The sequence below is a fragment of the Umezawaea beigongshangensis genome (assembly GCF_016464305.1).
In the GTDB taxonomy this organism is placed as follows: Bacteria; Actinomycetota; Actinomycetes; order Mycobacteriales; family Pseudonocardiaceae; genus Umezawaea_A; species Umezawaea_A beigongshangensis.
This window is the reverse complement of record NZ_JAEIOJ010000010.1, coordinates 113,864-170,647: the sequence shown is the minus strand read 5'-3', so window position 1 is coordinate 170,647 and position 56,784 is coordinate 113,864. Positions and strand designations below refer to the sequence as shown.

The 56,784-nt window shown below is 73.2% G+C and carries 51 protein-coding genes (2 of these 51 only partly in view); 29 read left to right on the top strand and 22 right to left on the bottom strand.

Annotated features, from left to right (window positions below; translation table 11 throughout):
- Nucleotides 1–691, bottom strand: the 5' end (the start) of a protein-coding gene (gene asnB, locus IMZ35_RS23555) for an asparagine synthase (glutamine-hydrolyzing) (RefSeq protein ID WP_199443344.1). It extends 1,238 nt beyond the left edge of the window; 691 of the gene's 1,929 nt are visible here — the first part of the coding sequence; its start codon is at nt 689–691; its stop codon lies beyond the left edge, outside the window.
- Nucleotides 692–979: 288 nt separating this feature from the next.
- On the opposite strand from asnB, the gene ctaC reads away from it, so the two are divergent.
- Together ctaC and IMZ35_RS23545 are read left to right on the top strand one after the other, a co-directional pair.
- Nucleotides 980–1,912 (top strand): aa3-type cytochrome oxidase subunit II, encoded by a 933-nt coding sequence (gene ctaC, locus IMZ35_RS23550; RefSeq protein ID WP_199443343.1) that lies wholly within the window; start codon nt 980–982, stop codon nt 1,910–1,912.
- Between the two features lie 18 nt (nt 1,913–1,930).
- Complete coding sequence (locus IMZ35_RS23545) at nt 1,931–2,329, top strand: cytochrome c oxidase subunit 4 (protein WP_199443342.1); 399 nt, start codon at nt 1,931–1,933, stop codon at nt 2,327–2,329.
- An 84-nt stretch (nt 2,330–2,413) separates the two neighbouring features.
- Here IMZ35_RS23545 and IMZ35_RS23540 read toward each other — a convergent pair whose 3' ends face one another.
- From IMZ35_RS23540 to IMZ35_RS23525, 4 genes are all read right to left on the bottom strand, one after another.
- Nucleotides 2,414–3,082 carry a lysophospholipid acyltransferase family protein gene (locus tag IMZ35_RS23540; RefSeq protein WP_199443341.1) on the bottom strand — a complete coding sequence of 223 codons (669 nt, stop codon included), beginning with the start codon at nt 3,080–3,082 and terminating at the stop codon, nt 2,414–2,416.
- Nucleotides 3,083–3,152: 70 nt separating this feature from the next.
- The gene (gene trpD, locus IMZ35_RS23535) at nt 3,153–4,199 is read right to left on the bottom strand and encodes an anthranilate phosphoribosyltransferase (RefSeq protein WP_199443340.1); all 1,047 of its coding nucleotides are present in this window, start codon (nt 4,197–4,199) and stop codon (nt 3,153–3,155) included.
- 10 nt (nt 4,200–4,209) lie between these two features.
- The gene (locus IMZ35_RS23530) at nt 4,210–4,623 is read right to left on the bottom strand and encodes a hypothetical protein (RefSeq protein WP_199443339.1); all 414 of its coding nucleotides are present in this window, start codon (nt 4,621–4,623) and stop codon (nt 4,210–4,212) included.
- Nucleotides 4,624–4,822: 199 nt separating this feature from the next.
- A complete protein-coding gene (locus IMZ35_RS23525) occupies nt 4,823–5,233 on the bottom strand; it encodes a hypothetical protein (RefSeq protein WP_199443338.1) in 411 nt (136 codons plus the stop codon).
- Between the two features lie 76 nt (nt 5,234–5,309).
- On the opposite strand from IMZ35_RS23525, the gene ctaE reads away from it, so the two are divergent.
- The 4 genes from ctaE to qcrB are packed head-to-tail and all read left to right on the top strand — an operon-like array spanning nt 5,310 to nt 9,565.
- Nucleotides 5,310–5,918 carry an aa3-type cytochrome oxidase subunit III gene (ctaE, locus tag IMZ35_RS23520; RefSeq protein WP_199443337.1) on the top strand — a complete coding sequence of 203 codons (609 nt, stop codon included), beginning with the start codon at nt 5,310–5,312 and terminating at the stop codon, nt 5,916–5,918.
- Between the two features lie 46 nt (nt 5,919–5,964).
- Nucleotides 5,965–6,774, top strand: a complete 810-nt coding sequence (gene qcrC / locus IMZ35_RS23515) for a cytochrome bc1 complex diheme cytochrome c subunit (RefSeq protein ID WP_199443336.1) — start codon at nt 5,965–5,967, stop codon at nt 6,772–6,774.
- Nucleotides 6,771–7,898 carry a cytochrome bc1 complex Rieske iron-sulfur subunit gene (gene qcrA / locus IMZ35_RS23510; RefSeq protein WP_199443335.1) on the top strand — a complete coding sequence of 376 codons (1,128 nt, stop codon included), beginning with the start codon at nt 6,771–6,773 and terminating at the stop codon, nt 7,896–7,898. The genes qcrC and qcrA overlap by 4 nt, the downstream gene beginning before the upstream one ends.
- Nucleotides 7,895–9,565: a cytochrome bc1 complex cytochrome b subunit gene (gene qcrB / locus IMZ35_RS23505; protein WP_199443334.1), complete on the top strand. Its 1,671-nt coding sequence runs from the start codon at nt 7,895–7,897 to the stop codon at nt 9,563–9,565. Before qcrA ends, qcrB begins: the two co-directional genes overlap by 4 nt.
- Before the next feature lie 87 nt (nt 9,566–9,652).
- On the opposite strand, the gene IMZ35_RS23500 is transcribed toward qcrB, so the two are convergent.
- Together IMZ35_RS23500 and IMZ35_RS23495 are read right to left on the bottom strand one after the other, a co-directional pair.
- Nucleotides 9,653–9,934, bottom strand: coding sequence for an Lrp/AsnC family transcriptional regulator (locus IMZ35_RS23500; protein WP_199443333.1), 282 nt, complete (start codon nt 9,932–9,934; stop codon nt 9,653–9,655).
- A 35-nt stretch (nt 9,935–9,969) separates the two neighbouring features.
- Nucleotides 9,970–11,697 carry a DEDD exonuclease domain-containing protein gene (locus IMZ35_RS23495; protein WP_199443332.1) on the bottom strand — a complete coding sequence of 576 codons (1,728 nt, stop codon included), beginning with the start codon at nt 11,695–11,697 and terminating at the stop codon, nt 9,970–9,972.
- A gap of 84 nt (nt 11,698–11,781) precedes the next feature.
- Here IMZ35_RS23495 and IMZ35_RS23490 point away from each other — a divergent pair, with 84 nt between their 5' ends.
- From IMZ35_RS23490 to IMZ35_RS23475, 4 genes are all read left to right on the top strand, one after another.
- The gene (locus IMZ35_RS23490) at nt 11,782–13,185 is read left to right on the top strand and encodes an NYN domain-containing protein (protein WP_307868672.1); all 1,404 of its coding nucleotides are present in this window, start codon (nt 11,782–11,784) and stop codon (nt 13,183–13,185) included.
- Between the two features lie 318 nt (nt 13,186–13,503).
- Complete coding sequence (locus tag IMZ35_RS23485) at nt 13,504–14,538, top strand: NlpC/P60 family protein (protein WP_199443331.1); 1,035 nt, start codon at nt 13,504–13,506, stop codon at nt 14,536–14,538.
- Between the two features lie 73 nt (nt 14,539–14,611).
- Entirely contained in the window at nt 14,612–15,895 is a 1,284-nt protein-coding gene (locus IMZ35_RS23480; RefSeq protein ID WP_307868671.1) for a M48 family metalloprotease, read from the top strand.
- 9 nt (nt 15,896–15,904) lie between these two features.
- The gene (locus IMZ35_RS23475; RefSeq protein WP_199443330.1) at nt 15,905–17,056 is read left to right on the top strand and encodes a glycosyltransferase family 4 protein; all 1,152 of its coding nucleotides are present in this window, start codon (nt 15,905–15,907) and stop codon (nt 17,054–17,056) included.
- Between the two features lie 26 nt (nt 17,057–17,082).
- Here IMZ35_RS23475 and IMZ35_RS23470 read toward each other — a convergent pair whose 3' ends face one another.
- The gene (locus IMZ35_RS23470; RefSeq protein WP_199443329.1) at nt 17,083–20,220 is read right to left on the bottom strand and encodes an AfsR/SARP family transcriptional regulator; all 3,138 of its coding nucleotides are present in this window, start codon (nt 20,218–20,220) and stop codon (nt 17,083–17,085) included.
- Nucleotides 20,221–20,635: 415 nt separating this feature from the next.
- Nucleotides 20,636–22,450, bottom strand: a complete 1,815-nt coding sequence (locus IMZ35_RS23465; protein WP_199443328.1) for an AMP-dependent synthetase/ligase — start codon at nt 22,448–22,450, stop codon at nt 20,636–20,638.
- A 112-nt stretch (nt 22,451–22,562) separates the two neighbouring features.
- Here IMZ35_RS23465 and IMZ35_RS23460 point away from each other — a divergent pair, with 112 nt between their 5' ends.
- From IMZ35_RS23460 to IMZ35_RS23435, 6 genes are read left to right on the top strand one after another with little or no spacing between them, the layout of a single operon-like run.
- Nucleotides 22,563–22,943, top strand: a complete 381-nt coding sequence (locus tag IMZ35_RS23460) for a polyketide cyclase / dehydrase and lipid transport (protein WP_199443327.1) — start codon at nt 22,563–22,565, stop codon at nt 22,941–22,943.
- Nucleotides 22,944–22,974: 31 nt separating this feature from the next.
- Nucleotides 22,975–23,763, top strand: a complete 789-nt coding sequence (locus IMZ35_RS23455; protein ID WP_199443326.1) for a metallophosphoesterase family protein — start codon at nt 22,975–22,977, stop codon at nt 23,761–23,763.
- Nucleotides 23,764–23,790: 27 nt separating this feature from the next.
- Nucleotides 23,791–24,225 carry an SRPBCC family protein gene (locus tag IMZ35_RS23450; RefSeq protein WP_199443325.1) on the top strand — a complete coding sequence of 145 codons (435 nt, stop codon included), beginning with the start codon at nt 23,791–23,793 and terminating at the stop codon, nt 24,223–24,225.
- 10 nt (nt 24,226–24,235) lie between these two features.
- Nucleotides 24,236–25,441 (top strand): ArsA family ATPase, encoded by a 1,206-nt coding sequence (locus IMZ35_RS23445; protein ID WP_199443324.1) that lies wholly within the window; start codon nt 24,236–24,238, stop codon nt 25,439–25,441.
- Between the two features lie 4 nt (nt 25,442–25,445).
- Nucleotides 25,446–25,814, top strand: coding sequence for a hypothetical protein (locus tag IMZ35_RS23440; protein ID WP_199443323.1), 369 nt, complete (start codon nt 25,446–25,448; stop codon nt 25,812–25,814).
- Nucleotides 25,808–26,776, top strand: a complete 969-nt coding sequence (locus tag IMZ35_RS23435) for an ROK family glucokinase (protein WP_307868669.1) — start codon at nt 25,808–25,810, stop codon at nt 26,774–26,776. Before IMZ35_RS23440 ends, IMZ35_RS23435 begins: the two co-directional genes overlap by 7 nt.
- Nucleotides 26,777–26,797: 21 nt before the next feature.
- On the opposite strand, the gene IMZ35_RS23430 is transcribed toward IMZ35_RS23435, so the two are convergent.
- Nucleotides 26,798–27,397, bottom strand: coding sequence for a hypothetical protein (locus IMZ35_RS23430; protein WP_199443322.1), 600 nt, complete (start codon nt 27,395–27,397; stop codon nt 26,798–26,800).
- Between the two features lie 216 nt (nt 27,398–27,613).
- Between IMZ35_RS23430 and IMZ35_RS23425 the strand changes: the two genes are divergently transcribed.
- From IMZ35_RS23425 to IMZ35_RS23415, 3 genes are all read left to right on the top strand, one after another.
- Complete coding sequence (locus IMZ35_RS23425) at nt 27,614–28,372, top strand: lysophospholipid acyltransferase family protein (protein WP_199443321.1); 759 nt, start codon at nt 27,614–27,616, stop codon at nt 28,370–28,372.
- A 9-nt stretch (nt 28,373–28,381) separates the two neighbouring features.
- Nucleotides 28,382–28,894, top strand: coding sequence for a polyadenylate-specific 3'-exoribonuclease AS (locus IMZ35_RS23420; protein ID WP_199443320.1), 513 nt, complete (start codon nt 28,382–28,384; stop codon nt 28,892–28,894).
- A gap of 123 nt (nt 28,895–29,017) precedes the next feature.
- A complete protein-coding gene (locus IMZ35_RS23415) occupies nt 29,018–30,043 on the top strand; it encodes a 6-phosphofructokinase (RefSeq protein WP_199443319.1) in 1,026 nt (341 codons plus the stop codon).
- A gap of 63 nt (nt 30,044–30,106) precedes the next feature.
- Here the strand turns inward: IMZ35_RS23415 and IMZ35_RS23410 are convergent, their stop codons facing one another.
- Nucleotides 30,107–31,120, bottom strand: a complete 1,014-nt coding sequence (locus IMZ35_RS23410) for a DUF2891 family protein (RefSeq protein ID WP_199443318.1) — start codon at nt 31,118–31,120, stop codon at nt 30,107–30,109.
- 112 nt (nt 31,121–31,232) lie between these two features.
- On the opposite strand from IMZ35_RS23410, the gene IMZ35_RS23405 reads away from it, so the two are divergent.
- On the top strand, nt 31,233–32,621 hold the full coding sequence (locus IMZ35_RS23405) for a class II 3-deoxy-7-phosphoheptulonate synthase (protein WP_199443317.1): 1,389 nt from the start codon (nt 31,233–31,235) through the stop codon (nt 32,619–32,621).
- A 69-nt stretch (nt 32,622–32,690) separates the two neighbouring features.
- On the opposite strand, the gene pknB is transcribed toward IMZ35_RS23405, so the two are convergent.
- Nucleotides 32,691–34,748 carry a Stk1 family PASTA domain-containing Ser/Thr kinase gene (gene pknB, locus IMZ35_RS23400; protein WP_307868667.1) on the bottom strand — a complete coding sequence of 686 codons (2,058 nt, stop codon included), beginning with the start codon at nt 34,746–34,748 and terminating at the stop codon, nt 32,691–32,693.
- A gap of 109 nt (nt 34,749–34,857) precedes the next feature.
- On the opposite strand from pknB, the gene IMZ35_RS23395 reads away from it, so the two are divergent.
- Nucleotides 34,858–35,223 carry an Rv2175c family DNA-binding protein gene (locus tag IMZ35_RS23395; protein ID WP_199443316.1) on the top strand — a complete coding sequence of 122 codons (366 nt, stop codon included), beginning with the start codon at nt 34,858–34,860 and terminating at the stop codon, nt 35,221–35,223.
- Nucleotides 35,224–35,285: 62 nt separating this feature from the next.
- Here the strand turns inward: IMZ35_RS23395 and mptB are convergent, their stop codons facing one another.
- Both mptB and IMZ35_RS23385 read right to left on the bottom strand, forming a co-directional pair.
- Nucleotides 35,286–36,833: a polyprenol phosphomannose-dependent alpha 1,6 mannosyltransferase MptB gene (gene mptB / locus IMZ35_RS23390; RefSeq protein ID WP_199443315.1), complete on the bottom strand. Its 1,548-nt coding sequence runs from the start codon at nt 36,831–36,833 to the stop codon at nt 35,286–35,288.
- Between the two features lie 148 nt (nt 36,834–36,981).
- A complete protein-coding gene (locus IMZ35_RS23385) occupies nt 36,982–38,049 on the bottom strand; it encodes a polyprenyl synthetase family protein (RefSeq protein WP_199443314.1) in 1,068 nt (355 codons plus the stop codon).
- Between the two features lie 104 nt (nt 38,050–38,153).
- On the opposite strand from IMZ35_RS23385, the gene metF reads away from it, so the two are divergent.
- Complete coding sequence (gene metF / locus IMZ35_RS23380) at nt 38,154–39,038, top strand: methylenetetrahydrofolate reductase [NAD(P)H] (protein WP_199443313.1); 885 nt, start codon at nt 38,154–38,156, stop codon at nt 39,036–39,038.
- A gap of 132 nt (nt 39,039–39,170) precedes the next feature.
- Here the strand turns inward: metF and IMZ35_RS23375 are convergent, their stop codons facing one another.
- Complete coding sequence (locus IMZ35_RS23375) at nt 39,171–39,824, bottom strand: LppM family (lipo)protein (RefSeq protein WP_199443312.1); 654 nt, start codon at nt 39,822–39,824, stop codon at nt 39,171–39,173.
- Nucleotides 39,825–39,942: 118 nt separating this feature from the next.
- On the opposite strand from IMZ35_RS23375, the gene IMZ35_RS23370 reads away from it, so the two are divergent.
- The gene (locus tag IMZ35_RS23370) at nt 39,943–41,634 is read left to right on the top strand and encodes a DUF885 domain-containing protein (RefSeq protein WP_199443311.1); all 1,692 of its coding nucleotides are present in this window, start codon (nt 39,943–39,945) and stop codon (nt 41,632–41,634) included.
- 54 nt (nt 41,635–41,688) lie between these two features.
- On the opposite strand, the gene IMZ35_RS23365 is transcribed toward IMZ35_RS23370, so the two are convergent.
- Nucleotides 41,689–42,264, bottom strand: a complete 576-nt coding sequence (locus IMZ35_RS23365) for a GNAT family N-acetyltransferase (protein WP_199443310.1) — start codon at nt 42,262–42,264, stop codon at nt 41,689–41,691.
- Nucleotides 42,261–42,773 (bottom strand): YbaK/EbsC family protein, encoded by a 513-nt coding sequence (locus tag IMZ35_RS23360; RefSeq protein WP_199443309.1) that lies wholly within the window; start codon nt 42,771–42,773, stop codon nt 42,261–42,263. The genes IMZ35_RS23365 and IMZ35_RS23360 overlap by 4 nt, the downstream gene beginning before the upstream one ends.
- A gap of 297 nt (nt 42,774–43,070) precedes the next feature.
- Here IMZ35_RS23360 and IMZ35_RS23355 point away from each other — a divergent pair, with 297 nt between their 5' ends.
- Both IMZ35_RS23355 and IMZ35_RS23350 read left to right on the top strand, forming a co-directional pair.
- Entirely contained in the window at nt 43,071–43,352 is a 282-nt protein-coding gene (locus tag IMZ35_RS23355) for an SAV_6107 family HEPN domain-containing protein (RefSeq protein WP_199443308.1), read from the top strand.
- Nucleotides 43,349–44,152 carry a maleylpyruvate isomerase family mycothiol-dependent enzyme gene (locus tag IMZ35_RS23350; protein ID WP_307868663.1) on the top strand — a complete coding sequence of 268 codons (804 nt, stop codon included), beginning with the start codon at nt 43,349–43,351 and terminating at the stop codon, nt 44,150–44,152. Before IMZ35_RS23355 ends, IMZ35_RS23350 begins: the two co-directional genes overlap by 4 nt.
- A 21-nt stretch (nt 44,153–44,173) precedes the next feature.
- On the opposite strand, the gene IMZ35_RS23345 is transcribed toward IMZ35_RS23350, so the two are convergent.
- Complete coding sequence (locus tag IMZ35_RS23345) at nt 44,174–45,796, bottom strand: alkaline phosphatase D family protein (RefSeq protein ID WP_199443307.1); 1,623 nt, start codon at nt 45,794–45,796, stop codon at nt 44,174–44,176.
- Between the two features lie 23 nt (nt 45,797–45,819).
- Here IMZ35_RS23345 and IMZ35_RS23340 point away from each other — a divergent pair, with 23 nt between their 5' ends.
- Nucleotides 45,820–46,530 (top strand): VOC family protein, encoded by a 711-nt coding sequence (locus IMZ35_RS23340; protein ID WP_199443306.1) that lies wholly within the window; start codon nt 45,820–45,822, stop codon nt 46,528–46,530.
- Here the strand turns inward: IMZ35_RS23340 and IMZ35_RS23335 are convergent.
- Together IMZ35_RS23335 and IMZ35_RS23330 are read right to left on the bottom strand one after the other, a co-directional pair.
- Nucleotides 46,527–47,531: a sugar ABC transporter substrate-binding protein gene (locus tag IMZ35_RS23335; protein WP_199443305.1), complete on the bottom strand. Its 1,005-nt coding sequence runs from the start codon at nt 47,529–47,531 to the stop codon at nt 46,527–46,529. The two genes, IMZ35_RS23340 and IMZ35_RS23335, sit on opposite strands and share 4 nt — an antisense overlap.
- A gap of 502 nt (nt 47,532–48,033) precedes the next feature.
- Nucleotides 48,034–52,623 carry an ATP-dependent helicase gene (locus IMZ35_RS23330; RefSeq protein WP_199443304.1) on the bottom strand — a complete coding sequence of 1,530 codons (4,590 nt, stop codon included), beginning with the start codon at nt 52,621–52,623 and terminating at the stop codon, nt 48,034–48,036.
- 271 nt (nt 52,624–52,894) lie between these two features.
- Here IMZ35_RS23330 and IMZ35_RS23325 point away from each other — a divergent pair, with 271 nt between their 5' ends.
- On the top strand, nt 52,895–54,751 hold the full coding sequence (locus tag IMZ35_RS23325; protein ID WP_199443303.1) for an Hsp70 family protein: 1,857 nt from the start codon (nt 52,895–52,897) through the stop codon (nt 54,749–54,751).
- Nucleotides 54,752–54,875: 124 nt separating this feature from the next.
- On the opposite strand, the gene IMZ35_RS23320 is transcribed toward IMZ35_RS23325, so the two are convergent.
- Nucleotides 54,876–55,346 carry a MarR family winged helix-turn-helix transcriptional regulator gene (locus IMZ35_RS23320; RefSeq protein ID WP_199443302.1) on the bottom strand — a complete coding sequence of 157 codons (471 nt, stop codon included), beginning with the start codon at nt 55,344–55,346 and terminating at the stop codon, nt 54,876–54,878.
- Between the two features lie 119 nt (nt 55,347–55,465).
- Here IMZ35_RS23320 and IMZ35_RS23315 point away from each other — a divergent pair, with 119 nt between their 5' ends.
- Complete coding sequence (locus IMZ35_RS23315; protein ID WP_199443301.1) at nt 55,466–56,413, top strand: alpha/beta hydrolase; 948 nt, start codon at nt 55,466–55,468, stop codon at nt 56,411–56,413.
- Between the two features lie 67 nt (nt 56,414–56,480).
- Here IMZ35_RS23315 and IMZ35_RS31535 read toward each other — a convergent pair whose 3' ends face one another.
- Nucleotides 56,481–56,606 carry a hypothetical protein gene (locus tag IMZ35_RS31535; protein WP_267877238.1) on the bottom strand — a complete coding sequence of 42 codons (126 nt, stop codon included), beginning with the start codon at nt 56,604–56,606 and terminating at the stop codon, nt 56,481–56,483.
- 23 nt (nt 56,607–56,629) lie between these two features.
- On the opposite strand from IMZ35_RS31535, the gene IMZ35_RS23310 reads away from it, so the two are divergent.
- A protein-coding gene (locus IMZ35_RS23310; protein ID WP_199443300.1) for a DUF3046 domain-containing protein crosses the window boundary here: on the top strand, nt 56,630–56,784 show its 5' portion. The gene runs 40 nt beyond the window's last position; 155 of the gene's 195 nt are visible here — the first part of the coding sequence; its start codon is at nt 56,630–56,632; its stop codon lies beyond the right edge, outside the window.

Here is a 56,784-nt window from a genome sequence, read left to right as displayed (position 1 = left end):
AGTACCGCTGGCTCACCGGCTCGCCGCCCGGCGACACCGTGAACGAGGTGCCCGACTCGACGCGGCGCACCTCGTCGTGCAGCGACTCCGGCTCCGGCACGTACTGGAGGATCATGTAGTGCTGGAGCGCCTTGCGGTCGACCTTCGGCTCGATGCCGATGGTCCCGGCCAGCTCCAGCACGCTCTTCTTCTCGCTGGAGAACGCGACGCCGTGCGGGCCGACCGCGTAGTACAGCGGCTTGATGCCGAACGGGTCGCGCGCGCCGAACACGACGCGGCGCTGCGAGTCCCAGATCAGGAACGCGAACATGCCCCGCAGCCGCGCGACGGCCGACGGGCCCATGTGGTGGTACGCCGCGACGATCGTCTCGGTGTCGCCGTCGGTGGCGAACCGCGTGCCGTACTGCGCGGTCAGCTCCGCCCGCAGCTCCAGGTAGTTGTAGATCTCACCGTTGAACAGGATCGTGTACCTGCCGGGCGCCTCGGGCGGACCCCAGTGCAGCGGCTGGTGCGAGTTCTCGATGTCGATGATCGACAGTCGGTTGAAGCCGAAGACGATCTCGTCGCCCTGCCAGGTGCCGCTCTCGTCGGGGCCGCGGTGCCGCTGGCAGCGCAGCGCTCCGGCGACGGCCGAGCGCGCGTGCTCGGCCTCGTTCTTGCTAGGGCTTACCAGTCCCACGAAGCCGCACAAGGCTCTCGCAACCTCTCATCTCGCCGGCGTAGAAGTGCCCAGTATGCCGGGGAGCCGTTCCGCGCCGGACGGCGGCGCTTCGTGAGGTGACGCATACTCCGGGAAGTCACCCGCGTGTGACGTGAAATGCACCGGGTGGCGCGTGCCCCGAGGGGGTGACGCCGGTCGTGCTGGGCTACGCTCCCGCATGATCCCGGCACGGAGACTCTCCTGGCCGGACCGCGTGTTTTTCACCCGGCTCGCGACCACCACCGCGAGTCGTGCACCGTCTGCGAGGAGGCGCGAGCAGTGGGCCTGAAGGAGGGCACCGGGGCAGCACGGCTGGCCAAGGTCGCCGGGCTGGTAGGCCTGGTCGGCATCGGGGCCACCGGTTGCTCCGCGGAGGAGGTTATGCGGTTCGGCTGGCCGGTCGGCGTCACGCCGCAGGCCGAGCGGATGCGCGAGCTGTGGACCGGATCCGTGATCGCCGCGCTGGTCGTCGGTGTGATCGTCTGGGGCTTGATCCTGTGGTCGGTCGCGTTCCACCGGAAGAAGAGCGACGAGCTGCCCAGGCAGACCGCGTACAACCTGCCGCTGGAGATCGTTCTGATCGTCGTCCCGACGATCATCGTGGCCGTGTTGTTCTACTTCACCGCGATCACGCAGAACTTCGTGACGGACAAGTCGGAGAACCCCGACGTCACCGTCGACGTGATCGCGTTCCAGTGGAACTGGGAGTTCCAGTACCCCGAGTTCGCGACCGAGGAGACGCAGGCGCCGGTCAGCACCGTCGGCACCTCCGACGAGGTTCCGCTGCTGGTCGTCCCGAGCGGCAAGTCGATCCGCTTCAACCTGCGGTCGACCGACGTCATCCACTCGTTCTTCGTGCCGGAGTTCCACTTCAAGCGCGACGTCTTCCCGGACCCCGAGAAGAACAACCAGGACAGCTCGTTCGAGGTCACCAAGATCGACCGCGAGGGCTCGTTCGTGGGTCGCTGCGCCGAGCTGTGCGGCACGTACCACGCGGTGATGAACTTCGAGGTCCGCGCACTGGCCGCCGACGACTTCGACCGGTACATGGAACTGCGCCAGCAGGTGAACCAGGACACCGGCCGCAGCTACACGGCTTCCGAGGCGCTCGCCGAGATGAACTGCGGCGAGCTGTGCACGCCGTACTCGGTCACGACCCGTCCGTTCGACACCGACCGGAAGGCCCGCGAGGCGTCCGGTGACAGCAACTGATCCGGGAGCGAGGAAGTCATGAAGGTCGAAGCCCGGATTTTTGACTTGGTCGCCGGTTTCTCGTTCCTGATGGCCGTCGTGTACGGCTTCTGGGCGAAGGAGCCGGTCGGCATCGTGGCTCTCGCGCTGACCGGTGGGCTCGCGCTCATCGTCGGCACGTACTTCCGCTTCGTGGCGCGGCGCATCGAGCTGCGGCCGGAGGACAACCCCGAGGCCGAGGTCAGCGACGGCGCGGGCGAGCTGGGCTTCTTCAGCCCCGGCAGCTACTGGCCCGTCGCGCTGGCCGCCGCCGCGGCGGTCGGCGGTGTCTCGCTGGCGTTCTTCCACGTCTGGCTGCTGGTCATCGCCGTGGTGCTCATCCTGATCGCCGTCGGCGGCCTGGTGTTCGAGTACCACACCGGCCCGAGCCACAACTGATCCACCGCACGACGACCGCGGCCCCCGACCTGGTTCCAGGTCGGGGGCCGCGGTCGTCGTGCGGTGGGAGCCGGGCGGCGGGAGTCAGGCGGCCGCGGGCGGCGCCTGGTACTTGTCGGCGTACTCCTGGCCGGACAGGTGCAGGATGTTGTAGATGATCTCGTCGGTGACCGATCGCAGCACCGGCAGCGACTCGTGCAGCCCCTCGTAGCGGGAGAAGTCCATCGGCTTGCCGAAGCGCACCGTCACCCGGCAGCGGCGCGGCACCCTGCGCCCCACCGGCAGCAGCGCGTCCGTGCCGATCAGCCCCACCGGCACCACGGGAGCGCCGGACTCCAGCGCCATGCGCGCCACGCCCGTGCGGCCGCGGTGCAGCATGCCGTCCAGCGAGCGCGTGCCCTCCGGGTAGATCACGAACGCCTCGCCCCTGGCCAGGATGCGCCCGGCGGCGTCGAGCGAGTCGCGCGCGGCCCTGCCCTCGCCCCGGCGCACCGGCACGTGGCCCAGCGAGGTGAAGTACCAGCGCGACAGCGCGCCGCGCAGCCCCGTGCCCTCGAAGTACTCGGCCTTGGCGAGGAACGCCACCCGCCGCTGCACGACCATCGGGATGACGACGCTGTCGACGAACGACAGGTGGTTCGGCGCGAGGATGACGGCACCCTCCGCCGGAACGTTCTCCAGACCTTCCACGGTCGGCCGGTAGATCAACTGCATCACCGGACCGACCACGCGTTTCAGGACCGTGTAGAGCACGACAAGACCTCCTCGCCACCCGTGTCGGGGCAGCATCCACCCACCGTGTTGCGGACGTGTTGCGGAAAGTTCAGGAACCGCGGAGCTGTGTCGACAACGTCGCCCAGCCCCGCAGGAGTTCCGCCGCCGCCCCGCTGTCGACGGCGGCCGCCACGTCCGTCAGAGCGGCGGCCAGATCGGCGTGCAGGTCGCCGGACAGCCCGCGGTGCGCCGCCACGGCGCCCGCCGCGTTGACGAGCACGGCGTCGCGGACCGGACCGGGCTTGCCGCTGACCAGCTCGCGCACCACCTCGGCGTTGGTCGCCGCGTCACCGCCCAGCAGGTCCTCCGGCAGCGCCGGACGCACACCGAGCACCGACGGGTCGATCCGGTCGGTGCGCACCACACCGCCGTCGGCCACCCACACCGAGGTCGTGGTGGTGGTGGTGATCTCGTCCAGGCCGTCGTCGCCCCGCACGACCAGCGCGGTGGAGCCCCGGCGGGCGAACACCCCGGCGACGAGCGGCGCCGCGGCCTCCCGCGCGCAGCCGATCAGGCCCACGACCGGCTGGGCCGGGTTGGTGAGCGGACCGAGCAGGTTGAACGCCGTGGGGATGCCCATCTCGCGGCGCGGCCCCGCGGTGTAGCGGAAGGCGGGGTGGAACACCGGGGCGAAGCAGAACCCGATGCCCAGCTCGGCCACCGTGCGCTGCACGCCCGCGGGTTGCAGGTCGATCGCGACGCCCAGCGCCTCCAGCACGTCGGCGGTGCCGCACTTCGACGACGAGGCGCGGTTGCCGTGCTTGACCACCGGGACACCGGCGGCGGCGGTCACGATCGCCGCCATCGTGGAGATGTTCACCGAGCCGGACTGGTCGCCGCCGGTGCCGACGAGGTCGGTGGCGCGGACGTCCACGCTGAAGAGGCGGGCGTGCCGCAGCATCGTCTTGGCGATGCCGTCGATCTCCTCCGGCGTCTCGCCCTTGGCGCGCAGCGCGACCGCGAACGCGGCGATCTGGGCCTGCGTGGCATCACCGGACATGATCTGGTCCATCGCCCAGCCCGCGTCGTCCTCGGTCAGGTCGACCCGGGCGATCAGCCGGTTGAGCAGCGAGGGCCAGGTTCTCGTCTCCGCCATGACCCGGCGCTCAGCCGCGGACGGCGGGCAGTGCTGCGGAGGAGCGCAGCACCTCGGCGACGGTCTCGGCCGCGGCCAGCGGGTCGAGCGGGTGCACGATCACGGCGTCCGCCTGCGACCACGTGGCCAGCCAGCGGTCGTCCCTGCGACGCACCGCCACCACGATCGGCGGGCAGTCGGTGATCTCGTTCTTGAGCTGCCGGGACAGGCCCATGCCACCGGTGGGCTGCGCCTCGCCGTCGAGGATCGCGAGGTCGATGCCGCCCTGGTCGGCCTCGTAGAGGACCTCGGCGACCGTGCCGGCCTCGACGTAGGTGACGCGCCCCAGGTCGGGGGCGGGTCGGCGACCCACGGCCGTGACGATCGTCTCACGCACCTCGGGGCGGTGGCTGAACACCAGGATCTTCGTGGTCTGCGTGCTCATGTGCTCGATCCTCCGGCGGGTCGGTCGACCTGGTTCCCCGATGCTATCCGCGACCGGCCGTCGCGCCAGCACCCGGTGGTCGGACGACGGCCGGGCGCGGGCCGCTCTCCGGAGGAGTCGCGGAAGACTGTGACGCGCAGAACACGCGTCCTCGCTCACCACGACCGGGGCGAACCCGGTCCGGTCCGGTCGTCGCCGACTACTCGGTGTGGGGCTGCAACGCGTCCCAGCCGAGCGAGTCGCCCCCGAGGCGCTGCGCCAGTCCCGCCATCCGGGAACGCTCCTGGGCGCAGTGCAGGGCGTCGAGCACCTGCACCCGCACCGCGTGCTGGTGACCGGGGCGCTCCGCGTCCCGGCGCAGCAGCCAGCCGTCTTGAGCGAGCAGCTCCGAGGCTCGTTCTACCTGGTCAGAGGGTATGCTGAGGTGGTGACGCAGCACAGCCTCGGCGTCCGCTCGCCACCGCGGCGAACGGGCCAGAACGGCCGAATCGGCCTCCGCGGGGTCGAACGCCTCGGCGACGACGACCAGCCCCGGCGCGTCCACGTCGAGGGGAGGCGTCCTGCGTCGGGAGGCCCACGCCCGCAACCGGTCCAGCAGTCCCGTCCCCATCGCTCACCCTCCGTCACGTCCACCGCCTCCGACCCGCGGCGGACCCGATGGGCGAGGCGAAAACCTGCAAGCAATAATGCGTCGTGTGACAACGGCAGCGCCCTCCATCGGCCAGCGCGTGCACTCGCTGAACCGCCCGAACATGGTCAGCGTCGGCACGATCGTCTGGCTGTCCAGTGAGCTCATGTTCTTCGCGGGGCTCTTCGCCATGTTCTTCACGGTGAAGGCCCAGAACGAAGGTCCGTGGCCCCCAGAGCCGACCGAGCTGAACGTGCCCCAGGCGCTGTTCTTCACGACCATCCTGGTGGCCTCGTCCTTCACCTGCCAGTGGGGAGTCTTCGCCGCTGAGCGCGGGGACGTGTTCGGTCTCCGCCGGTGGTACGTCGTCACCCTGGTGATGGGCCTGATCTTCGTGGCCGGCCAGGGTCTGGAGTACTACGAGCTCGTGCACCACGGGACGACCATCCCGTCGTCGGCGTACGGCACGGTCTTCTACCTGACCACCGGCTTCCACGGTCTGCACGTGATCGGCGGGCTCGTCGCGTTCGTGTACCTGCTCGTGCGAACCAAGCTGAGCAAGTTCACCCCTGCCCAGGCCACCTCGGCGATCGTCGTGTCGTACTACTGGCACTTCGTCGACATCGTGTGGATCGGCCTGTTCGCCGTCATCTACATCGTGCCCTGACGCCAGCAGCACGAGCCCCGAACTGACAGCAAGGGTTGCCGCACACATGACCACCACCAACACCACACGGAACCGGAAGCGCACGAAGGCGCGCCGACGGATCTCCGGCCTGCTCGCGCTCGGCTTCGCCCTGCTCAGCGCAGGATTCTTGTTCAGCGCCTTCGCGCCGGAGCCGCAGATCGCGCAGGCCCAGGAGGACACCGCGCAGGTGAGGCTGGGCGAGCAGCTCTACAACAACACCTGCATCACCTGTCACGGCTCCAACCTCGACGGCGTGCAGAGCCGCGGCCCGAGCCTCATCGGCACCGGCGACGCGGCGGTCTACTTCCAGGTCTCCAGCGGTCGCATGCCGCTGGCGCGCCAGGAGGCCCAGGGGCAGCGCAAGCCGACGAAGTTCACGCCGGAGGAGATCGACGCCCTCGGCGCGTTCATCCAGTCGCGCGGCGGCGGCCCCGAGCGGCCGGAGGAGTCCGGCGCGGCCCTGCGCGGTGTCAACACCGCCCGCGGCGGTGAGCTGTTCCGGCTCAACTGCACCTCGTGCCACAACTTCACCGGTCGCGGCGGGGCGCTGTCGTCCGGCAAGTACGCGCCGAACCTGGACGGCGTGACCGAGGAGCAGATCTACACCGCCATGCTCTCCGGCCCGCAGAACATGCCGAAGTTCTCCGACCGGCAGCTCTCGCCGGAGGAGAAGCAGGACATCATCGCGTACATCAAGTCCGTCACCAACGGGAACAACAACCCCGGTGGCGCCCCCCTCGGCGGGTTCGGTCCCGTCTCCGAGGGTCTGATCGCGTTCATCGTGGGGATCGCCGCCCTCGTCGGCGTGACCCTCTGGATCGGAGCCAAGGCATGAGCGGCGAGAAGCCGAAGGAACTGCCCAGCGACGACGAGCTCGCGCAGATGAGCCGGGACGAGCTCGTCCGGCTGGGCACCGAGCTCGACGGCGTCGAGCTCGTGCACTACGAGGAGAAGTGGCCCGTCAAGGGCACCAGGGCAGAGAAGCGCGCCGAGCGCGGCGTCGCCGCGTGGTTCGCCGTCGCCGCACTGGCCGGCATCGCCTTCCTGGCCCTCTTCCTCTTCTGGCCGTGGCAGTACGAGGTCCCCGGCAGCGACCGGCACTTCCTGTACGCCCTGTACACGCCGCTGATCGGTTTCACGCTCGGCCTGTCGATCCTGGGTCTCGGCGTGGGCGCCCTGCTGTACACGAAGCGGTTCATCCCGGACGAGCTCGCGGTCCAGCAGCGTCACGACCTCGGCTCCTCCGAGGTCGACAAGGCCACCCTGATCGCCGAGCTGGGCGACGCGGGTGAGCGCAGCACGCTCGGCCGGCGCTCGCTCATCAAGCGCACGGCCGGTCTCGGCGCCGGTGTCTTCGGCCTCGGTGTCCTGGCCGTCCCGCTGGGCGGTCTGATCCGCGACCCGTGGAAGCACAGCGACACCAAGGAGTCGCTGTGGCACACGGGCTGGCTGCCCGAGAACGGCGAGAAGGTCTACCTCCGCCGCTACACCGGTGTCGCCCACGAGATCGCGCTCGTCCGTCCGGAGGACATCGAAGCGGGCGGTTTCGAGACCGTCTTCCCGTTCCGCGAGTCGGAGCGCGAGGACGAGAAGGCTCTCGTCGCGGCCATCAAGCGGGCGGACAACCCCGTCATGCTGATCCGCTTCCGCCCTGGTCAGCAGGTCACGAAGCGTGCAGGGCAGGAAGACTTCAACTACGGTGACTTCTACGCGTACTCCAAGGTCTGCACCCACCTCGGTTGCCCGGCCTCGCTGTACGAGCAGCAGACCGGCCTGCTGCTGTGCCCGTGCCACCAGTCCCAGTTCGACGTCTTCCACTACGCGAAGCCGCGATTCGGTCCGGCGACCAGGGCGCTGCCGCAGTTGCCGATCACGGTTGACGAGGACGGCTATCTGATTGCACGCGGCGACTTCATCGAGGCCGTCGGCCCGGCGTTCTGGGAGCGAAAGTCATCATGAGTGCCATCACGACACCCACGAAGCGGCCCAAGGCCGCCGCTCGTGCGGCCGGTGGAGCGGCGAAGTGGGCCGACGACCGCTACCACGCGGCCGGCGGCCTGCGGAAGCAGCTGAACAAGGTCTTCCCGACCCACTGGTCCTTCCTGCTCGGTGAAGTCGCGCTGTACAGCTTCATCATCCTGCTGCTGTCCGGCACGTACCTCGCGCTGTTCTTCGACCCGTCGATGGAAGAAGTCGTCTACGACGGTCCGTTCGCCAACTTGCAGGGCGTGGACATGTCCCGCGCCTACGAGTCGTCGCTGGAGATCTCCTTCGACGTCCGCGGCGGCCTGTTCGTCCGCCAGGTGCACCACTGGGCCGCCCTGCTGTTCATGGGCGCGATCGTGGTCCACATGTTCCGGATCTTCTTCACGGGCGCGTTCCGCCGCCCCCGCGAGGTGAACTGGGTCATCGGCATCCTGCTGTTCATGCTCGGCGCGATCGAGGGCTTCCTCGGCTACTCGCTGCCCGACGACCTGCTCTCCGGAACGGGTCTTCGCGTCATGGCGGCACTGCTGCTGTCGTTCCCCGTCGTGGGCAGCTGGATCAACTGGCTCGCGTTCGGCGGCGAGTTCCCCGGCACGGAGATCATCCCGAGGTTCTACACGCTGCACATCCTGCTGATCCCGGCGATCCTGCTGGGCCTGGTGGCGGTGCACCTGGCGCTGGTCTGGTACCAGAAGCACACCCAGTTCCCCGGCGTGGGCCGCAAGGAGACCAACGTCGTCGGCGTGCGCATCATGCCGGTGTTCGCGGCCAAGGGCGGCGGCTTCTTCGCCCTCGTCGTCGGCGTCACGGCGATCATGGGCGGCGTGTTCCAGATCAACCCCATCTGGAACTTCGGCCCGTACAACGCGGGTCAGGTCTCGGCCGGTGTGCAGCCCGACTGGTACATGGGCTGGACCGACGGTCTGATCCGCCTGTGGCCGGCGTGGGAGTTCTACATCGGCAACTACACGATCCCCGAGCCGTTCCTGCCGTTCATCCTGGGCCTGCCCCTGCTGACCGGTCTCGCGGCGGTCTACCCGTGGATCGAGCGGAAGCTGACCAAGGACTACGCGCACCACAACCTGCTCCAGCGTCCGCGCGACGTGCCGGTGCGCACCTCGCTGGGCGCGATGGCGATCACGTACTTCATGGTGCTGCTGATCTCCGGTGGCAACGACATCATCGCGTTCCAGTTCGACATCTCGCTCAACGCGATGACGTGGGCCGGTCGCATCGGCATGTTCGTGCTGCCGCCGCTGGCGTACTTCATCACCTACCGCATCTGCATCGGCCTCCAGCGGGCCGACCGCGAGGTGCTGGAGCACGGCGTCGAGACCGGCATCATCAAGCGCCTGCCGCACGGCGAGTTCATCGAGCTCCACCAGCCGCTGGCCGGCGTGGACGCTCACGGCCACCCGCTGCCCCTGGCCTACCAGGGCGCTCCGGTGCCGAAGAAGATGAACGCGCTCGGTTCGGCCGGCCACCCGGTTCCGGGCAGCACGATGACCCCGGACCCGCCGGAGGAGACCGTGGCACTGGAGCGCGCCCGTGCGCAGCGGGGCGTCTCCAGCGACGTCGGCGCCCTGAGCGCCGAGAACGAGCCGGAGCTCGCGGGCAAGCCGCAGCAGCCCGAGTCCTGAGGTCGGTGCCGACACCCGTCGGCACCGACGCGAGAGGCCCCCGTCCTGCACAGGACGGGGGCCTCTCGCGTCGGGCGGGAGCGCGTCCTACTCGTCCAGGCCGATGGCGAACGCCGCGTCGGAGTCGCGCTTGGAGTAGGAGCGGAAGGCGATGTGGGTGTCGGTGTTGAGCACGCCCGGCACCTTGCTGATCCGGGCTGGCACCAGCGCGGCGAGGTCCTCGTGCTGGGACACCTTCACCACGGCGATCAGGTCGACGTCTCCCGCGCAGGAGTAGACCTCGTTGACGCCGTCGATGTCGGCGATCGCCTGCGCCGCATCGGGAATGCTGTCCGCCGAAGCCTGGATCAGCACTATCGCGGTGACCACAGTGGCCCTCCTCGTTCTCGGTGAGGAGACCGAGCCTAGGGCATGTCCGCGTGCCGGTACTGGTCACGACCGGCCGCCGCCAGGTCGGCCCACGCCCGCCACGACCCGGCGGCCGAGGCGGGGGAGGACCACGGCTGCTCGCAGTGCACGAGCCGGGTGCCCGGCTGGTCGAGCCAGCGCAGCACCACCCCGGTCTCCTCGGCGGGGGCGCCGCGCAGCGGGCCCTCCTCGGGCAGCACCGTCTCGGCGGAGGCGACCAGCGCGGCCACGACGGGCATCGGGGGCACGCCGCGCCGCGCGACACCGGCCGACGCGAGACGGCCGTGGCGCACGACGGCGAACTCCCAGCCGCCCTCGCCGTCGGGACGGGCGGCCACGAGCTCCGGCAGGGCCGCGAGCCCGGCGAGCCGCTGCCCGCGGTCCAGGGACCGCACGAGGGCGGCGATGCGGTCGCGGCGGTTCGCGGCCTCCTCGAAGCGCTCCGCGAGCGCCAGCTCGTCGAGCTGGGCGGCCAGCGCGTGCAGCGGAGCGGTGTCCCGCCCCTGCACGAGCGCGTGCAGCGCCCGCACGGCGGGGGAGTACTCCTCCGGGGTCTGCCGGCCCGCGCACGGGGCCGCGCAGCGTCCCAGCTCGGCCAGCGCGCACGGCGTGCCGTTCTGCCCGCGCGCCGGAATGCGGATCTTGCACGCGCGCAGCGGCAGCGCCTCCAGCAGCACGTCGTGCGCCGCCTCCGCGGCGCGTCTGGTGCGGAACGGGCCGAGCGCGCCGTCGCGGGCCTGGCGCACGGCCGACAGCCGCGGGTACGCCTCGTCGGTCAGCACGAGCCACCAGGCGTTGCCCGGCTCCTTGGAGCGCCGGTTGTAGGCGGGGCGGTGCGCCGCCAGCAGCCGCAGCTCCCGCACCTGCGCCTCCAGCGAGTGGGCGCAGGTGACGGCGTCGACCCGCACCGCCAGCGCCACCATCTCCCGCAGCCGCCGCCGGGTCTCGCTCGCGGTGAAGTACTGCCGCACGCGGCGTCGCAGGTCGGAGGCGGTGCCGACGTAGAGGACCTCCTCGCTGGGACCGCGGAACAGGTACACGCCGGGGGCGTGGGGCAGGTGCGCGGCCAGCTCCCGCTTGCGGCGCTGCTCGGCGGTGACCTCGGGCAGGTAGGAGAGCAGCTCCTCCAGCGAGTGCACGCCGACGTTGCCGACGCGCTCCAGCAGGGCGTGCAGCACCTCCACGGTGGCGCGGGCGTCGTCCAGCGCGCGGTGCGTGGGCCTGGTGCTGACGCCGAACAGGTCGGCCAGCGCGGACAGCCGGCAGCTCGGCGCCTCGTCGCGGCTCAGGACGCGCCGGGCGAGCCGCACGGTGCACACGACGGTGGGGCGCGGCCAGGTGTAGCCGTGACGCTCGCACGCGGCCTTCACGAACCCGGTGTCGAAGCCGGAGTTGTGGGCGACGAGCACGGCCCCCTCGGCGAACTCCAGGAACGCGGGCAGCACCGTCGCCATCGTGGGCGCGCCGGTGACCATCGCCTGCGTGATGCCGGTGAGGGCCACGATCTGCGGCGGGATGCCGATCTCGGGGTCGACGAGGGTGCCGAACTCGCCGATCACCCGTCCGCCGCGCACCTTCACCGCGCCGATCTCGGTGACGGCGTCGGTGGCGGCGCTGCCGCCGGTGGTCTCCAGGTCGAAGACCACGAAGGTGGTGTCGCGCAGAGGCGTGCCGAGCTCGTCGAAGGAGAGCTGGGCCTGTGCGGGTGCTGGGTTCGCGGCCATCGGGGGAGACGCTAACCGCGGCCACCGACAGTTCTCCGAGGCCCGTGCGCTGTGAGCGCCCCTACCGAGCCGTAGCCTGTACCGGTGCACGACCCGACACCAGCGCGCGCTCCGGAGCTCCCGGACGCCGACGCCGTCTCGTCCGACCGGGACGACACGGCGGACGGCACCGCGCCGGGGACGGCCGGACCGGGTGAATCCACTGTGGACTGGGTGGCGCTGCCGGACGTGCTGCGGGCGAGGCTCGCGGAGCTGGCGGCCGACGCGCTCGGCGGCATGGCGAAGGTCGACGTGCCGCAGCAGCTGCGCCCGGTGGCGCGGTTCGCCCCGTCGAAGCGGGCCAGGCTCGGTGCGCCCGCGCTCGTGGCGGGTCTGAAGAACTCGCAGAACTTCCGCACGGCCGTCGTGGAGTGGCTGCGCGAGAACCGTGCCACCGCGCTGGAGCCGGACGCGCCGGACCCGGTGACCGCGGCCGCGGCGGCGATCCTGCTCGGCGACGAGGCGGCGGCGCAGCACGTCGAGCTGGTGGCCCGGCGTGCCGGTGACGCCGCGCTGCGCTCCGAGCGCGACGCCGCGGTCACCAGGGCGGAGCGGCTGGAGGCCGAGCTGGCGCAGCTGCGCGCCGACCGCGCGACGTCCACCGGGATCGCGGAGCGGGTGCGCGAGGAGGCGGAGGTCGAGCTGGAACGCCTGCGCAAGCGGCTGCGAGAGCAGGGCGTGAAGCTCCGCGAGGCGAAGGACCGCGCGCAGTCGGCCTCGGTGGAGGTGGACCGGGTGCGTGCCGAGGCGTCGAGGGAGATCGAGCAGCTGACCGGCGAGCGGGACCGCGAGCGCGAGCGGGCGGAGTTCGAGCGGGCGAGGACGGCGAGGGCCGAGGCCGACGCCGAGGTGGCGCGGCAGTCCGCCCGCGAGGCCCGGCAGGCCGACGAGGTGCGCCTGGCGCTGCTCGTGGACACCCTCGACGGCGCGGTCACCGGGCTGCGGCGCGAACTCGCGCTGGGGGGCGGGTCGGGACCGCGTCCCGCCGACCTGGTGCGGGGCGCCAGCGCGGCGCAGAGCGCGGTGGGGCGGGTCGAGGACCCGGCCGCGCTGGACCGGTTGCTCGCCCTGCCCGCCGTGCACCTGGTGGTCGACGGCTACAACGTCACCAAGACCGGCTACCCGGAGCTGTCGCTGTCCGACCAGCGGGACCGGCTCGTGCACCAGCTCGCGGTGCTGAGCGCGCGGACCCGCGCGGAGGTGACGCTGGTGTTCGACGGCGCCGGTGTCGTGGCCGTGCCCGCCGCGTCGCCGCGCGGGGTGCGGGTGCTGTTCAGCGATCCCGGCGTGCTCGCCGACGACGTCATCCGCGCGCTGGTCACGGCCGAGCCGGAGGGACGCCCGGTGGTGGTCGTCACCTCGGACCGCGCGGTCGCCGACTCGGTGCGCCGGCGCGGCGCCCACCCGGTGCCCTCGGCGGTTCTGCTCGCCCGGCTCGGACGTGTGTGAGCGAGAAGACGAAAGATTTTTTTAACAGTACCGCTGGTCACTTCACGAGGTCACGGCTACGCCGAACGAGCCCGTTCCGGTGCTCCTGTGCGTTTCGTCGACTCGGTGGTGGACGTACCGGCTCACGTTTCGTAATGTGACCGCGACTCGTGGCGGGCAGTCGTTCACCCCGGACGACGACACGGGGTCACCGCCGGAATCGGCCTGTCGGGGAGCCGGACCGGAGACGACTCGGATCGAGTGCGAACGCGCTGAGCGGCTGTGCGTCGTTCCCGTTCGTCCGGTAGGCGGTCCAGACCGAAGGAGACACGCGCGACTGTGGCGTCGCAACGACTCAAGCGCGGAATGCGCGGGGCGCTCGCTGCCACCGCGGTGGCAGCAGCAGCGGTCAGCATGTCGCCGGTGGCGGCGAGTGCTCAACCGGCGACCAACGCGTCCGATGCGCTGAAGAAGTTCAACGAGGTCTCCGAGAAGGCCACCGCGCTCAACGAGCAGGTCCTCCAGGCGGAGGAGGCGCTCAACGCGCGCAAGGGCGAACTCGAGAAGGCGAACGCCGACGTCGCCGCGGCCACCGAGGTCGAGAACCAGGCGAAGGCCGACGAGGAGCAGTTCCGGGTCCAGGTCGACCAGCTGACCGAGGCGTCCTTCGAGGGTGCGCGGTTCAACCAGCTGTCCGCACTGCTCGTGAGCGACTCGCAGCAGGACTTCCTCAACCGCATGTCGGCGCTGGGCGTGCTCGCCGCCGACAACAACGAGGCCCTCGACCGGCTCTCCGGAGCCGTGGCGAAGGCCGACGACGCGCGCTCGAAGGCCGCGGAGGCCCAGAGCCGCGCGCAGACCGCGACGGACGAGGCCGCGAAGGTGGCCGACGAGCTGCGGAAGAACCGCGACGAGCTGGAGAAGCAGAAGCGCGAGGTCAAGTCTCAGCTCGACGCCCTGTCGGCGCCCGAGCGCAAGACCGTGACCAGCAGCGGCGACATGTCGGACTTCGCCGTGCCGGCCAGCGCCGCGGGTACCGCGCTGAACTTCGCGCTGGCCCAGCGCGGCGAGCCCTACGTGTGGGGCGGCACCGGACCGGACGGCTGGGACTGCTCCGGCCTGATGATGAAGGCGTACGCCAACGCGGGTGTCAGCATCCCGCGCACCAGCAACGCCCAGGCCGGCGCCGGTCGCGCCGTGTCCCGCGCCGAGGTCCAGGCGGGTGACCTGATCATCTACAACGGCGGCAACCACGTCGGGATGGCCGTGAACAACTCCCAGGTCGTGCACGCCGCGACGGAGGGCGTTCCGGTCAAGGTCGTCGGGCTGAACGACCCGGGTTCGATCTACGCGATGCGCCGCATCGCGGGCTGAGACCTCCGCACCACGGGCGGGCTCCGCGCACCTGCGCGGGGTCCGCCCGTCGCTCTCCCCTAGCATCGGGGGTGTGATCGGAGCGGCTCGGCACCGGGCCCCGCTGGCCGCGGTCGTCGCCGCGACCCTGCTCGTCGGGCTCGCGGTCGCCGTGTTCCCGCCCTCCACCGGCGTCCCGGCGACCGGTTCGGCGCAGACGGTGGAGCTGGACGCGCGCCGCTCCGCCGTGGCCGACCTCCTCGACACCCGCGCGCGAGCGCTCCTGCACCGCGACGAGACCGCGTTCCTCGCCACGGTCGACCCCTCCGCCGACGAGGTGTTCCGCGACGCCCAGCGCGCCCTGTTCGGCAACCTCGCCGGGGTGCCGCTGGAGCACTGGTCGTACCGGCTGGACGCGCGATCCGCCGACGTGACCGGGCTGCACACCGCCGACGAGCTGTGGGCGCCGCCGGTGACCCTGGAGTACGCGCTGCGCGGGGCCGACCTCGCCCCGACCTCCCGTCCGCTGGCGTACCTGTTCGCCCGGCACGGCGACCGCTGGTACCTCGCGTCGGACACCGCGCTGGAGCGGCAGGGCCTGCGCACGTGGCGCGGGCCGTGGGACTTCGGGCCGTGCCTGACGCTGTCCTCGGCGGTGGGACTCGTGCTCGGTCGTCGCGGCGGCGAGGCGCTCGCCGCCCGCGTGCTCGCCGAACTCGGCCCGGCCGTCGCCGCGGTCACCGAGGTGTGGGGCACCGGCTGGGCGGGCCGGGTCGCCGTCGTCGTCCCGTCCGGGGTGGACGAGATGCAGACGCTCGTCGGACCGGGGTTCGCGGTCGGCTCCGCCGCGGCCGTCGCGGTCGCCGACCGGGTCGACAACGGCGCCGCGCGGGGCCAGCGGGTCGTGCTCAACCCGGCGGTCGCCCCGTCCCTGTCCCAGGAGTCGCTGCGGGTCGTGCTGCGGCACGAGATCACCCACGTCGCCGCCCGCGCCGCCACGACCGACGGCGCGCCCCTGTGGCTGCTGGAGGGGTTCGCCGACCACGTCGGCTACCGCGGCGGCGACGTGCCGCTCGCGCACGCCGCGCCCGACCTGGCGGAACTGGTCCGCTCCGGCGGTGTCCTCACGATCCCCGAGCGCGCCGACTTCCGCTCCGCCCGGACGATGGACCTCGCCTACCAGGAGGCGTGGACGCTGTGCGACCACCTCGCCGAACGGCTCGGCGAGCCCGGCCTGGTCGCCCTGTACCGGCGGCTGGCCGTGGTCCCGGAGTCCAGCGCGAGCGCCGTGGAGACCGTGCTGCGCGAGGAGACCGGCCTCGACCTGGCCGCGCTCACCGCGGGGTGGCGGGAGTTCGTGACCGCCCGGCTCGGCTAACGTTGCCCCGTGCGCCGGACCCTGCTGCTGACCAACGACTTCCCCCCTCGCCCCGGCGGCATCCAGTCCTACCTGCACGCCCTGGCCACCCGGCTGCCCGCCGACGACCTCGTCGTGTACGCGCCGTCGTGGACCGCGTCCTCGGGGTCGCACCCGGAGTTCGACGCCGCGCAGCCGTTCCCCGTCGTGCGCCACCCCGGCACGCTGATGCTGCCCGTGCCCGACGTGCTGCGCCGCGCCACCGACATCGCCCGCGCCGAGGGGTGCGAGGCCGTGTGGTTCGGCGCCGCCGCGCCGCTCGCGCTGCTCACCCCGGCGCTGCGCCGGGCCGGGATCGAGCGCGCCGTCGCCAGCACGCACGGCCACGAGGTCGGCTGGTCCATGCTGCCCGGCGCGCGGCAGGCGTTGCGCCGCATCGGTTCCACGACCGACGCCGTCACGTTCGTCAGCCGCTACACCCGCTCCCGCTTCGCCGCCGCGTTCGGCCCGGCGGCGGCGCTGGAGCACCTGCCGTCCGGTGTGGACACCGACGTGTTCGCCCCCGACCCGGCCGGTCGCGCGGAGATCCGCCGCCGCCACGGTCTCGGCGACCGTCCGGTGGTGGTGTGCGTGTCGCGACTGGTGCCGCGCAAGGGACAGGACGTGCTGGTGCGCGCGCTGCCCGAGATCCGCCGCCGGGTGCCGGGCGCGGCCCTGCTCGTCGTCGGCGGCGGGCCCCACCGCGCCACGCTGGAGTCGCTCGCGCGGCAGGCGGACGTCGCGGAGCACGTCGTGTTCACCGGCTCGGTGCCGTGGTCCGAGCTGCCCGCGCACCACAGCGCCGGTGACGTGTTCGCCATGCCCTGCCGCACCAGGGGACGCGGCCTCGACGTCGAGGGCCTGGGCATCGTGTACCTGGAGGCGTCGGCCACCGGCCTGCCCGTCGTGGCCGGGCGCTCCGGCGGAGCGCCGGAGACGGTGCGCGACGGCGTGACGGGCACCGTGGTCGACGGCGAGTCAGCGGCCGAGGTCGCCGAAGCGGTCGGCGGCCTGCTGGCCGACCCGGAGACGGCGGCGAAGATGGGCCGCGCCGGCCGGGAGTGGGTCTCCGAGCACTGGCGCTGGGAGGACCTGGCCACCCGCCTGGCCACCCTGATCGACGGCTCGCGACCGGCGGGGTGAGCGCTCGGCCCGCGGTGCCCGAGCGGTCAACTCGCGGTGCCCGAGCGGTCGACTCGCGGCGCTCGAACGGGAGACTCGCGGTCGTGTGCCAGCTGGGCCAGCAGGTGACGGGTCTTCTCCTCGCCGGGGCGGTGGCCGGTGCTCCGCTGCACGGCCAGGGCCCGCTCGGCCTCCGCCGTCGCGGCGGGCCGGTCTCCCAGCGCCAGCAGCGCCGCCGCCCGTTCTGAACGGGCCACGCCCTCCACCACGCGCAGCCCCACCCGCAGCGCGGGCTCCAGCGCCTGGTCGCACAGGGACAGCGCCTCGGCGGGACAGCCGCGCAGCCTGCGGATCGCCGCCAGCTCCACCGTCGCCCGCACCTCCGCGCCCAGGTAACCGAGCTGGCGGGCCGTGTCCAGCGCCTGTCGGCACTGCTCCTCCGCCATCACCAGCTCACCCAGACCGCGGTTGGCCTCCGCGAGCGTCATCAGCACCCGCGTCGCGATCTGGGGCTCGGCGTCGTCCCGCCCCCGTCCCAGCGCCCGGTGCGCCAGTTCCAGCGCCGCCGCCGGCATCCCCGTCGACAGCCGCACCGCCGCCATGCTCACCAGCACCCGCGCGCGCTGCCCCCGGTCGCCGCCGATCGCCAGCGCCCGCTCCAGGTGCGCCCACGCCTCGTCCGGCTCGCCCCGCAGCATCAGGGCCACCGCCAGGAACGTCCGGCAGACCGTCTCCGCGGCGGGCGGGCCGTCCGCCGCGCTGCGGCGCAGCGCCTCCGACAGGTGCTCCACCGCCCCCGCCAGGTCGCCCGACTCCACCGCGAGCAGCCCCAGGTTCGCGAGCACGCCGCTGCGCCGCGCGATGCCCAGGCTCGCGCGCAGGTGCTCCCGCGCCGACCGCAGGTCACCGGCCTCCAGGCTCACCAGGCCCAGGCTGTTCAGGGCCGCGGCCTCGGCCTTCGCGTCGCCCAGCGCGCGCAGCATCCGCACCGACGTGTCGTAGTGCTCGACGGCGGCGGGGAAGTCGCCCACCCGCCAGTGCAGCGCGCCCAGGTTCTGGTGCATCGCCGCCTCGGCCGGGCGGTGCCGCTCCTCGTGGGCCGCGTTCAGGCCGTGGTGCGCCGTCGCGAGCCACTCCGTCACGTGCTTGCCGATCCACAGGTAGCCGCGCAGCGCGTCGGCCAGCCGCCACGACATCGCCGCCGGACCGCGCTCCGCCGCGTGCCGGATCGCCGCCGTCAGGTTCACCAGCTCCGCGTCCAGCCAGCGCATCGCCTCCGCCGGGCCGTCGATCACGGGCAACCGCGCCCGGCTCTCGCCCGTCACGGGCAACCGGGGCAGGTCCGGGTACAGCACGGTCGCGCACCGGTCCACCGCCCGCACCGAGAAGTCCAGCAGCCGCGAGCGCGCCTCCGCGCGCTCCGCCGGGGTCTCGCGGTCGGCGCACTCCCGCGCCGCGAACACCGCCAGCCGGTCGTGGAAGCGGTAGCGCCCCGGCGAGGACTCCAGCAGCAGGCACGCCCGCGCCAGCTCGTCCAGCAGCTTCGCCGCCTCGTCCACGTCGACGTCCGCCACGTTCGCCGCCGCGTGCGCCGTGAACTCGGGGCCGGGCACCACCGACAGCAGCCGCAGCAGCCGCTGCTCCGCCGGGCCCAGCGCGGCGTGCGCGAGCACCAGCGGGTCCGTGCCGCGCAGGTCGGCCACGTGCCGCGCGATCGGCACCCCGCGCCGGAGCACCGTCGCGGCCGCCACGCTCAGCTCCAGCGGGCGGTGACCGCAGCGCACCGCCAGCTCCGCCGTCGCCACCGGCTCGGCGCGCACCGCCGCCTCCCCGAGCAGCGCCGTCAGCAGTTCCAGCGCCTCCCGCGGGTCCAGCGCGCTCAGCGGCACCGGGCGCGCGCCGTTCGTCGCGATCAGCCCGCGCAGGTCCTCGCGGCTCGTCACGATCACCGGGCAGCCCGGATCACCCGGCAGCAGCGGGCGCACCTGGTCCGGAGCCACCGCGTTGTCCAGCACCAGCAGCATCCGGCGGCCGGACAGCAGCGACCGCAGCACCGACTCCATCTCGTCCTGCTCCAGCGGAATCCGCTCGGCGGGAACGCCCAGCGCCCGCAGGAACCGCGACAGCACGTCCACCGGCGCCAGCGGAGGTCCCAGCGCGTCGCCCCGCAGGTCCACGTACAGCTGCCCGTCCGGGAACCGCGACGCCAGCAGGTGCGCCACCCGCACCGCCAGGGCCGTCTTCCCGATGCCCGGCGGACCCGACAGCGTCACCACCGGCACCGCCGTGCCCGTCTCGCGCGGCGCGATCAGCTCCACCACCCGCGCCACCGCCCGCTCGCGGCCCACGAAGTGCGGCACGTCGGCCGGCAGCCGCAGCACACCGCCCGGCGCCTCCTCGCGCGCCGGGACCGCGCGCGCCGGTTCCGGCGCGGCCAGCTCCGGCGCCCCCACCAGGATCGCCCGGTGCAACCGCCGCAGCGGCTCGCCCGGCTCCACGCCCAGCTGCTCCCGCAGCACCCGCGTCGCGCGCCGGAACACCTCCAGCGCCTCGCCCTGCCTGCTGGACCGGTACAGCGCCGTCATCAGCTGGGCCCAGAACCGCTCCCGCAGCGGGTGGTCCCTCGTCAGCCCCAGCAGTGCCGGCACCTGTTCGGCGTGCCCGCCCAGGGCCAGCTCCACGTCCAGCCGCTCCTCGTGCACCCGCAGCAGCCGCTCCACCAGTCCCGGCACCACGTCCCGGTGCAGCACCTCCGACGGCACGTCCGACAGCGCCGGGCCCCGCCACAGCGCGACGGCGGCTGCGAACTCCCCGCGCGCGGCCACCGCCTCACCGGCGGCGACCAGCTCGTCCCCCCGCCGCGCGTGCTCCAGGAACAGGCTCACGTCGACCGCGTGCGGGTCCACGTCCAGCACGTACCCGTGCGGTGCCGTCCGGATCAGCGACGCGTCGCCCAGGAGCTGCCGCAACCGCATGACGTAGGTCTGCACCGAGCCCCTGGTGCGCTCCGGCGGGGACTCGCCCCACACGCGCTCCACCAGCTCCTCGACCGGGACCACCTCGCCCGGCCGCAGCGCGAGCGAGGTCAGCAGCGCGCGGTGCCGACCCGCGCGCACCGGCACGACGTGGTCGGAGACCCGGACCTCCAGCGGTCCCAGCAACCGGAACACCGGTCGCGACCCCATCGCAGTCCCCTCGACGTGTCCCCAGGTCCGATCTGTCCCACCCAGCCTATTGGCGTCACCCGGACCGGTGTCATCACGGCGTCAGTGAAACGACAGCGGCGTTTGACACGCTTGTCGTGTTCCGGCCCGGGGGGACCGGAACTCAGCTTGACGAGCACTGGGGGTCGGATGGCCCGCACCCGGCTGAGCCGGGTGCGGGCCATCCGTCTGTGCCGGTCCGGGCGTACCGCGAGTGGAGCGTTCAGGCACCGCGAGTTGAGCGTTCGGGCCGCCCGAGTCGAGTGTTCAGGTCCTTTGCGCCGAGTGTTGGGGTGTCGTGGGACGGGCGTTCAGGCCGGGCCTGTTCAGTGGTGGGGTGCACCCGAGCAGAAGGCCGCCCCGGGGGACGGCCCTCCGCGGTCCTCCGCTTCCGCTCCTACTTCGCGTAGATCGCCCTGATGTCGCCGGAGTAGGTCTGGGCCACCACGCTCCTGCGCAGCTTCAGGCTCGGAGTCATCTCACCGCCGGCCTCGGAGAAGTCCACGGGCAGGATGCGGAACTTCTTGATCGACTCGGCCTTGGACACCGCCAGGTTCGCGTCGTCCACGGCGTCCTGGATCGCCCTCTGGAGGTCCGCGTCGTCCAGCAGGTCGGCCACCTCGGCGTCGGCCGGCTTGCCGTTCTGCTCCTTCCACGCCGGGAAGAACTCCGGGTCGATCGTGATCAGCGCGCCGATGAACGGCTGCGCGTCGCCCACGACCATGCACTGGCTGATCAGGGGGTGCGCCCGGATGCGGTCCTCCAGGACGGCGGGGGAGACGTTCTTGCCACCGGCGGTGACGATGATCTCCTTCTTCCGGCCGGTGATGCTCAGGAAGCCGTCCTCGTCGAGCTGGCCGATGTCACCGGTGCGGAACCAGCCGTCCTCCAGGGCCTCCCTGGTCGCGGCCTCGTTGTTCCAGTAGCTCTGGAACACCACGCCGCCCTTGATCAGGATCTCGCCGTCCTCCGAGATGCGGATCGACTGACCGGCCACCGGGCGGCCCACCGTGCCGACGCGGAACGCGTTCTCGGTGTTCACGCACGCCGCGGCGCTGGTCTCGGTCAGGCCGTAGCCCTCGAACACCGGCACGCCCACGCCGCGGAAGAAGTGCGCCAGCCGCTCGCCCAGCGGGGCGCCGCCGGAGACCGCCGCGATGCAGCGTCCGCCGAGCGCGGCCCGCAGCTTCGTGTAGACGAGCCGGTCGAACACCGCGTGCTTGATCTTCAGGCCCAGGCCGGCGCCCCCGGCCTCGTCCCTCGCCCGGCTGTGGGCCACCGCGGTCGCCTCGGCCGCGTCGAAGATCTTGCCCTTGCCCTCGGCGTGCGCCTTCTGCTTCGCGCCGTTGTAGACCTTCTCGAACACGCGCGGCACGGCGACCACGAACGTGGGCCGGAACGACCCGAGGTCCTCGACGAGGTTGCGCACGTCCGCCGTGTGCCCCAGCGTCACCCTGGTGTAGACGCAGCACAGGGTGATCGCCCGCATGAGGATGTGCGCCAGCGGCAGGAAGCACAGCAGCGAGTTTCCCGCCATCATCAGCTGCGGGAACGCCGCGAAGTCGCCGCGCACCTCGTTCAGCAGGTTGCGGTGGGTGAGCTGACAGCCCTTGGGGCGGCCCGTCGTGCCGGAGGTGTAGACGAGCGTCGCGTCCTCGTCGGCGGTCACGTCCCTGCGGCGCGTGTGCGCGTCCTCGTCGGACACCTGCGCGCCGAGCGCGGTCAGCTCGTCGATCGCACCGGCCGCGCCGTGGTCGCCTGGGCCGTCGATCTGCCAGACGTGACGCAGCTCGGGCAGCCGGTCCACGACCGAGTCAACCGTCTCGCGGTGCTCCGCCGTCTCCACGAACACGGCCTTCGCGCCCGAGTCGGACAGGATCCAGTTCACCTGCTCGGTCGAGGACGTCTCGTAGACGGGCACGGTCACGCCGCCCGCGCTCCAGATCGCGAAGTCGATCAGCGACCACTCGTAGCGGGACTTCGACACCAGCGCGATGCGGTCGCCCCGCTCCAGGCCGGCCGCGATCAGCCCCTTGGCCACGGCCAGCACCTGCGCGGCGAAGTCGCGAGCGGTGACGTCGACCCACGTGCCGTCGACGCGGCGGCGGAAGCTGACGGCGTTGCCGAAGCGCTCCGCGTTCGCCCACACCATGTCGGTGAGGTTCTCCTCGGGAGCCACCGCGGCTGTGGCGGGAACGCTGAACTCGCGCACGTCGACCTCCGGTCGGTTCGTTTGTTACCGGTGGGGAAACCTAACCTGTGATTCGGGCGATACACCAGGGCGGACACCCGTGGTGTGACCTTCTCGTGGCACGCTCCCCACCATGCCCAGCGTGGACGTGGTGGACGAGACGTTCTTAGCGGTACCGCCGAACGTCGTGCGCGCGGCCTTCGCCGACCCCGCCGCGTGGGACGAGCACTGGCCCGACCTCCAGCTCGACGTCTACCTCGACCGGGGGGACGAGGGTCTGCGCTGGACGGTCGGCGGCGCGCTCGTCGGCACGATGGAGGTCTGGCTGGAGCCCGTGCTCGACGGCACCCTGCTGCACTACTTCCTGCGCGCCGACCCGCCCGGCGGCCCGGCTCCGCTGCCGAGGGCGCTCAAGGAGGTCCGCCGCCGTCAGCTCGCGGCCAAGGAGGTGGCGCTGGGCCTGAAGCTCGTGCTGGAGGACGGCCGTCCGCCGGGTCACCCGCCGGTCGGGTGATCACGTGCGGTCCCTGACGTAGGTTTGCGTCGTGCGTGTTCACGTTGTGTCCGACGTCCACGGCAACGCCGAGGCCCTCGCGCGGGCCGGTGACGGTGCCGACGCGCTGGTGGTGCTGGGCGACCTCATCGACTTCGTCGACTACCACCACCACGAGCGCGGCATCCTCGGCCGGGTGTTCGGGCCGGAGAAGGTCGCGGTGTTCGCGCGGCTGCGGCGCGAGCGGATGGGCCCCGAGACCGCCGTCTACGTGAGGTCGCTGTGGGAGAGCCTCCCCGACGCGGCGAGCGTCGTGCGCGAGGCGGTGCTGGAGCAGTACGCCGAGCTGTTCGCCGTCATGCCCGCTCCCACCTACGCCACGCCGGGCAACGTGGACGAGCCGCACCTGTGGCCGCGCTTCGCGCGCGAGGGCCTGCACCTGCTCGACGGCGAGGTGACCGAGATCGGCGGCCTGCGCTTCGGGTTCGCCGGGGGCGCGGTGATCCCGCCGGGCGCGGTGCGCCGCCGGGGCGGTCCGTGGCACCCCTACCTGCGCACGGACGCCGAGTTCGCGACGGCGCTCACCGCACTGACCGACGTCGACGTGCTGTGCACCCACGTGCCGCCGGCGGTTCCGGAGCTGACCTACGACGTGGTGGCCCGCCGACCCGAGCTGGGGTCGCGCGCGCTGCTCGACCTCATCGCCCGCGAGCGGCCCCGGTGGTCGTTCTTCGGGCACGTGCACCAGCCCATGGCGCAGCGGGTCAGGGTGGGCTGGACCGAGTGCGTCAACGTCGGTCACTTCCAACGCCGGGGCACACCTCACGTGCTGCGTTGGTGAACGCTCGCACCGGGTAACCTGCCCGGCATGGCCGACGAGTCCACCCAGTCCATCACGATCGACGCCGCGCCGGAGCGGATCCTGGCCGTGATCGCCGACTTCGACGCGTACCCGGAGTGGGCGAACGGGGTGAAGCGCACCGAGGTGCTGGAGACCGGCGAGGACGGCCGGGCCGCGCAGGTGCGGTTCAACATCGACCAGGGGCCGATCAAGGACGAGTACGTGCTGGCCTACGAGTGGGTTCCCGACGGCGTCCGCTGGAGCCTCGTCAAGGGCAACATGCAGAAGTCCCAGCACGGCAGCTACCGGCTCGTGCCCGGCGGCAGCGGCACCGAGGTGACCTACACGCTGTCCGTGCAGCTCGTCGTGCCGATGATCGGCCTGTTCCGCCGCAAGGCCGAAAAGATGATCATGGACACCGCGCTCAAGGAGCTGAAGCGTCGCGTCGAGAACGCGGGCTGAGGCAGTCCACGTGCGGGTGCTCCTCTTCACGGGCAAGGGCGGGGTCGGCAAGACGACCCTCGCCGCGGCCACCGCCGGCCTGCTCGCCTCCACCGGCCGCAAGGTGCTCGTGGTGTCCACCGACCCGGCGCACTCGCTCGGCGACGCGCTCGACACGCCGCTCGACGCGTCGCCCACCGAGGTCGAGGGCGGGCTGTTCGCCGCCCAGATCGATCCGCGCGGCCTCGTCGACGACACGTGGCACGAGCTGCGCCACCATCTCCGCACGCTGCTCGCCGGCGCCGGTGTGGACGAGCTGGACGCCGAGGAGCTGACCGTGCTGCCCGGTGTGGAGGAGCTCCTCTGCCTCACCGAGGTGCACCGGCTCGCCGCGTCCGGCCCGTGGGAGGCGGTCGTCGTCGACTGCGGCCCCACCGCGGAGACGCTGCGGCTGCTCGCCCTGCCCGACGCGTTCGCCGGGTACGTCGAGAGGCTGTTCCCGACGCACCGCCGCGTCGTGCGCGGACTGCTCGCCGGGGTCGCCGGGAACGGCACCGCGGAGACCTGGGACGCCACCGCCGACGCCCTCGGCAGGCTCGCCGACCACCTCGGCGTGCTGCGGGCGATGCTCGTGGACCAGGGCGCCACGAGCGTGCGGCTCGTCTGCACCCCGGAGCGCGTGGTGGCCGCGGAGACCCGGCGGACGCTCACCGCGCTCGCGCTGCAGGGCGTGCGGGTGGACGGCGTGATCGTCAACCGCCTCGTGCCGGACCCCGGCCCGGAGCGCGGCGCCGCCGCCTCCTGGCTGCGCACCCGCCGCGCCGAGCAGGACGCCGTCCTCGCCGAGCTGACCGGCGACCTCGCCGTGCGCACGGTGGACCACCGGGCCGCCGAACCCGTCGGCGTGTCCGCGCTGCTCGACGTCGCCGAGCAGCTCTACGGCGACGACGACCCCCTGGCCACCGCGACCGAGCCGTCCGCTCCGCTGCTGCGGGTCACCGGCGGGGGTCGCGGGCACGACGCGGAGTACGCGCTGCGGGTCGCGCTGCCGCTGTCCGACGACACCGAGCTGGACCTCGCGCGGGTCGGCGACGAACTGGCCGTCACCGTGGACGGCCGCCGCAGGCTGATCGCCCTGCCGTCGCTGCTGCGCCGCTGCGTCGTCACCGGAGCCGAGATGGACGAGACCGGGCTCGTCGTGCGGTTCCGCCCCGATCCCGACCTGTGGATGCGTTGAGGACATGAAGGACGAGAGCACCGGCCGCCTGGCCGAGGAGCTGCGCCTGCTGCTGGACACCGCGGCCGAGCGCGCGCAACCGTGGTTGCAGAGGGCCGCGGCCGCGGGTGAGCAGGACGAGCACACGCCGCAGACCTGCGGCTGGTGCCCGGTGTGCAACACCGCGGCCGTGCTGCGCGGGGACCGCTCCGAACTCGCGGCGAAGGCCGCCGAGCACGTCGCCGGGCTGATCGCGGTGCTGCGCACCGCCCTCGCCGAGCCCGCGGCCACCACCACCACCACACGAGAAGCACCGCCCGAGCCGGCGGCAGCACCGCCGGAGGAGTCGCGCGTGCAGCACATCCAGGTCGTCCGCCGGAGCAACGGGTGCTGACGATCGGCATCGACGTGGGCGGGACGAGCGTGCGAGCCGGGGTGGTCGACGGTGACGGCGCCGTCCTCGACACCACCCGCTCGCCCACCCCGTCCGGTGCGGAACCGCTGGAGCAGGCCATCGCCGCGGCGGTCGCCGAGCTGGCCGGACGGCACCGGGTCACCGCGGTCGGCCTGGCCGTCGCCGGTTTCGTGACCTCGGACCGGCGCAGCGTGCGCTTCGCGCCGCACCTGGCCTGGCGGCAGGCGCCCGTCGCGGACCGCATGTCCGAGCGGCTGGGGATGCCCGTCGTGCTGGAGCACGACGCCAACGCCGCCGCCCTCGGCGAGCACCGCTTCGGCGCCGCGCGCGGCGCGAAGGTCGCCGCGCTGGTCGCGATCGGCACGGGCATCGGTGGCGCGCTGCTGCTCGACGGCCAGGTGTTCCGCGGCGCGCACGGCGTCGCGCCCGAACTGGGTCACCTGCGGGTCGTGCCCGGCGGGCGGCCGTGCCCGTGCGGCAAGAGCGGCTGCTGGGAGCGGTACTGCAGCGGCACGGCGCTGAGCACGACGGCGGTGGAACTGCTGGCCAAGCACCCCGGCGCGTCCACCGTGCTGGCGCGGGAGGCGGCCGGCGACGCGCGCGCCGTGACCGGGCGCCGGGTGGCGGGTGCTGCCCGCGACGGCGATCCGCTGGCGCTGCGCGCGATGGCCGACCTGGCCCGGTGGCTCGGCGACGGCCTCGCGCTGGTGGCCGACGTGTACGACCCGGAGGTCGTGGTCGTCGGCGGCGGCGTGTCGGAGTCGGCCCCGCTGTTCCTCGACGACGCCCGCGAGCGCTACGCCTCGGTGGTCACCGGTGCCGGGCACCGTCCGCTCGCCCGCATCCGGACCGCCCAGCTCGGTGACGACGCGGGCATCGTGGGTGTGGCGACGATGGCGAGGGACCTGGCCGACGCGACGGCCCGCAACGGCCGCCGCTGACCACCCGGCCGGCCGTCGGAGTCAGAGCCGCGCGCCGTCGTCCCAGCCGCTGTCGGGCGGCGGGTCGTGGCGCAGGCGCAGGATCAGCCAGCCCGCTCCGGTGCACATCGCCACGAGGGCCAGCGGCGCGCTGATGCTCGTGCGGAGTCCGAACAGGCCGGGAGCGACGAGCAGGACGACACCCAGCAGCACGACGCCCAGCGCCGCGATGGTGCCGGGACGCAGCGACGGCATCGGCGGCGGCTCCGGCGGGACGAAGTGGTCGTCCGGGCCGTCGTCGGGAGCGGTGCGCCCCCGCTGGTCGTCGAGGTCGTCCTCGGGACGAGTGGCGAGAGCGGTGTCCTCGCGGCCCCGGCCACCGGGCTCGGGCGGCGGCTCAGGAGCGGGCGCGTCCGGAGTGGACGCCTCGGACTCGGGCGCGTCCCGGCCGGGAACGGGCGTGCGCGGCTCGGTGGTGGACGCCTTCGCGGGCGAGGTGTCGGGCTGCTCGTCGGAGTCGTCCGCGAAACCGGTGGCCGACCACGCGGAGCCGACCCCTTCGCGTTCGAGGCTCGCGACGATCTCGGCGAAGGCCGCGTCAACGTCCTCGGGGCCGTCCGTCGAGTCGCGGCGGTGGTTCATGGGCGTGCTCCAGCCCCTCCCGGGTCGCGGGTGTCCGTTGCTCCATCGTCGCACGACCCGCGTCCGTTGCGGTTGCGGCAGCCGGGGGAGTTGTGCCCGCGCGGCCGGGCCCGCTGTTCGTTGTGCCTGGCGCCGTCGGCTCCGTAGGCTGGCCGCCTGCGTGGTGTCGTGGGCGCGGTGTCGTGATCGAGTTCGCCGAGGGAGGCGCTCCCAGCAGTGCTGTACTGGTTGATGAAACACGTTCTTCTCGGGCCGTTGCTGCACGTGTTCTTCCGGCCGCGGATCGAGGGCGCGGAGCACGTTCCCGAGAGCGGGGGCGTGATCCTCGCGAGCAACCACCTCGCGGTGTCCGACTCGTTCTTCCTGCCGCTGAAGCTGTCCCGCAGGATGACCTTCCCCGCGAAGATCGAGTACTTCACCGGTCCCGGACTCAAGGGCAAGCTCCAGAAGTGGTTCTTCTCCGGCGTCGGCCAGGTCCCGATCGACCGCTCCAGCGCGTCGGCGGCGCAGGGCGCGCTCGACACGGGCGTGCGCATCGTCCGCGCGGGCAAGGTGCTCGGCATCTACCCGGAGGGCACGCGCTCGCCCGACGGCCGCCTCTACAAGGGCAAGGTCGGCGTCGCGTGGATCGCGCTGGAGTCCGGCGCTCCGGTGATCCCGGTGGCGATGATCGGCACCGACAGGGCGAACCCCATCGGTTCGCGGATGTGGCGGCCCTACCCGATCCGGATCAAGATCGGCAAGCCGCTGGACTTCTCCCGCTACGAGGGCCTGTCCGGCGACCGCTTCGTGCTGCGCTCGATCACCGACGAGATCATGTACGCCCTGATGGAGCTGTCCGGCCAGGAGTACGTCGACGTCTACGCGGCGAAGGCCAAGGAGGAGCAGGCCGCCGTCGCCGCGCTGCCCGAGCAGAAGGCGGGCGAGCAGGCCGATCGGCTGCCCGGGACCGGGGCCGGACGAGCGGGTCCGTAGTGTGATGCGGTGCGGTTCTTCTACGACTGTGAGTTCATCGAGGACGGCGTGACCATCGACCTCGTGTCGATCGGTGTGGTCGACGAGGAGGGCCGCGAGTTCTACGCCGTGTCCACCGAGTTCGACCCGGACAGGGCGGGACCGTGGGTGCGGCACAACGTGCTGAACCAGCTCCCGCCACCGGCGAGCCGGGCGTGGCGCAGCCGCGAGCGCATCCGCACCGACCTCCTGGAGTTCTTCGGCGGCCCCGGGGCCAACCGGGACGACGTCGAGCTGTGGGCGTGGTTCGCCGCCTACGACCACGTGGCCCTCGCCCAGCTGTGGGGCGCGATGCCCGCGCTGCCGCGCTGCCTGCCCCGCTTCACCCGCGACCTGCGCCAGCGCTGGGAGGACGTCGGCAAGCCCGTGCTGCCCAAGGCGCCCGCCGACGCGCACGACGCGCTGGCCGACGCCAGGCACAACCTCGCCCGCTGGAAGGTGATCGAGGAGGAGCGTCGCAAGCACGGGTTCACCGACGACTGATCCTTACCGGTCGTTTGTGACCGGAGTGTTGCTGCACCGATCCAGCCCGTGCCACGCTGAGCCCGCGAGAGTGACGCCGGCCACTACGCGCCGGTGAGGCGACGAGGAGATCGGACGAAGCGAATGCGCATCGGTGTGCTCACTGGTGGCGGGGACTGTCCCGGCCTGAACGCGGTCATCCGTGCCGTCGTGCGCAAGGGCGTCGAGGCACACGACTGGGAGGTCGTCGGTTTCCGCAACGGCTGGCAGGGTCCGCTGGAGGGGCTCACCAAGCCGATCGGTCTGGACGACGTGGAGGACATCCTCACCAGGGGCGGCACGATCCTCGGTTCTTCCCGCACCAACCCCTACAAGATCGAGGGCGGCGTCGACCGCGTCCGCGGCGTTCTCGCCGACAACGGGATCGACGCGCTGATCGCGATCGGCGGCGAGGACACCCTGGGGGTCGCGAAGCGGCTCACCGACGACGGCGTCAACGTCGTGGGGGTGCCGAAGACCATCGACAACGACCTGGGCGCCACCGACTACACGTTCGGCTTCGACACGGCGGTGCACATCGCCACCGAGTCGATCGACCGGCTGCGCACCACCGCCGAGTCCCACCACCGCGCCCTCGTCGTGGAGGTCATGGGCCGCCACGCCGGGTGGATCGCCCTGCACTCGGGCCTCGCCGGCGGCGCCAACGTGATCCTGGTTCCCGAGCGGCCGTTCAGCGTGGACAAGGTCGTCGAGTGGGTGCGGCGGCGGTTCGAGCGCCAGTTCGCGCCGATCATCGTCGTCGCCGAGGGCGCCGTCCCGGAGGGCGGCGCCGAGGTGCTGAACTCCGGTGAGAAGGACGCGTTCGGGCACGTGCGGCTCGGCGGCGTCGGCACGTGGCTCGCGGAGGAGATCGCCCAGCGCACCGGCGAGGAGTCCCGCGCGGTCGTGCTGGGCCACACCCAGCGCGGCGGCATCCCCACGGCCTACGACCGCGTGCTCGCCACCCGCTTCGGCCTGCACGCCGTGGACGCCGTCGCCGAGGGCGACTTCGGCGTCATGGTGGCCCTGCGCGGCACCGACATCGTGCGGGTGAAGCTCGCCGAGGCCACGGCCGAGCTGAAGACCGTCCCCCTGGAGCGCTACGCCGAGGCCGAGGTCTTCTTCGGCTGAGCCGCCGGGCGCAGCGCCCGAGCCCGTCCCGGCGCCGGCCACCGCGAGCGCCGGGGCGGGTGCTCAGTCCAGAGCGCCCAGGTCGAGGTACGCGGCGAACGTGCCGAGCCAGTGCTCGGCGGCGTAGCCGTGGCCGAACACGTAGCTCCACCCCGCCTCGTGGTGCCGCTGGGCCGCCCTCTCCGCAGTCGCCGCCCACCGGTGGCCGGCGGGCAGCGCCCCGGCGAGCGCGGCCCAGCCCCAGGCGCGCGACAGCGCGAGCCCGGCCAGGTGCGCGCCGTAGGGGTCGGACGGGTCGTCGGCCGGGAACGGCTCGCGCAGCGTCGTCCACCTGTCCTCGTCGAGGTCGGGCAGGAACGCCTCGAACCACGCCGTGAACTCCTGCTGCGGCAGCACCCTCCGCAGCAGGTCGGCCTCGGTCAGCGCCGGGGAGAGGAAGTCGGCCGCGTCCGGCTCGTACGCACCGTAGCGGGTGTCGCCGCGGTACCAGCGCAGCGCCGCCGCCTCGCACGCCGCCGCCAGTTCGGAGTCGCCGACGGCGCGCGCCGCGTCCAGCACCAGTGCCGTCGCCAGCGCGGTGTTGCCGTGCGTGCCGGTGCGCACCGGCAGCGTCGCCCCGGTGATCCACGTCAGCCAGTTCGCCCGCACGGCCTCGCTCAGCGGGCGCAGCGGCTCCGCCCAGCGGGAGCCCGACGTGCGCAGCTCGGCGTCGAGCAGCAGCAGCCACGCCCAGCCGTAGGGGCGCTCCCAGTACAGGCCCTCCGGCGCGCTGAAGAACGCGGCCTCGGTGGCGCAGCCCTCCGGAGTGATCAGGGAGTCGAGCACGGCCTCGGCCTCCGCCGCCCCCTCCACGTGCGGGCGGAGTCGCAGCACGCGCACCGCGAGCCACGTCTGGTGCACGCAGGAGTGCCAGTCGTAGGACCCCGCGAACACCGGGTGCAGCACCCGGTGCGGCACCAGGTCGGCGTCCGAGGACACCATGCGCGTCCAGTGGACGGGGTGGTGCCGCTGGACGTTGGTCACAGCCGTCGAGAGCAGACGGGCCGCGGTCGCGTCATCCGAACGGGTCTCACTCATGTGAGCCATCATCCAGGTCCAGACCACACGATCGGATGGCGGACCGGGGACGCGCGAGGTGCTGCGCGTCCCCGGAGCCGTCTCTCAGAGTGGAACGCATACTCTTGGCAGTGTGAACTGGACCGTGGACGTGCCCGTGGACACGCTTCCCGAGCTTCCGCCGCTGCCCCCCGAGATGCGCGCTCGCCTGGACGAGGCACTCGCCCGCCCCGCTGCTCAGCAGCCGGAGTGGCCGGACGCCGAGCAGGTGCGCAGGGTGCGCGCGGTGCTGGAGAGCGTGCCGCCCATCACCGTGCCGGCCGAGATCGACCGGTTGCGCGAGAACCTCGCCCAGGTGGCGCGGGGCGAGGCGTTTCTGCTGCAGGGCGGAGACTGCGCGGAGACGTTCGCGGACAACACAGAGCCGCACATCCGCGCCAACATCCGGACCCTGCTGCAGATGGCCGTCGTCCTCACCTACGGCGCGAGCGTGCCCGTCGTGAAGGTCGGCCGCATCGCCGGTCAGTACGCCAAGCCCCGCTCGTCGAACCTCGACGCGCTCGGCCTGCCGTCCTACCGCGGCGACATCGTCAACTCCCTGACCCCGACCCCCGAGGCCCGCGTGGCCGACCCCGGCCGACTGATCAGGGCGTACGCCAACGCCGGCGCGGCGATGAACCTGCTGCGCGCGCTGACCAGCGCGGGCATGGCCGACCTGCACCGGGTGCACGACTGGAACAAGGACTTCGTGCGCACCTCGCCCGCGGGCGAGCGGTACGAGGCGCTCGCGGCCGAGATCGACCGGGGCCTGCGCTTCATGTCGGCGTGCGGCGTCACCGACGCCTCGCTGCACACGACGGAGATCTTCGCCTCGCACGAGGCGCTGCTGCTGGACTACGAGCGGGCGCTGCTGCGGCTGGACAACAGCGGTGAGCAGGCCAAGCTGTACGACCTGTCCTCGCACTTCCTGTGGATCGGGGAGCGCACCCGGCAGCTCGACGGCGCGCACATCGCCTTCGCCGAGCTGCTCAACAACCCGATCGGCCTGAAGATCGGCCCCGGCACGTCGCCGGAGCAGGCCGTGGAGTACGTCGAGCGCCTCGACCCGCACAACACGCCCGGCCGGCTGACCCTGATCAGCCGCATGGGCAACGGCAAGATCCGCGACGTGCTGCCGCCCATCGTGGAGAAGGTCACCGCTTCGGGCCACCTGGTCATCTGGCAGTGCGACCCGATGCACGGCAACACCCACGAGTCCTCCACCGGCTACAAGACCCGGCACTTCGACCGGATCGTCGACGAGGTGCAGGGCTTCTTCGAGGTGCACCGCCGCCTCGGCACGCACCCCGGCGGCATCCACATCGAGCTGACCGGCGAGGACGTCACCGAGTGCCTCGGCGGCGCGCAGGAGATCTCCGACGCCGACCTGTCCGGCCGCTACGAGACGGCGTGCGACCCGCGCCTGAACACCCAGCAGTCGCTGGAGCTGGCCTTCCTGGTCGCGGAGATGCTCCGCTCCTGATCCGGCACGACGTCCGGCACGAACACGAGGGGCCCCTCTCCGCGGAGAGGGGCCCCTCGTATTCGCCGGTCAGATCGCGAACAGGGTGATCCGGGCACCCCGGTCGACCCTCGTGCCCGGCGGGACCGACTGGTTGAACACCCGCGCGTCGCCGCGGTTGTTGAACTGCACGTCCACCTGGAGCCCGAGCTCGCCGAGGATCCTCTTCGCGTCGTCGACCTTCTGACCCGTCACGTTCGGCATCGCGATCGAGCTGGACACGACCACGCCGACGCGCTTGTCACCGCCGGTGACGACGGTCGTCGCGGGCGGGGTGGTGCGGACGACCCGGCCCCCCTCGACCTGCGCCGACTGCTCGGCGCCCGCGTCGAACGGCTCGAACCCGGCCGCGCTCAGCTCCGCGAACGCCTCGTCCCTGGTCTTGTTCGTCACGTCCGGCACCGGCTTGGGCGCAGGCCCCTTGCTCACGACGACGGTCACGCTGCCGCCGACGGTGGCGCGCGTGCTGGGCCTGGGGTTGGTGGTGACCACCTTGCCCGCGGGCACCGTCTCGTCGAACACGTTGGCGGCCTCGTCCAGCACGACCTTCAGGCCCACGTCCTCGACGGCCCTGCGCACCGCGTCGACCTCGCTGCCCGCGGTGACGGGCGGCACGATCGGACTGCCGGTGGAGATGTAGAGCTTCACCGGGCTGTTCTCCGGAACCTCCTGGTTCGCGGACGGGTCGGTGGAGATGACCGCGCCGCGCGGCACCTCGTCGCTGGCCTGGCGCACCGGCTGCGGCACGAGCGAGGCGTCCCGCAGCACCTCGACGGCCACGGTCTCCTCACGACCCCTGATGTCCGGCACGCTGATCCGCCGCTCGCTGCCCAGCCACCACGACAGGACGGCCACGACCAGGGCCAGGACCACGACGACGCCGGTCCACACGGCGAAGCGGCGTCTGCTGCGCTGGCGCTCGGACTCGTAGGAGTCGGGTCGCGGCCGGGCCGCCTGCGGTTCCTGACGGGCCTGCGGAGGCGGCATCGGCGGGATCTGCGGCAGCGGGGCCAGGTCGCCGCGGTGCAGCGCCTGCGTGCGCTGCGGACCGGTGTTCGTGCCGGCCGGCGGCGTGCGGACGTGCTGCTGGGTGGGCGCGTACGGGGGACGGGCCGGGCGCGTCGGCTGGGCGGGGGCGCCGCGCCGCACGGGCACGGTGGCGTCCGGTCCCGGCGCCGCGCGGACCGGCGCGACCCGCACGGTCTGCTCGTCGTGGCCGTGCGCGGGCGCGGGCACCGGTGTGCGCGGCAGCCCGGTGCGCTCGCGCACCGCCTCGACCTCGGACAGGAACGCGGAGGCGTCGCTCAGCCGCTGCGCGGGGTCGCGCCGGGTCGCGCGGCGCACCAGTTCGTCCAGCTCGGCGGGAAGACCGGGCACGGCGGCGCTGGGCGGCGGGACGTCCTCGTTGACGTGGCGGTAGGCGACGGAGATGGGCGTGTCGCCGGTGAAGGGCGGGGCACCCGCGAGCATCTCGTAGAGCGTGACGCCCGCGGAGTAGACGTCGCTGCGCGCGTCGGACGCGCCCGTGGCGACCTGTTCGGGTGACAGGTAGGCCACGGTGCCGAGGATCGTGGTGTCGCTCGTCGTGCTGGCGCTGGCGACGGCGCGGACCAGGCCGAAGTCGGCCACCTTGACCGCGCCGTCCCGGCCGATCAGCACGTTCTCGGGCTTGATGTCGCGGTGGATGAGCCCGGCCCGGTGCGCGGCGGACAGCGCCGAGAGCACCGGTTCCAGCACGGCGAGGGCCAGGGCGGGCGGCAGCTTGCCGCGCTCGCCGAGCAGGTCGCGCAGGGTGCCGCCCTCGACCAGTTCCATCACCAGGAACACCCGGTCCTCGCCCGACGGGACGCGGTCGACGCCCTGGTCGTGCACGGCGACCACGTTCGGGTGATGAAGTCTGGCCGCGGCGCGGGCCTCCCGCTCGAAGCGCTCGACGAAGGAGCGGTCGCCGGAGAACCGCGGGTCCATCACCTTGATGGCCACGGGCCTGTCCAGGCGCGTGTCCACGCCCCGGTACACGGTCGACATGCCTCCGCGGGCCAGCGGGGAGTCCACCCGGTAGCGCTGTTCGAGCAGCCCACCGATCACGTTTGCCGACGACCTCTCCACAACAGTCGATCGTACGGAGGGGGAGCGGGGGGAGGATGACCCGGTTGGCGCAGGGCATCCGGGTCGGGGTTATGGCATCGTGACCCCCGTGAGTGCGATTCCTGCCGCTGCGGATGTACTGGCCCCCGAGCTCGAGGTCCTGCCTCTTCCCGACGTGGCCGACCGTCTCGGTCTGCCCGTCACCCGCGTGCACCAGATGCTGAGGGACGGGCAGCTGCTCGCCGAGCGTCGTGCCGGTGTCCTCGTCGTCCCCGCACAGTTCCTCGCCGCCGCGGGTGTGGTCAAGGGCCTGTCGGGCACCATCACGGTGCTGCGCGATCAGAACTTCTCCACGGAGGAGATCCTGCGCTGGCTGTTCACCGAGGACGACACGCTTCCCGGCACGCCCATCGAGGCGCTGCGCGGAGACCGGGGGCGCGAGGTGAAGCGGCGCGCTCAGGCGATGGGTTTCTGACCGCGGACGACGAACTTCCACGAGGGCCCGTGCTCACCGAGCGCGGGCCCTCTCTTCTCGGTTCAGCGGTCGTAGCGGCTGGACAGGCCCAGCGGGTCCGGCCGCAGCACCGTCACGGCGGCCAGCACGGACACGCCGAAGGCGAGCAGCAGGTAGCCCCACGAGTACAGCGCCGTGTCGCCGTCGGGGAACGTCACCAGCAGCAGCCACACCGAGGCCAGGGTGGCGGCGACCAGACCGGACGAGGTCCACGCGAGGCCGGCCGCGAGCACCAGCGGCCAGCTGAAGTACCAGGGCAGCGTCGCGGGGGACAGCAGCGCCACGGCCAGCATGGTGATCGCGGCCCGGCGCACGGCCTCCGGGCCGCCGTCGCGGGCGGCCTGCCACTGCGTCCACGCGATCCACAGCAGCACGAGCGAGCCGACGCCCCTGGCCGCGGTCAGGAAGATCGCGGGGTCGACGCGGACGAACCAGTCGACGACGGTGTGCGCGACGTCGCCGACCGCGCTGGGGATCGACAACCAGTTCACGATCGACGAGGACGTGCTCAGCGCCGGTATCCAGCCCAGGTCCACCCCGGCGGCGACCGTGCACGCCCCGAAGACCACGGCGAACACCGCCACGCTCGCGCCGCACGCCTTGAGGAACCTGCTCCGCTGCGGCCCCTCCAGCCGCGCCGCCCACACCCACACGAGGAACGGCAGCGCCACGGCGGCGGTGGCCTTCACGGAGAACGCGAGGGTGACCAGGGCGATGCCCGGCACGTGCCTGCGGTCGAGCACGAGCAGCACACCGGCGGCCAGGAAGCCGACCATCAGCAGGTCGTTGTGCGCGCCGCCGACGAGGTGCACCAGCAGCAGCGGGTTGGCGGCGGTCAGCCACAGCGCCGTGGCGGCGCGTCCGCCGAGGTGCCCGGCCAGGCCGGGCAGCGACCAGCACAGCAGCGCGAGCCCGCAGGCCAGGACCAGGCGCATCACGACCACGCCGCCGATGACGCTCGCGTCGGTCACCCCGACGACGCCCTTGGACAGCAGCATGAACAGCGGGCCGTAGGGGGCGGGCGTGTTCTGCCACACCCAGCTCACGTTGTCGCTGAGCGGGCTCGGCAGCGCGGCCGGACCCACGGCGTAGGGGTCGAACCCGCGCAGCGCGAGCTGGCCCTGCGCGAGGTAGCTGTAGACGTCCTTGCTGAACAGCGGCGGCGCGAACAGCAGCGGCAGCGTCCAGGCGGTGATCGCGACGAGCACCGCGAGGCTGTCGACGAGGCGGTGGTGCACCATGCGGCCGAGCCGCACCCACGCCCACACGAGCAGGCCGACGCCGGTGTAGAGCACGACGTTGGCGAGGTCGTAGCCGTGGCCGTAGCGGATCCAGCTGAACGAGGTGTCCGCGAGCAGCGGGTCGCGCTTGAGCGTGGCGCCCGCGCCGGTGCCGCCGAGCGCGATCAGGGCGACTCCGGCGAGGCCGAGCAGGATCGTGCGGACGGGGACGCCCCGCCCCCGTTCCGGCTCCGCGGGCACGTCGCGGGCCGCCGTCGCGCGCGTAGCGGCGGGTGGCGCCGTCTGCGTGGATGCGGCGCTCGTGCTGGGGGAGGACGGAGTCGGGGCCATCGCGAGGAACATCGTTGCACAGGAGCGGGGCCGATCCGCAGCCGATGGTGAACACGTGCGACGAGGGTGTGACGGCTCCGGCGGAACTCCCGACACGCGTGTCACCCGGTCGAGCGCGGTGCTGTTCGGGTCGTGCCGGACGGTGACGTCAGCGGGTGCGCTTCGTCGCGCTGACCGCCAGCTCGGCCAGGCGCTCCCCCGCGGGCTCGGCCACCGGCGTGGTGCTCAGCAGGTCCAGCGCGGACGCCGTGAGCGCGGAGATCCGCTCCTCGACCGCGTCCACCGCGCCGACCTCCCGCAGCGCGGCGCGCACCTCGTCCACCGCGGCGTCGTCCAGGTCTGGACGTCCGAGGACGTCGTGCAGCACGTCCGCGCCGCGCTCCATCCCGAGCGCGACGAGCAGCGTGCGCTTGCCCTCGCGCAGGTCGTCCCCGGCGGGCTTGCCCGTCACGGCGGGGTCGCCGAACACGCCGAGCAGGTCGTCGCGCAGCTGGAACGCCAGGCCGATCTCGCCGCCGAAGGCGCGCAGACCGTCGACCAGCTCCGGGGAGCCGCCCGCGATGGCCGCGCCCATGTGCAGCGGCCTGGCCACCGTGTAGGCGGCGGTCTTGAGCCGGTCGATGCGCACGGCAGCGTCGGCGGAGGCGTCGCCGCGGGCCTGGGTGAGCACGTCGAGGTACTGCCCGGCGAGCATCTCCGTGCGCATGTCCCGCCACGGCACGCTCAGCCGGCGCAGCGCGTCCGTGGGCAGCCCGGCGGCGAGCAGCATGTCGTCGGCCCAGGCCAGGGCCACGTCGCCGATCAGCACGGACGCCGCCAGGCCGAACCGCTCCGCCGGGCCGAGCCAGCCGTGCTCGCGGTGCCTCTCCGCGAAGGCGACGTGCACGGTCGGCCGGCCGCGTCGCACCGCGGAGGCGTCCATGAGGTCGTCGTGGACGAGCGCGCACGCCTGGATCAGCTCCAGCGAGCCGATCGCCGTGAGCACGGGAGCGGCGAGCGGGCCCTCGGGGTCGCCCCCGGCCGCTCGCCAGCCCCACCACGCGAACGTGGGACGGATGCGCTTGCCGCCGGTCAGGACGAACTCGCTCAGCGCGTCCACCGCACCGGCGAAGGTGGGCTCCATCCGTTCGGCGTCGGCGCGGCGCTCGGAGAGGTAGTCGGTCAGGGCGTGTTCGACGTGCTTGGGCAGTTCGAGGTCCAGCGGATGGAGCGGCACGCGCCTATCGTCACCTCTCGCGGTGCCCGGTCCCGCACCGGGGGGTTGCTCTCAACTGGTGAGCAGGTGCTCCCACAGGACGGTCGTGCCTCTAGGCTGGCGGAATGACGTCGGTCGTGGAGAGGCTGAGCGGGCCCGGCACCAAGTTCTCCGTGGAGTTCTTGCCCCCGCGCGACGCCGAGGACGAGCAGGTGCTGTGGCGCGCGGTGCGCGAGCTGGAGCCGCTGGACCCGGCGTTCGTCTCGATCACCTACGGCGCCGGGGGCTCGCGCCGCGACCGCACGATCCGCGCGACCGGCCGGATCGCCCAGGAGACGACCCTGCTGCCGGTGGCGCACCTCACCGCCGTCGACCACTCCGTGGCGGAGCTGCGCAACGTCATCGGCTGGTACGCGGCGGTCGGCGTGCGCAACGTGCTGGCGCTGCGCGGCGACCCGCCCGGTGACCCGATGGGCGAGTGGGTGGCGCACCCCGACGGCCTGAACCACGCCGACGAACTGGTGCGGCTCGTCCGCGAGCTGGGCGACTTCTGCGTGGGAGTGGCGGCGTTCCCCTACGGGCACCCGCGCTCCGGCGACGTCGACCTCGACACCCACTACCTGGTGCGCAAGCTGAACGCGGGCGCCGACTTCGCCGTGGCCCAGCTGTTCCACGAGGCCGACGACTTCTTGCGGATGCGCGATCGCGTGACCGCGCGCGGCTGCACGGCGGCGCTGCTGCCGGGCGTCATGCCGACGACGACCGTGCGGATGATGTCCAAGATCGTGGAGCTGTCCGGCGCGGACCTGCCGCCGGAGGTGTCGCGGCGGCTCGACCCGTGGCGCGACGACCCGGCGGCGTTCCGCGCGGTCGGCATCGACATCGCGACGGAGATGTGCGAGCGGCTGCTCGCCGAGGGCGTCCCGGCGCTGCACTTCTACACGATGAACAGGTCCAGGGCGACGCGCGAGGTGCTGGGCCGCCTGGGCCTGATCCCGGTCAGGGCCTGACCGGACGCGGTCGCCCTCGGCCGCCTCGGCGCCCGTCGCGATCAGCAGCTCGCAGAAGCGGGGGACGGCTTCCTCGTGTTCGGTCTCGTGCACGGTGGACGAAACAGCACCCGGACGTGTGACAGCGTCCGCTCAGGCGACGAGGCTGCGCCGGTGCGAGACCAGTGCCAGCACCACGACGATCAGCGCGGCGGCGCCGGTCAGGGCGGCCACGAGCATCGTCCAGCCGAACCACGAGTTGCCGCCCGTGCCCTGGAAGCGGACGGTCGACGTCAGCATCGACGCCTGCGCCGGCTCGGGTGACCAGGCGATCGTGCCGCCGTCCTCCTCGCGGCCGTTGGTGTTGATCACGTCGCCGGGGAAGGCGATCTTCACCTGGATGTCGGCGCGGTCGGGCGGCACCTGCGTGAGGTCGACCGAGCCCGACATCGTGACCAGGTCGCCGGAGCGGCGGAAGGTCGTCGTGTAACGGCTGCTCAGCGGGTTGGCGGCCATCGACAGCTGTCTGACCTCGTCGAACGTGAGGTCGTTGAAGAAGAGCTGGGTGCCCGAGTAGCCGTCGGCCGAGTACGGCTTCGTCGTCACCCGGCTCGCCAGCTCCGAGGGGACCTGCAACTGCGGGCCGGGGTCGTTGTCCTGAGCGGGCAACGTCGCGGCGACGACCTCCCCGGAGACGAGGTCGTCCCCCGACACGGCCATCGCCGCGTAGAGGCGCGTGCAGCCGGACAGCGACAGCGCCGCGATCACGACGGCGGCGGACAGCATCAGCGAACGGGCCCTGGGCACGCGGTCATCCTGCCAGCAGATGCCCGGATCGACCCGTCGAAAGCGGCGACGAGCACCGGGTTCCTGCGCAAGGCTAAAGACCTGTTGGTCCCGCTCACCGGGCGGTAGCGTGCCGCGCATGTCTTCAACTCCCGCCGGTGTGCACGGCATCAGCGACGCCTACGTCGCGGCGTACGCCGCTCTCGACCCCCTGACCGCCACGGCGATCGGCGTCGGGGACGTCGACGACCAGCTGACGGACTACTCGCCGGAGGGACACGCGGCCCGCCACGAGCTGGTCGTGCGCGCCCTGGCCGACATGGAGGCCGCGACCCCGGCCGACGAGGCCGAGGGCAACGCCAAGGCCGTGTTCCTGGAGCGCGTCGGCCTGGACAAGGACCTCTACGAGGCCGGTCAGGTCGAGCAGGCGCTCAACGTGATCGCGAGCCCTGTGCAGGGCCTGCGCGACGTCTTCGACCAGATGCCGACCGACACCGCCGAGCAGTGGGCGGTCGTCGCCCGGCGACTCGCGGCGATGCCCGACGCCGTGGCCAACCTGCGCACCTCGCTCGCCGGTGCCGCCGACCGGGGCGGGGTCGCCGCCGTGCGCCAGGTGTCGCGGGTCGCCGAGCAGTGCGACACGTGGGCCGGTCTGCGCGGTGAGAAGTCGTTCTTCACCTCCCTGGTCGCGAAGGCGGAGCAGGTGCCGGGCGTGGACGCCGCGCTGCGCACCGACCTGCAGACCGGTGCCCGCGCCGCCGCCGAGGCGTACGCGGACCTCGCCGGGTTCCTGCGCGGCGAGCTCGCGCCGCGGGCTCCGCGCGAGGACGCCGTGGGCGAGGACGTCTACCGCCTGTGGTCGCAGTACTTCACCGGCTCCCGGCTGGACCTCGCCGAGGCCTACGAGTGGGGCTGGGAGGAGTTCACCCGCATCGAGACGGAGATGAAGCAGATCGCCGAGCGGATCAAGCCCGGCGCGACGCTCGCCGAGGCCGCCGCCGCGCTCGACGCCGACCCCCGCTACCTCGTGCAGGGCCAGGACGGGCTCCAGGCGTGGATGCAGCAGCTCTCCGACAAGGCGCTGGTCGACCTGCGCGGCGTGCACTTCGAGCTGCCCGACGAGCTGATGGGCCTGGAGTGCCGCATCGCCCCGCCCGGTGGCGGCGTCGGCGCGTACTACACCGGTCCCACGCCGGACTTCTCCCGTCCCGGCCGCATGTGGTGGTCCGTGCCGGCCGACCGCGAGGAGTTCTCCACCTGGCGCGAGCTGACGACCGTCTACCACGAGGGCGTTCCCGGCCACCACCTCCAGGTCGCGACGGCGGTCTACCAGGCGGAGAAGCTCAACGACTTCCAGCGGCTGCTGTGCTGGGTGTCCGGACACGGCGAGGGCTGGGCGCTGTACTCCGAGCGGCTCATGCGCGAGCTGGGCTACCTCGACGACGACGGCAACCTGCTCGGGATGCTCGACGCGCACCTGTTCCGCGCGGCGCGCGTGATCATCGACATCGGCATGCACCTGAAGCTGGAGATCCCGCGGGGCACCGGCTTCCACGAGGGCGAGCGGTGGACCCCGGAGCTGGGGCTGGAGTTCATGCTGACCCGCACCATCACCGAGGCCGCCCACGTGCGCGACGAGATCGACCGCTACCTCGGCTGGCCGGGGCAGGCGCCGTCGTACAAGATCGGTGAGCGGCTGTGGCTCGCCGCCCGCGACGACGCCAAGCGCCGCCACGGCGACGCCTTCGACCTCAAGGAGTTCCACAAGCAGGCGCTGGAGATGGGCGCCATGGGGCTGGACACGCTGCGCGAGCGCCTCGCCCGGCTCTGAACCCCGTCCGCGGTGCGCACGGGGGCGGTCGCCGCGGCGACCGCCCCCGTCGCGTCACGGCGGGTCGAGCGGCAGGGCGCGGCCCAGCACGGCGAACGGGCGCATGTCACCGGTGAAGAGGTAGTGCCGCAGCACGTCGACGAACCCCACCCGCCGGTACAGCTTCCACGCCTTGCCGGTGCCCTCCGGGGTCGACAGCAGCACCCGCGACGTGGGCACGCCCTCCAGCAGCCGGCGCAGCACCGCCTCGCCCAGCCCGCGGCCCTGCGCGGACGGCAGGACGTGCAGCTCGGTCAGCTCGAAGTAGTCGTGCATCCACTCGTCGACCTCGGACGGGGTCGCCATCGCGGTCAGGCCGCGGCGCACCTGCTCGTGCCACCACTGGGCCGGTGCGCCCCGGTAGCCGTAGCCGACGCCGACCACCTCGTCCTGCGCGCCGAGCGCCACCACGCAGCGCCAGTCCTCGCGGGCCATGTGCGAGATCCACATCGGGGCGCGCATCCGCGCCGTCGACGCCGGGTACCCCATCGCGCTGACGTACACGTCCAGCGCCTCGTCCAGCCGAGCGCGCAGCTCCGTGGGCGACAGTTCGACGACGCGCTCGCAGCGCGGGGACGGTGTCGCCGTCACCTCGCCTCCTCGGCCGCGACGGGGGCGGGGGTGCCGCCGGTCAGCTCGACCAGGTCGTCGAACGTCGTGGGGAACACGGCGTGCGGGTGACCGGCGGCGGCCCAGACCACCTGGTACTGGCGCAGGGCCTCGTCGACGAACGTCCGGACCGGCGCGGGGTGCCCGACGGGGGAGACCCCGCCGATGACCTGGCCGGTGTGCTCCCGCACGAACGCCGGGTCGGCCCGCTTGATGCCGTCGGCCCCGGCCAGTTCGGCGAGCAGCCCGGTGTCCGCGCGGTGCGCGCCGGAGGTGAGCACGAGCAGGGGACTGGCGACGCCGTCGTGGATCGCGGCGAACACCAGGCTGTTGGCGATGGCGCCGACCGGCACGCCGACGGCCTCGGCCGCCTGCGCCGCGGTGCGCACCGCGTCGGCGAGCACTCGGATGTTCTCCGCTGCCCCGGTGTGCCCGGCGCCGGTCAGCGCTTCGGCGACCCTGCGGATCCCCGGATGGTCCAGTGAACTCACCCGCTCATCAGACCACGTTCGCGCCCGTCCGAGTGCGGCAGTACCACGAGCGGCACCGCCGTGCGTCGGCCAGTGCTCCCGCCCGCGATCCCGCCGACGCCGCTCGGGTGATCTCCGCACGGGACGAGCGGGTCGGGTTGAGGAATCTTCGCGGCGGGGGTTAGGCTGATCTCGCTCGAACACGTGTTCGAGCGATCACAACGCCCCGGTGGTGGGGTGGGGGAAGCACCCCACCACCGGGAGCCGCCGGCTTCCCACGGCGGACGTCGATTTCCCGACGCCACGAGGAGGCCGCCGATGTCAGCTTCGATCGACTTCCCGATCCCCACCCCCGTCCCGCGGCACCACCCCCCGCGCTCCGCGCCGGTCCCGCCGCCGCTTCCTCCGGCGCCGGCGATCCCGCTCGTGCCGCAGCTCGGTGGGCGGGCGGCGTTCTTCGCGTCCGGCGCGCGGGTTCGCGCCGCCGTGCGGGCCGGGCTCCCCCGGCACGTCGAACCGCGCACGGCGGACGACCCGGTGCGCCGGACCGGTCAGTTCCTCCCGGTCGTGGACCGGGTCCTGCGCGAGGACCGGCGGTGAGCGCTGGGAGTCCCGGTGGCGGGTTGATCGGCGCGAACCGGATGCTGGAGGTGCTGAGCGCCGAGTCGGAGCTGCTGGCGGCGTCCGCGCGGGGGCAGCGCGCCGAGCGCGCCGTGCCCGCGTGCCCCGGCCTGAACCTGGGGGAGACGGCCCGGCACGTCGGCAGCCTGCACCGGATGGCGCTGTCCTGGTTGCGCGAGGGGCCGGGCGGCACGCCGTGGCAGGAGGACCCGGAGCCGGGGCAGGACCTCGCGGACTACGTCCTGACCGGTGCCCGCCCGCTGATCGCGGAGCTGGCGGCGCACGACCCCGCCGAGACGTGGCCGAGCTGGTGGCCCGAGCAGCAGAACAGGGGCTTCTGGCTGCGCCGGATGCTGCACGAGACCACCGTGCACCGCACGGACGTGCAGGGCGCGGCCGGGCTGCCGCTCGACCCGGTGGACGACGACGTGGCCGCAGACGGCGTGGACGAGGTGCTGTTCTACTGGTTCGCCCACCGGCTGCGCGCGCTCGGCGTGACCGGCACGCGGGACGGCGGCGTCGCGATCAGCACGGCGGGACGGCTCTGGCTGGCCCGCTCCGGTCCGGCGGGTTCTGAGGTGCTGCGCGTACCGCTGGAACCCGGCGCCGACCCCGCCGGCGGGAACCGCGACGACGTGGCCGAGGCGGTGATCACCGGTACGCCGACGGCCGTCTACCGGTGGCTGTGGGGCCGGGTGCCCGACCGCGCGGTGCGGTCGCACGGCGATCCGGACTCCATCGCCCAGCTCTGGGCGCTGCTGCGGCTCGCGACCAGGTAGGGGCGCTCCCCCCTGGCTCCGTCAGGAGTTCAGGGGGACGTGCGCCGCCTCGACGAGCCCCTCGCCGTCGGAGGTGGCCGACTCCAGCCGGAAGTCCGCGCGCCGGCCCTCGACCTCGATGACCGCGACGGAGTTGCCGAAGTGCGGGCCGCTGCGCTTCGTCCACGCCATCGGGTCCGGCGAGATCCCGGCGCGGTCGGCGAGCCGGCGCAGCACCGCCGACACCGGTCGCGACCAGGACAGCCGGAACACCAGGCGGAACACCTTCGGCGGGTCGTTGTGCACCGGCGAGCAGGTCAGCTGCAGCACCCTGCTGTCGGTGGGCTTCGGGTACGCCGCCTCGGCCACGTAGCTGTGGTGCACGTCCCCGGACAGCACGCACACCGTGCTCGGCGCCGTCCGGCCGTGCTCGTCGCTCGCCACCCGCTGGATCAGCCCCGACAGCCGGACGAAGGAGGCGCGGAACGCGGGCCAGTGCTCCAGGTCGGCGACCTGTCTGAACCGCTCGGCCAGCCAGCCCCGCGGGCCCGGCTTGCTCGCCGCGTTCTCGTTGAGCGACTGGAGGTGGCTCAGGCCGTGCGGCATGAGCCACGGCAGCGACGACCCGATGAGCAGGTGGTCGATGTCACCGACCGCGTTCTCCTCGATCCAGCCGAACTCCTCGTCGCTCACCATCAGCCTGGTGCCGGACAGGATGCGCCCGCAGCGGGTGTCGATGACCAGCAACCGCACCCGGCCGAAGTCGCGCCGGTAGCTCCACCACGTCGACTTGTGGCCGTCGACCTCGGCGTCGGCCTGCTCGGCGAAGTCCAGCAGCGCGGGCAGCACGTCGGTGTCGCGCCCCGCCGTGACGACCTGCTGGTACATCTCGTCGGCCTTCAACTCGTCCGGCCCGAGGTTGCCGATGTGCTGGTAGATCCAGTACGACGCCAGCCCGGCCCGGATGCGGTCGCGCCACCACGGCTTGCGCGCCATCTGCTCGCGCCAGGTCTTCGAGGTGTTCCAGTCGTCGCGCACGTCGTGGTCGTCGAAGATCATCGACACCGGGGTGACCGACATGAGCCAGCGGATCTCCGGGTCCGTCCACGACTCGTGGTAGAGCCGGGCGTACTCCGGGAAGTGCACGACCTCCTTCTGCGGCTCCGCACCGCCCCGGCGCTCCTTCAGCCACGCCTTCGTCTCGTCGGTCGGCTCGTCGGCGTAGACCTGGTCGCCGAGCAGCACCAGCGCGTCCGGCCAGTGCGCCTCCGGCAGCCCGATCATCCGCAGCGCGTAGGCGTCCAGCGCGTCCGGGCCCAGCGGGTCCTTGCGGGCGGGGCTCACCGGCTTGGCCGCCCGGCACGAGCCGAACACGATCCGGTGGACGTCGTCGTCGACGTTCGCGGTGCGGATGCGGCAGCGGGGGAGGTCCGAGTCCGGTTCCGGCCAGACCACGTCGCCGTCGAGCCGCACGTCGTACTCGGTGCTCGTGTGCGGCGTCAGACCCTCCACGAGAACGAGGGCGAAGTGCTGGTCACCGGCGCGGAACGTGTCGGCCACGTGCCCGGCGACCTCCACGGAGCACGCCGCGTCGGTCTCCACCCAGACCGTCGCGGACGTGGAGTCGACATGCCTGAGCAGTGGACCGAGCACGAGCTTCGCCATTGGCGGCACGTTACCCTCATCGGGTGACAACCCGACTCGTCAACGTGGTCGTGGACAGTGTCGACCCCGCCGCGCTCGCGGGGTTCTGGTCCGCTCTGCTCCAGAAGCCGATCACCGACGAGGAGCCGGGTGTGGTGGAGATCGCACTCACCCCGGAGACGGACCTGCTGTTCCTCCCGGTCTCCGAGGGCAAGACGGTGAAGAACCGCGTGCACCTCGACCTCGCGAGCACCTCGCCCGAGGACCGGGCGGCCGTCGTGCAGCGCGCGATCGGGCTCGGCGCGCGCCCCGTGGACATCGGCCAGGGCGAGGTCCCGTGGACCGTGCTCGCCGACCCCGAGGGCAACGAGTTCTGCGTGCTGGAGCCGCGCGAGGAGTACCGGGACGTCGGACCGCTGGCCGCGGTCGTCCTGGACACCGCCGACCCGTCCGCCGCGGCCGGGTTCTGGTCGGAGGCGAGCGGCCTGCCCGTCGTGGCCGCCGAGTCCGGCTTCGCGTCGCTGCGCCCGCGGAGCGGCCCCCGGCTGGAGCTCGTGCGGGTCGCCGACCCGCGGACGGTGAAGAACCGCGTGCACCTGGACGTGGCGCCGGGCGTGGACGACGACCAGGAGGCCGAGGTCGCCCGGCTCGTCGCGCTGGGCGCGCGGCCGGTGGACGTCGGTCAGGGCGACGTGTCGTGGACCGTGCTGGCCTCCCCCGAGGGCGACGAGTTCTGCGTGCTGACGCCCCGCTAGTCGAACAGCGCCGAGACCTCGGCGGCCGCCCGCGCCGCCGTCGCCCCGGCCCCGGCTCCCGCCACGACGGAGAGCTCCGCTCTTTCCACCACGCGCCACACCGCCTTCATCATCACCAGCCCGCGCACCAGGGTCAGCCCCGACGCGGGTTCACCGTCGTCGAAGGGCGGTACCGCGCTGACCGCCACCGGCAGTCCGGCTGCGCGCACCTGCTTCAGCGCGTCGGACGTCGTGACGAGGTAGGGGCACCGCTCGGACGTGAACAGCTCGATCGCCTCGGTGCGCCCCACGGAGCGGCGCAAGAACCCCGCACCTGCTTCTCCCAGCGTCCGCAGCCTCTCGAACGCCGCGACGGACCGCGGCTCCGCGAGCCGGACGGACGTCGGGTCCCACCGGCCGTCCGGCGTGCGTCCGAAGAGCCGCCCGCCCGCGCTCTCGAACAGCGGCCAGATCTGGAAGGGGTCCCCCTGCTCTCCCGTCCGCAGCGCGAGCGCGTGGGTGACGAGACCGGAACGGCGCAGTTCTTCGCCCGTGGACACGAGTTCTTCGAAGGTGCGGGGCGGTTCCGGCGCGAGGCGGGTGTTGCGGATCAGCGCGACGGTGTCCACGTTGGACGGCAGGCCGTACAGCTCTCCGTCCACCGTGAGCGCCGACAGGACCCACGCGGGAAACGCGCTCTGGTGCGCGGAGGTCAGGATCGTGGGCTCGATCACGTCGCGCTCGATCAGGTCCCCGAGCCAGTCGTGCGGGCAGACGAGCGCGTCGGCTCTCCCCTCCTCCCGCACGTCCGTCACGAACCGCTCCTGCGGGTAGTAGCCGTTCTTCGTCTCGAACGTGACCGTGACGCCGTAGGCGGCGAGGAACTCGTCCTCGAACCGCGACAGCGCGGTCACCCCCTCGAAGTCGGTCTTGATGTGCAGCTCCGGCGCCAGTTCGGTCAGCCTGCCGTACTGGTTGCGCAGCCAGCGCACTCCCGCCGCGTCGGTGAAGCTGAGCTTCACCCGGCGCGAGGCGGGCGAGCGGTGCGGGTCGTCGCCTCCGATCTCGCAGAACAGCGAGTCGGCGCAGGGGGGGCACCACCAGGTGGTGCACCTTGACGTCGTCGGAGTGCCCGTCCTGTCTCAGAGCGGTGAGGTAGACCTGGTAGACGGGGGCCTCCGACGCGTTGTGCACGAACGCGCCCGCGCGTCCGTCCGTGCTCTCGCCCCACCACGCGGACACCTGCGCCGCCTGCGCTCTGCGCGCGAAGGACTCCTGGACGCCGCGGGTCTCGGCGTTGACGCGATCTCGTTCGGACTCGATCCGGTACGTGCGCCGCGTGACCACGACCGCGGCCGCCGCGAAGCACAGGGCGAGCATCGAGCTGAACGCGGAGATCCAATCGGGCAGGTCTCCCGGTCCGACGGCCATCGACACCCCGGTCTCGTGGTCCCAGCGCTGTCCACCCCCGATCCCAGCAGCTGTCGAGCCGGTCGTCTCCGTCTTCGTGCGGTGTTCGCCGGATCACGCCCGCAGTCGCAGCCCCTTCGGCGTGGCGCGGAAACCGGCCTCCTGGAGCACGGTCGACAGGTGCGAGCCGAGCGCGATCTCACCGTCCGCCCGCTGCACCGCGAGCTGACCGAGCCAGCCGTCGCGCACGGCCCGGCTCAGCGCGCCCGCCGCGGCCCGGAGCACGGCCTCGTCCTCGGTGAACGACAGCAGGGACCGGCCGCCGCGCTCGACGTAGAGGGCGGCCGCGCCGTCGACCAGCACCGCCAGCGCCCCCGCCTTGCGGGCGGGCCGGTGCTTGCCCCCGCCCACCGGCGCAGGCCACGGCAGCGCCGCGCCGTACGGCTGGGCCGGGTCGGCCGCCGCCAGCACCACCGCCTCCGGCGTGCCGTCGTGCTGCTGCCCCGGTGGACGGGACAGCGCGCGCAGCCGGTCGACCGCGCCGCGCGCCGCGAACTGCGCCGCGCCCAGACCCTCGACCACGTAACCGCGGACCACCTGCCCGGACTCCTCCATCGCGCGCAGCACCCGGTACACCGCGCTGAACCCGCCGGTGACCCGCTCGGTGTCCAGCGCGCCCCTGGTGAGCACGCCGTGCCGCTCCAGGAACGCCTCGGCCCGCGCGTGCGCCCGGCGCGTCGGATCGGCGGCGGGCGCGACGGCCAGGGACCAGCGCCCGGCGACCGTCGGCGGGCCGGTGCGGCTCGGCACGTCGGGACGACCGCCGCGCAGCCTCGCGTACCGGCCGCGCGGCGCGGACCGGCGCGGCTTGTGCGCGGCACCGCGTCCCGACAGCACCGCGCGCAGCGGAGCCAGGGTGTCGTTGGTGACGAGCCCCGCCCACACCAGGTCCCACAGCGCGTCCACCACGGCCTGGTCGGTCGTCGTCTCCCCGGCGGCCGAGACGCGGTCCACGAGCTGCCGGAAGAACAGCGCGCCACCGCCGAGCGACTCCAGGACCGCCGTGTGCAGCGGCGACTCCGGGGCCGACTCGGGCACCAGGTCCGGCAGCAGCAGGTCGGCCACGTCGGCGGGGGCCAGCGCGATCCAGCCGTCACCACCGGCCAGCGACCCGCAGCCGGTCCAGGTGACCTCGCCGGACGCGGTCAGCTCGTCGAGCAGCGCGGGGGAGTAGCCCGGCAGGCGGGCGGGCAGCAGCAGCGACTCGACCGCGCTCGCGGGCAGCGGCGCACCGGCGAGCTGCTCGACGACGGACAGCACGTCGTCCGCCGTCGGCGCCGACCGCAGCCGCCGCGACACCCCGTGCCAGCTGGGCAGGAAGCGCCCCAGCGCCGCGGGTTCCACCGGCTCCACCTCGGAGCGGAGCCGGGCCAGGGACGCCCGGCGCAGCCTGCGCAGCACCTCGGCGTCGCAGTACTCGGTGTGCGTGCCGCCCGGCCGCAGCTCGCCGCGCACCAGACGGCCCGCGCCCGACATCCGCTCCAGGACCCCGGTCACCACGGCCACGCCCAGCCCGAAGCGCGCGGCGGCCTCCAGCGCCGGGAACGGGCCGTGCGTGCGGGCGTAGCGGCCCAGCAGATCACCCAGCGGGTCGGGCACCGGCTCGGTGAAGACCTCGGGCACGCCGACGGGCAGCGCCACGCCCAGCGCGTCGCGCACCCGGCCCGCGTCCTCGACCGGGAGGAACCGCTCCTCACCGGCGATCCGGACCCGCAGCACGCGCCGCTGGGCCACCAGGTCGTCCAGCCACTCCGGCCGCACACCGCGCTCGGCGGCCTCCGCCGTCGTCAGGTCGCCGAGGAAGCGCAGCAGGTCGGCCGCGTCCTCGGCGTGCCGCGCGTGCCGGTCCGGCGCGAGCCGCTGGAGCGCCAGCTCGACCTCGGTCACCACCTCGGCGTCCAGCAGCTCCCGGATCGCCTCTGACCCCAGCAGCTCCGCGAGCAGCGTCGAGTCCAGCGACAGCGCGGCGGCGCGGCGCTCCGCGAGCGGCGTGTCCGCCTCGTAGAGGAACATGCCGACGTAACCGAACAGCAGGCTGCGCGCGAACGGCGACGGCGACGGCGTCTCCACCTCCACGACCCGCACCCGGCGGGCCCGCACGTCGCCCATCAGCTCTCGCAGGCCGGGCACGTCGTAGACGTCCTGGAGACACTCCCGCATCGCCTCCAGCACGACCGGGAAGCTCTCGTACTTCGACGCCACCGACAGCAGCTGCGCCGCGCGCTGCCGCTGCTGCCACAGCGGCGAGCGGCGCCGCGGATCGCGCCGCGGCAGCAGCAGCGACCGGGCCGCGCACTCGCGGAAGCGCGCCGCGAACAGCGCGGAGCCGCCGACCTCGGCCACCACGACCTGCTCGACCTCCTCCGGGTCCAGCAGCACGTCCTCCGCGCCGGCCACGACCTCGGCCCCGTCGGAGTCGACGGCGTCGGGCAAGCGCACCACGATGCCGTCGTCGGAGTGCGCGACCTGCGCGTCCACCCCGCGCCGTTCCCGCATCCGGGCCGCGATGGCGAGCGCCCACGGCGCGTTGACCTGCGCGCCGAACGGGGAGTGCACCACCAGCCGCCAGTCGCCCAGCTCGTCGCGGAACCGCTCGACGAGGATCGTCCGGTCGCTGGGCACGTGCCGCGCGGCCTCCCGCTGCTCGCGCAGGTACGCCAGCAGGTTGCTCACGGCCCACTCGTCCAGCCCCGCGGCGGTGGCACGAGCGGTCGCCGTCTCGTCGTCCGCCGCCGACAGCTCCCGCAGGAACCTCCCCAGCGCGCGCCCCAGCTCCAGCGGGCGGCCCGGCGCGTCGCCCTTCCAGAACGGCATCCGGGCGGGCTGCCCCGGCGCGGGCACCACGATCACGCGGTCGTGGGTGATGTCCTCGACCCGCCAGGACGACGTGCCCAGCAGGAACGTGTCGCCGACCCTGGACTCGTAGACCATCTCCTCGTCCAGCTCGCCGACCCGCGAACCCGGCCCCTTCTCCGAACCGGGCGTCATCACGGCGAACGTGCCCCGGTCGGGGATCGTCCCGCCCGAGGTCACCGCGAGCCGCTGCGAACCGGGCCGCCCGCGCAGCTCGCCGGTGACGCGGTCCCAGGTGATGCGCGGCCGCAGCTCGCCGAACTCCTCGCTCGGATAGCGGCCGGACAGCATGTCCAGCACGGCCAGCAGCGCCGACTCCGGCAGCGCGGCGAACGGCGCCGCCCTGCGCACCAGCCCCGCCAGCTCGTCCACCGGCCACGGCTCCATCGCGACCATCGCCACCACGTGCTGGGCCAGCACGTCCAGCGGGTTGCGCGGGTAGCGCACGGCCTCGATCGCGCCGTCGCGCATCCGCTCCGCGACCACGGCGCACGACACCAGGTCGCCGCGGAACTTCGGGAACACCACGCCCCGCGACACCGCGCCCACCTGGTGCCCGGCCCGCCCGACCCGCTGGAGACCCGACGCGACCGTCGGCGGTGCCTCGACCTGCACCACCAGGTCGACCGCGCCCATGTCGATGCCCAGCTCCAGCGACGACGTGGCCACCACGCAGGGCAGCCGCCCCGACTTCAGCTCCTCCTCCACGAGCGTGCGCTGCTCGCGCGACATCGACCCGTGGTGCGCGCGGGCGACGATCGGCGCCCGCTGCGTCGTGAAGCCCGACTGGCCGATCGCCTCCGCCGGGAACGGACCCGGCGCGTCCGGGCCGACGGTGATCTCCGCTGCGGTGACCTCCGCTGCGGCGTCCTCCTCGGCCAGCTCGTTGAGGCGCGCGGTCAGCCGCTCCGCGAGCCGCCGCGAGTTGGCGAACACGATCGTCGACCGGTGCTCCCGCACCAGGTGCAGCACGCGCCGCTCCACCGCGGGCCAGATCGACGCGCGCTGCTCCGCGCCCGCGGCCGAGCCGGACACCTCGCCGGTGGGCTCGCCGAGCTGCGACATGTCCTCGACCGGGACCTCGACCCGCACCTCGATGGTCTTCGGGATCGCCGGTTGCACCACCTCCACCGGCCGCCCACCGGCCAGGAACGCGCTGACCTCGTCCACCGGGCGGACCGTCGCCGACAGCCCGATCCGCTGCGCGGGCCGCTCCAGCAGCGCGTCCAGCCGCTCCAGGGACAGCGCCAGGTGCCCGCCGCGCTTCGTGCCCGCCACGGCGTGCACCTCGTCGAGGATCACCGTCCGCACACCGCGCAGCGACTCCCGCGCCGCCGACGTCAGGAGCAGGAACAGCGATTCCGGCGTCGTGACCAGCACGTCCGGCGGCGTGCGGGTGAACGCGCGCCGAGCCTCCGCCGTCGTGTCACCCGTCCTGGTGCCCACGGTGATCTGCGGTTCCGGCTCGCCCAGCCGCTGCGCCGCCTGCCGGATGCCCGTCAGCGGCGCCCGCAGGTTCCGCTCCACGTCCACCGCCAGCGCCTTCATCGGCGACACGTACAGCACCCGGCACCGGCGCTTCGGATCGTCCGGCGGCGGCGCCGCGGCCAGCCGGTCCAGCGCCCACAGGAACGCGGCCAGCGTCTTGCCCGACCCCGTGGGAGCGATCACCAGCGCGTGCTTGCCCTCGGCCGCCACCCGCCACGCCCCGGCCTGCGCGGCCGTGGGCGCGGCGAACGCGCCGGAGAACCACTGCCGGGTAGCCGCCGAGAAGGAGCCGAGTACGTCCACCGGAGCAGTGTGACCCGCGACCCCGACAGTCGTCGGACGGCCGCGCCCCCCGCACGGTCACCACCGCACGTTCCAGCACCGCGAGTTGAGCGTTCAGGCACCGCGAGTTGAGCGCTCGGGGTCTTCGCCGGGGTGTGCGGAGTGCGACGCTTCACCCTCGCGGGTGAAGCTTCTCTCCTGGTCCCCCGTGCGGCGATCTGGTCAACCCGTGTCCGCGGAGGGGCTCTGACGTGGCAGCATCTGCACCCGAGTGAGACACGAGGGGAGAACGGTGCGCGTCCTATCGGTTGACCTGGGCACGTCCAACACGGTGGCGGTGCTGTCCGCGCACGGCCGACCGCCCAGGGTGGTCGAGGTGGACGGCTCCTCCACGATGCCCTCGGCGGTCTACTGCGAGGAGGACGGGACGCTCGTCGTCGGCCGCGACGCCGAGCGGCGCGCCCGCCTCGACCCCGCTCGCTTCGAGCCCAACCCCAAGCGCCGCGTCGACGAGGGGATGCTGCTGCTCGGCGAGACGGTCGTCCCGGTGACCGACGCCCTGGCCGCCGTCCTGCGGCGCGTGCTGGAGGAGACGGTCCGCCAGCTCGGCGGAGCCTCCCCCGACCAGGTCCGGCTGACCCACCCCGCGCAGTGGGGCCCGATGCGGTGCAACGTGCTGCTGTCGGCCGCTCGCCTCGCCGGGATGGGCCCCGAGCTGGTGCTCGTGCCCGAGCCGGTGGCCGCCGCCGCGCACTTCGCCTCGTTCCACGACCAGACCCTCGCACCCGGTCAGGCGCTCGCCGTCTACGACCTGGGCGCGGGCACCTTCGACGTGGCGGTCGTCGGCGCCACCCCGTCCGGGTTCGCCGTCCTCGCCGAGGCCGGGCTGCCCGACCTCGGCGGCCTCGACGTCGACCAGGCGCTGCTGGAGAACGTCGGCCGCCAGGTGTCGGTGCGCGACCCCGGCCGCTGGCAGAACCTGCTGCGCCCCGAGTCGACCGCCGACCGCCGCGCCCGCCGCGCGCTGCAGGAGGACGTGCGCTCCGCGAAGGAGGCGCTGTCGCGGCACCCCCAGACCGAGGTGCCGATGCCGGAGCCGTTCGACGACGTCCTCGTCACGCGCGCCGAGCTGGAGGCGCTGGTCCGGCCGAGCATGCTGCGCAGCGTCGAGCTGCTCGCCTCGACCATCCGCTCCACGGGCGCGGCCCCGGAGCAGCTGGTGGGCATCTACCTCGTCGGCGGGGCCAGCCGCATCCCGCTGGTGGCGACGATGATCGCCGAGCAGGTGCGGGTCGTGCCGGTGAGCCTGGACCAGCCGGAGACGGCGGTCGCGCTCGGCGCGCACCACGTGGCCGACGACACCTCCACCGGCCAGCACGAGCAGCAGTCCGTCACGGGGCCGATCAGCGGACCGACCCCGACGCTGTCGTTCCCGAACTCGGGCGGCTTCCCCGCGCAGACCCAGTCCTACCCCGTCAGCGGCCCCAACCCGGTCGTCGGGCACCCCAGCGGTCCCTACCAGACGGGCCCTCAGCAGCAGTTCAACTTCCCCTCGGTGACCCAGCCGGTGGCCGTCGGAGGTTCCGGGGGAGGGCCGAACCGGAAGGTCCTGCTCGCAGTCGGCGCCGTCGTCGTCCTGGTGCTGGCCGTCGTCGGCACGCTGTTCGCGCTCTCCGGCGACGGCGTGCCCAGCGCCGAGGAGTGCAAGTCCGACGGGAACGTGGACGACCAGGGCTTCACCGCGTGCCTGCGCCAGTTCGCCGGGGCCGTCCCGGACGGCGGCACGTGCAAGGCGGGGGCGTCCGCCGGGGTGTCCGGCATCAGCGCCATCAAGGGCAAGGTCGTCAGCTGCGGTGTCGCCGACGGGTACACCGTGCAGTACGTGCTGACGGAGACCGTGACCGGTGCTCAGCAGGGTGCGGACGCCGTGGTGAAGTCCCTCAAGGTCGACACGGTCGAGGCCCGGTGGTCCGGCAACGGCCTGGAGGGCGTCTACCGGGCGGCGGCCGACAACGGCCTGGGCCTGCTGACGTTCACGGCGAAGGACCGTCCGCTGCTCGGCATCCTGACCAGGAGCGACGCCGACCGGGACATGACGGCCGACACGGTCGCGGACTTCTTCGAACGCTCCGTCCAGCCCGGTACCTGACCCGGCCGGGCGCCGCGCGGGTGACACGGCCCGTGCCACCAGCGCGGTCGTCCCGCGCTCGTCCTCCGCTACGCGGTGGGCGCGGCCGGTGGGGTGCTGGCGGCGCCGGCCCCGCTCGTGGGGTTCACGGCGTTGCCGCTGCTGCTGGCGTGCGTCCTCGCGACGCTGCGCCGGGCGCGCTGACCGACTCGGTCAGCTTCTGCACGGCCCGCAGCAGGGCGTGGTACTCGTCGTCGTCGAGGTCCATCGCGCACAGCACCGCGCCGGGGACGTCCTCGGCCCGCGCGCGCAGCGCCGCGCCCCCGTCGGTGAGCGCGACCAGCACGGAGCGCTCGTCGTCGGCGCGGCGCTCGCGGCGCAGCAGTCCGGCCGCCTCCAGCCGCTTGAGCAGGGGGGAGACCGTGCCGTAGTCGAGCTGGAGGGCGGCCGCGAGGTCCTTGACGGGCAGCGACCGCTTCTCCCAGAGCACGACCATCACCAGGTACTGCGGGTACGTCAGGCCCAGCTCGTCGAGCATGGGGCGCTGGAGCTGCGTGACGGCGCGCGACGCGGCGTACAGGGCGAAGCAGAGCTTGTCGTCGAGTGGTTCGGGCATGTGTTCAGCGTACGTAACGGAGACCACAACTTCAACGGACGCAGTTCAATTGTGCACAACTTAAACGTGCGCTATCGTTCCTCCTGTCACCACGTCGCACCACACCCGAGGAGCCGGTCATGACCGTCGTGCTGGAGCAGGCCGCGAAGGACTTCGCCGAGGCCACCGCCAACCCGCCCCACCTGTTCGACCTCGGCCCGGAGAAGGGGCGGGAGACGGTGGACCAGGTGCAGTCGGGCGAGGTGGACGCTCCCGCCGTCGACGTCGAGGAGATCGTCGTCGCCGGAGGTCCCGGCGGGCGGGTCCGGGTCAGGGTGCTGCGCCCCGCAGGGGCGACCGGTCCGCTGCCGGTGATCCTCTACGTGCACGGCGCGGGCTGGGTCTTCGGCAACGCCCACACCCACGACCGCCTGGTCCGCGAGCTCGTCGCCGGCACCGGTGCCGCCGTGGTGTTCCCCGAGTACAGCCTCTCGCCCGAGGTCCGCTACCCCGTCGCGATCGAGGAGAACTACGCCGTCGCGCAGTGGATCGGCGCCGAGGGGACGGCCAGGGGTCTGGACGGTTCGCGCCTCGCGATCGCGGGCGACTCGGTCGGCGGGAACATGTCCGCGGCGCTGACCCTGATGGCCAAGGAGCGCGGCGACGTGACGTTCGCCGGTCAGGTGCTGTTCTACCCGGTGACCGACGCGTCGTTCGACACGCCGTCCTACCACGAGTTCGCCGAGGGCTTCTTCCTGCGCCGCGACGGCATGCAGTGGTTCTGGGACCAGTACACGACCGACCCCGCGCAGCGCGCCGAGATCACCGCGTCCCCGCTGCGCGCCACCACCGAGCAGCTCGCCGGCCTGCCGCAGGCCCTGGTGATCACCGGCGAGGCCGACGTGCTGCGCGACGAGGGCGAGGCGTACGCGAACAAGCTGCGCGAGGCCGGTGTGCCGGTGACCGCCGTCCGCTACCAGGGGATCATCCACGACTTCGTGATGCTGAACGCGCTGAGCGAGACGCGTGCCGCGCGTGCCGCCATCGCCCAGGCGATCACCTTCCTGGGTGCGGTGCTGTCCCGCTGAGCCCGGTGTGGCCGGGGCCGTCTCCGCGACGCGCGTCGCGGAGACGGCCCCGTCGTGTCGGCGCGGGTCAGCGCTTGCGGCGCTCCCAGAGCGCGCGCAGTCCGACGACGACGGCCGCGACGAGCCCGGCGGCGGCCACGACCTGCATGGCGAGCGAGGACGTTCCGGTGAGGTCTTGCGCGATCGGCTGCACACCGCGAGGTTAGCCTGGAGGGGATGCGCAACACCGTCTTCCGCAAACTGATGGCCGGAGAGTTCGGCCAGGTCAGGGCTGAGATGCTCGCCCACGACCACGTCCTGTCCTCCCTGGGAGGGCGCACCCCGGACCAGGCGCTCGACGCCGGGTACCCCGCCAAGGAGGTGTGGCTGGC

Excerpts from the sequence above, each read along its gene's own strand:
- mptB (WP_199443315.1), bottom strand. The coding sequence starts at position 36,833 with ATGGCCCCGACTCCGTCCTCCCCCAGCACGAGCGCCGCATCCACGCAG.
- trpD (WP_199443340.1), bottom strand. The coding sequence starts at position 4,199 with ATGGCGGAGACGAGAACCTGGCCCTCGCTGCTCAACCGGCTGATCGCC.
- IMZ35_RS23320 (WP_199443302.1), bottom strand. The coding sequence starts at position 55,346 with ATGCCCGAACCACTCGACGACAAGCTCTGCTTCGCCCTGTACGCCGCG.
- IMZ35_RS23370 (WP_199443311.1), top strand. The coding sequence starts at position 39,943 with ATGTCTTCAACTCCCGCCGGTGTGCACGGCATCAGCGACGCCTACGTC.
- IMZ35_RS23410 (WP_199443318.1), bottom strand. The coding sequence starts at position 31,120 with ATGAGTGAGACCCGTTCGGATGACGCGACCGCGGCCCGTCTGCTCTCG.
- IMZ35_RS23545 (WP_199443342.1), top strand. The coding sequence starts at position 1,931 with ATGAAGGTCGAAGCCCGGATTTTTGACTTGGTCGCCGGTTTCTCGTTC.
- IMZ35_RS23430 (WP_199443322.1), bottom strand. The coding sequence starts at position 27,397 with ATGAACCACCGCCGCGACTCGACGGACGGCCCCGAGGACGTTGACGCG.
- metF (WP_199443313.1), top strand. The coding sequence starts at position 38,154 with ATGACGTCGGTCGTGGAGAGGCTGAGCGGGCCCGGCACCAAGTTCTCC.
- IMZ35_RS23345 (WP_199443307.1), bottom strand. The coding sequence starts at position 45,796 with ATGGCGAAGCTCGTGCTCGGTCCACTGCTCAGGCATGTCGACTCCACG.
- qcrA (WP_199443335.1), top strand. The coding sequence starts at position 6,771 with ATGAGCGGCGAGAAGCCGAAGGAACTGCCCAGCGACGACGAGCTCGCG.
- IMZ35_RS23525 (WP_199443338.1), bottom strand. The coding sequence starts at position 5,233 with ATGGGGACGGGACTGCTGGACCGGTTGCGGGCGTGGGCCTCCCGACGC.
- qcrC (WP_199443336.1), top strand. The coding sequence starts at position 5,965 with ATGACCACCACCAACACCACACGGAACCGGAAGCGCACGAAGGCGCGC.
- IMZ35_RS23495 (WP_199443332.1), bottom strand. The coding sequence starts at position 11,697 with ATGGCCGCGAACCCAGCACCCGCACAGGCCCAGCTCTCCTTCGACGAG.
- IMZ35_RS23460 (WP_199443327.1), top strand. The coding sequence starts at position 22,563 with ATGCCCAGCGTGGACGTGGTGGACGAGACGTTCTTAGCGGTACCGCCG.
- IMZ35_RS23450 (WP_199443325.1), top strand. The coding sequence starts at position 23,791 with ATGGCCGACGAGTCCACCCAGTCCATCACGATCGACGCCGCGCCGGAG.
- IMZ35_RS23315 (WP_199443301.1), top strand. The coding sequence starts at position 55,466 with ATGACCGTCGTGCTGGAGCAGGCCGCGAAGGACTTCGCCGAGGCCACC.
- IMZ35_RS23530 (WP_199443339.1), bottom strand. The coding sequence starts at position 4,623 with ATGAGCACGCAGACCACGAAGATCCTGGTGTTCAGCCACCGCCCCGAG.
- ctaE (WP_199443337.1), top strand. The coding sequence starts at position 5,310 with ATGCGTCGTGTGACAACGGCAGCGCCCTCCATCGGCCAGCGCGTGCAC.
- IMZ35_RS23440 (WP_199443323.1), top strand. The coding sequence starts at position 25,446 with ATGAAGGACGAGAGCACCGGCCGCCTGGCCGAGGAGCTGCGCCTGCTG.
- IMZ35_RS23415 (WP_199443319.1), top strand. The coding sequence starts at position 29,018 with ATGCGCATCGGTGTGCTCACTGGTGGCGGGGACTGTCCCGGCCTGAAC.
- IMZ35_RS23355 (WP_199443308.1), top strand. The coding sequence starts at position 43,071 with ATGTCAGCTTCGATCGACTTCCCGATCCCCACCCCCGTCCCGCGGCAC.
- qcrB (WP_199443334.1), top strand. The coding sequence starts at position 7,895 with ATGAGTGCCATCACGACACCCACGAAGCGGCCCAAGGCCGCCGCTCGT.
- IMZ35_RS23470 (WP_199443329.1), bottom strand. The coding sequence starts at position 20,220 with ATGGGGTCGCGACCGGTGTTCCGGTTGCTGGGACCGCTGGAGGTCCGG.